The organism is uncultured Anaerotruncus sp. (assembly GCF_902490045.1).
Taxonomy (GTDB): Bacteria; Bacillota; Clostridia; order Oscillospirales; family Ruminococcaceae; genus Anaerotruncus.
The window spans coordinates 1-56602 of sequence record NZ_CABUCJ010000002.1; the positions used below are offsets into that span (position 1 = coordinate 1).

At 64.0% G+C, this 56602-nt stretch carries 52 protein-coding genes, 1 tRNA gene and 1 riboswitch; of the genes, 13 read left to right on the forward strand and 40 right to left on the reverse strand.

Annotated elements, in window-relative coordinates; all coding sequences use genetic code 11:
• Window positions 1-84 precede the first annotated feature (84 nt).
• The 4 genes from RDM88_RS00335 to RDM88_RS00350 all read right to left on the reverse strand — a co-directional run bounded on the left by RDM88_RS00335 (window position 85) and on the right by RDM88_RS00350 (window position 3381).
• Window positions 85-468 carry a NifB/NifX family molybdenum-iron cluster-binding protein gene (locus RDM88_RS00335; RefSeq protein ID WP_308752033.1) on the reverse strand — a complete coding sequence of 128 codons (384 nt, stop codon included), beginning with the start codon at window positions 466-468 and terminating at the stop codon, window positions 85-87.
• Window positions 446-841: a DUF134 domain-containing protein gene (locus tag RDM88_RS00340; RefSeq protein WP_308752035.1), complete on the reverse strand. Its 396-nt coding sequence runs from the start codon at window positions 839-841 to the stop codon at window positions 446-448. Before RDM88_RS00340 ends, RDM88_RS00335 begins: the two co-directional genes overlap by 23 nt.
• Window positions 842-994: 153 nt before the next feature.
• Window positions 995-2623 (reverse strand): SPFH domain-containing protein, encoded by a 1629-nt coding sequence (locus RDM88_RS00345; RefSeq protein ID WP_308752037.1) that lies wholly within the window; start codon window positions 2621-2623, stop codon window positions 995-997.
• 14 nt (window positions 2624-2637) lie between these two features.
• On the reverse strand, window positions 2638-3381 hold the full coding sequence (locus RDM88_RS00350) for a hypothetical protein (protein WP_308752039.1): 744 nt from the start codon (window positions 3379-3381) through the stop codon (window positions 2638-2640).
• A gap of 370 nt (window positions 3382-3751) precedes the next feature.
• Between RDM88_RS00350 and RDM88_RS00355 the strand changes: the two genes are divergently transcribed.
• The 11 genes from RDM88_RS00355 (at window position 3752) to RDM88_RS00405 (ending at window position 16158) form a co-directional block, all read left to right on the forward strand.
• Window positions 3752-4717: a sugar-binding transcriptional regulator gene (locus RDM88_RS00355; RefSeq protein ID WP_308752041.1), complete on the forward strand. Its 966-nt coding sequence runs from the start codon at window positions 3752-3754 to the stop codon at window positions 4715-4717.
• Window positions 4714-5709 (forward strand): sugar ABC transporter substrate-binding protein, encoded by a 996-nt coding sequence (locus tag RDM88_RS00360; protein ID WP_308752043.1) that lies wholly within the window; start codon window positions 4714-4716, stop codon window positions 5707-5709. The genes RDM88_RS00355 and RDM88_RS00360 overlap by 4 nt, the downstream gene beginning before the upstream one ends.
• Window positions 5710-5742: 33 nt before the next feature.
• On the forward strand, window positions 5743-7224 hold the full coding sequence (locus RDM88_RS00365; protein WP_308752046.1) for a sugar ABC transporter ATP-binding protein: 1482 nt from the start codon (window positions 5743-5745) through the stop codon (window positions 7222-7224).
• A 16-nt stretch (window positions 7225-7240) separates the two neighbouring features.
• The gene (locus tag RDM88_RS00370; protein WP_308752048.1) at window positions 7241-8194 is read left to right on the forward strand and encodes an ABC transporter permease; all 954 of its coding nucleotides are present in this window, start codon (window positions 7241-7243) and stop codon (window positions 8192-8194) included.
• Entirely contained in the window at window positions 8191-9003 is an 813-nt protein-coding gene (locus RDM88_RS00375) for a tryptophan synthase subunit alpha (RefSeq protein WP_308752060.1), read from the forward strand. Before RDM88_RS00370 ends, RDM88_RS00375 begins: the two co-directional genes overlap by 4 nt.
• On the forward strand, window positions 8961-10439 hold the full coding sequence (locus tag RDM88_RS00380) for an FGGY family carbohydrate kinase (protein WP_308752070.1): 1479 nt from the start codon (window positions 8961-8963) through the stop codon (window positions 10437-10439). The genes RDM88_RS00375 and RDM88_RS00380 overlap by 43 nt, the downstream gene beginning before the upstream one ends.
• Before the next feature lie 88 nt (window positions 10440-10527).
• Window positions 10528-10731, forward strand: a riboswitch (cobalamin riboswitch).
• 215 nt (window positions 10732-10946) lie between these two features.
• Window positions 10947-11906: a sirohydrochlorin cobaltochelatase gene (locus RDM88_RS00385; protein WP_308752072.1), complete on the forward strand. Its 960-nt coding sequence runs from the start codon at window positions 10947-10949 to the stop codon at window positions 11904-11906.
• Between the two features lie 43 nt (window positions 11907-11949).
• A complete protein-coding gene (locus RDM88_RS00390; RefSeq protein ID WP_308752074.1) occupies window positions 11950-12843 on the forward strand; it encodes a hypothetical protein in 894 nt (297 codons plus the stop codon).
• Window positions 12840-13982: an ABC transporter substrate-binding protein gene (locus RDM88_RS00395; RefSeq protein WP_374045387.1), complete on the forward strand. Its 1143-nt coding sequence runs from the start codon at window positions 12840-12842 to the stop codon at window positions 13980-13982. Before RDM88_RS00390 ends, RDM88_RS00395 begins: the two co-directional genes overlap by 4 nt.
• A 35-nt stretch (window positions 13983-14017) precedes the next feature.
• A complete protein-coding gene (locus RDM88_RS00400) occupies window positions 14018-15043 on the forward strand; it encodes a FecCD family ABC transporter permease (RefSeq protein WP_374045388.1) in 1026 nt (341 codons plus the stop codon).
• The gene (locus RDM88_RS00405) at window positions 15043-16158 is read left to right on the forward strand and encodes an ABC transporter ATP-binding protein (RefSeq protein WP_308752076.1); all 1116 of its coding nucleotides are present in this window, start codon (window positions 15043-15045) and stop codon (window positions 16156-16158) included. The genes RDM88_RS00400 and RDM88_RS00405 overlap by 1 nt, the downstream gene beginning before the upstream one ends.
• Window positions 16159-16260: 102 nt before the next feature.
• On the opposite strand, the gene eno is transcribed toward RDM88_RS00405, so the two are convergent.
• The 17 genes from eno to RDM88_RS00490 all read right to left on the reverse strand — a co-directional run bounded on the left by eno (window position 16261) and on the right by RDM88_RS00490 (window position 36539).
• Complete coding sequence (eno, locus tag RDM88_RS00410) at window positions 16261-17544, reverse strand: phosphopyruvate hydratase (RefSeq protein WP_308752079.1); 1284 nt, start codon at window positions 17542-17544, stop codon at window positions 16261-16263.
• A 293-nt stretch (window positions 17545-17837) separates the two neighbouring features.
• Window positions 17838-18698 carry a MurR/RpiR family transcriptional regulator gene (locus RDM88_RS00415; RefSeq protein ID WP_308752081.1) on the reverse strand — a complete coding sequence of 287 codons (861 nt, stop codon included), beginning with the start codon at window positions 18696-18698 and terminating at the stop codon, window positions 17838-17840.
• A gap of 216 nt (window positions 18699-18914) precedes the next feature.
• A complete protein-coding gene (locus tag RDM88_RS00420; protein WP_308752083.1) occupies window positions 18915-19355 on the reverse strand; it encodes an RpiB/LacA/LacB family sugar-phosphate isomerase in 441 nt (146 codons plus the stop codon).
• Window positions 19356-19374: 19 nt separating this feature from the next.
• The gene (locus RDM88_RS00425) at window positions 19375-20154 is read right to left on the reverse strand and encodes a triose-phosphate isomerase (protein ID WP_308752085.1); all 780 of its coding nucleotides are present in this window, start codon (window positions 20152-20154) and stop codon (window positions 19375-19377) included.
• A 78-nt stretch (window positions 20155-20232) separates the two neighbouring features.
• A complete protein-coding gene (locus tag RDM88_RS00430; RefSeq protein WP_308752087.1) occupies window positions 20233-21678 on the reverse strand; it encodes a hypothetical protein in 1446 nt (481 codons plus the stop codon).
• Complete coding sequence (locus tag RDM88_RS00435) at window positions 21675-23216, reverse strand: FGGY-family carbohydrate kinase (protein WP_308752089.1); 1542 nt, start codon at window positions 23214-23216, stop codon at window positions 21675-21677. Before RDM88_RS00435 ends, RDM88_RS00430 begins: the two co-directional genes overlap by 4 nt.
• Before the next feature lie 25 nt (window positions 23217-23241).
• Entirely contained in the window at window positions 23242-23907 is a 666-nt protein-coding gene (locus tag RDM88_RS00440; RefSeq protein ID WP_308752093.1) for a class II aldolase/adducin family protein, read from the reverse strand.
• Window positions 23908-23919: 12 nt separating this feature from the next.
• On the reverse strand, window positions 23920-24534 hold the full coding sequence (locus RDM88_RS00445; RefSeq protein WP_308752095.1) for a dihydroxyacetone kinase subunit L: 615 nt from the start codon (window positions 24532-24534) through the stop codon (window positions 23920-23922).
• Window positions 24535-24545: 11 nt separating this feature from the next.
• A complete protein-coding gene (locus RDM88_RS00450; protein ID WP_308752097.1) occupies window positions 24546-25544 on the reverse strand; it encodes a dihydroxyacetone kinase subunit DhaK in 999 nt (332 codons plus the stop codon).
• Between the two features lie 25 nt (window positions 25545-25569).
• Window positions 25570-27105 carry an FGGY family carbohydrate kinase gene (locus RDM88_RS00455; protein ID WP_308752099.1) on the reverse strand — a complete coding sequence of 512 codons (1536 nt, stop codon included), beginning with the start codon at window positions 27103-27105 and terminating at the stop codon, window positions 25570-25572.
• A gap of 27 nt (window positions 27106-27132) precedes the next feature.
• Entirely contained in the window at window positions 27133-27957 is an 825-nt protein-coding gene (locus RDM88_RS00460; protein WP_308752101.1) for a sugar phosphate isomerase/epimerase family protein, read from the reverse strand.
• Between the two features lie 39 nt (window positions 27958-27996).
• On the reverse strand, window positions 27997-28947 hold the full coding sequence (locus tag RDM88_RS00465; RefSeq protein WP_308752155.1) for an ABC transporter permease: 951 nt from the start codon (window positions 28945-28947) through the stop codon (window positions 27997-27999).
• A gap of 242 nt (window positions 28948-29189) precedes the next feature.
• Complete coding sequence (locus RDM88_RS00470; RefSeq protein WP_308752103.1) at window positions 29190-30260, reverse strand: sugar ABC transporter substrate-binding protein; 1071 nt, start codon at window positions 30258-30260, stop codon at window positions 29190-29192.
• A 60-nt stretch (window positions 30261-30320) separates the two neighbouring features.
• Window positions 30321-31328 carry an ABC transporter permease gene (locus RDM88_RS00475; protein WP_308752105.1) on the reverse strand — a complete coding sequence of 336 codons (1008 nt, stop codon included), beginning with the start codon at window positions 31326-31328 and terminating at the stop codon, window positions 30321-30323.
• Window positions 31312-32817, reverse strand: coding sequence for a sugar ABC transporter ATP-binding protein (locus tag RDM88_RS00480; RefSeq protein ID WP_308752107.1), 1506 nt, complete (start codon window positions 32815-32817; stop codon window positions 31312-31314). The genes RDM88_RS00475 and RDM88_RS00480 overlap by 17 nt, the downstream gene beginning before the upstream one ends.
• Before the next feature lie 633 nt (window positions 32818-33450).
• Window positions 33451-34911, reverse strand: coding sequence for a sodium/solute symporter (locus RDM88_RS00485; RefSeq protein WP_308752109.1), 1461 nt, complete (start codon window positions 34909-34911; stop codon window positions 33451-33453).
• Window positions 34912-35084: 173 nt separating this feature from the next.
• Window positions 35085-36539 carry a sodium/proline symporter gene (locus tag RDM88_RS00490; protein ID WP_308752111.1) on the reverse strand — a complete coding sequence of 485 codons (1455 nt, stop codon included), beginning with the start codon at window positions 36537-36539 and terminating at the stop codon, window positions 35085-35087.
• Window positions 36540-37046: 507 nt separating this feature from the next.
• On the opposite strand from RDM88_RS00490, the gene RDM88_RS00495 reads away from it, so the two are divergent.
• Together RDM88_RS00495 and RDM88_RS00500 are read left to right on the forward strand one after the other, a co-directional pair.
• Window positions 37047-38741 (forward strand): sensor histidine kinase, encoded by a 1695-nt coding sequence (locus RDM88_RS00495; RefSeq protein WP_308752113.1) that lies wholly within the window; start codon window positions 37047-37049, stop codon window positions 38739-38741.
• Complete coding sequence (locus tag RDM88_RS00500) at window positions 38734-40287, forward strand: response regulator (RefSeq protein ID WP_308752115.1); 1554 nt, start codon at window positions 38734-38736, stop codon at window positions 40285-40287. Before RDM88_RS00495 ends, RDM88_RS00500 begins: the two co-directional genes overlap by 8 nt.
• Window positions 40288-40443: 156 nt before the next feature.
• On the opposite strand, the gene RDM88_RS00505 is transcribed toward RDM88_RS00500, so the two are convergent.
• From RDM88_RS00505 to RDM88_RS00595, 19 genes are all read right to left on the reverse strand, one after another.
• A tRNA-Arg gene (locus RDM88_RS00505) sits at window positions 40444-40520 on the reverse strand.
• Window positions 40521-40629: 109 nt separating this feature from the next.
• On the reverse strand, window positions 40630-41676 hold the full coding sequence (locus RDM88_RS00510) for a G5 domain-containing protein (RefSeq protein WP_308752117.1): 1047 nt from the start codon (window positions 41674-41676) through the stop codon (window positions 40630-40632).
• A gap of 378 nt (window positions 41677-42054) precedes the next feature.
• Complete coding sequence (gene rpsI / locus RDM88_RS00515) at window positions 42055-42453, reverse strand: 30S ribosomal protein S9 (protein ID WP_308752119.1); 399 nt, start codon at window positions 42451-42453, stop codon at window positions 42055-42057.
• Between the two features lie 19 nt (window positions 42454-42472).
• Window positions 42473-42901 (reverse strand): 50S ribosomal protein L13, encoded by a 429-nt coding sequence (gene rplM, locus RDM88_RS00520; protein WP_308752121.1) that lies wholly within the window; start codon window positions 42899-42901, stop codon window positions 42473-42475.
• A 202-nt stretch (window positions 42902-43103) separates the two neighbouring features.
• Window positions 43104-43292, reverse strand: a complete 189-nt coding sequence (locus RDM88_RS00525; RefSeq protein ID WP_308752123.1) for a PspC domain-containing protein — start codon at window positions 43290-43292, stop codon at window positions 43104-43106.
• 62 nt (window positions 43293-43354) lie between these two features.
• Complete coding sequence (locus tag RDM88_RS00530) at window positions 43355-44569, reverse strand: class I SAM-dependent rRNA methyltransferase (RefSeq protein ID WP_308752125.1); 1215 nt, start codon at window positions 44567-44569, stop codon at window positions 43355-43357.
• Window positions 44570-44591: 22 nt separating this feature from the next.
• Window positions 44592-45209 carry a hypothetical protein gene (locus RDM88_RS00535; RefSeq protein WP_308752127.1) on the reverse strand — a complete coding sequence of 206 codons (618 nt, stop codon included), beginning with the start codon at window positions 45207-45209 and terminating at the stop codon, window positions 44592-44594.
• A complete protein-coding gene (locus tag RDM88_RS00540; RefSeq protein ID WP_308752129.1) occupies window positions 45145-45540 on the reverse strand; it encodes a hypothetical protein in 396 nt (131 codons plus the stop codon). The genes RDM88_RS00535 and RDM88_RS00540 overlap by 65 nt, the downstream gene beginning before the upstream one ends.
• Before the next feature lie 128 nt (window positions 45541-45668).
• The gene (aspS, locus tag RDM88_RS00545) at window positions 45669-47462 is read right to left on the reverse strand and encodes an aspartate--tRNA ligase (RefSeq protein ID WP_308752131.1); all 1794 of its coding nucleotides are present in this window, start codon (window positions 47460-47462) and stop codon (window positions 45669-45671) included.
• 17 nt (window positions 47463-47479) lie between these two features.
• The gene (hisS, locus tag RDM88_RS00550) at window positions 47480-48793 is read right to left on the reverse strand and encodes a histidine--tRNA ligase (RefSeq protein WP_308752133.1); all 1314 of its coding nucleotides are present in this window, start codon (window positions 48791-48793) and stop codon (window positions 47480-47482) included.
• Window positions 48794-48930: 137 nt separating this feature from the next.
• Window positions 48931-49140, reverse strand: coding sequence for a hypothetical protein (locus tag RDM88_RS00555; protein WP_308752135.1), 210 nt, complete (start codon window positions 49138-49140; stop codon window positions 48931-48933).
• Between the two features lie 278 nt (window positions 49141-49418).
• Window positions 49419-49826, reverse strand: a complete 408-nt coding sequence (gene mgsA / locus RDM88_RS00560; protein ID WP_308752137.1) for a methylglyoxal synthase — start codon at window positions 49824-49826, stop codon at window positions 49419-49421.
• Between the two features lie 130 nt (window positions 49827-49956).
• Window positions 49957-50676, reverse strand: a complete 720-nt coding sequence (locus RDM88_RS00565) for an AAA family ATPase (protein WP_308752139.1) — start codon at window positions 50674-50676, stop codon at window positions 49957-49959.
• An 18-nt stretch (window positions 50677-50694) separates the two neighbouring features.
• Window positions 50695-52794: a penicillin-binding transpeptidase domain-containing protein gene (locus RDM88_RS00570; RefSeq protein ID WP_308752141.1), complete on the reverse strand. Its 2100-nt coding sequence runs from the start codon at window positions 52792-52794 to the stop codon at window positions 50695-50697.
• A gap of 24 nt (window positions 52795-52818) precedes the next feature.
• Window positions 52819-53340: a hypothetical protein gene (locus RDM88_RS00575; protein ID WP_308752143.1), complete on the reverse strand. Its 522-nt coding sequence runs from the start codon at window positions 53338-53340 to the stop codon at window positions 52819-52821.
• Window positions 53330-54196, reverse strand: coding sequence for a rod shape-determining protein MreC (gene mreC, locus RDM88_RS00580; RefSeq protein ID WP_308752145.1), 867 nt, complete (start codon window positions 54194-54196; stop codon window positions 53330-53332). The genes RDM88_RS00575 and mreC overlap by 11 nt, the downstream gene beginning before the upstream one ends.
• 24 nt (window positions 54197-54220) lie before the next feature.
• Complete coding sequence (locus tag RDM88_RS00585; protein ID WP_308752147.1) at window positions 54221-55237, reverse strand: rod shape-determining protein; 1017 nt, start codon at window positions 55235-55237, stop codon at window positions 54221-54223.
• A 123-nt stretch (window positions 55238-55360) separates the two neighbouring features.
• Entirely contained in the window at window positions 55361-56014 is a 654-nt protein-coding gene (locus RDM88_RS00590) for a nucleoside triphosphate pyrophosphatase (RefSeq protein ID WP_374045390.1), read from the reverse strand.
• Window positions 55941-56282, reverse strand: coding sequence for a DUF4321 domain-containing protein (locus RDM88_RS00595; protein ID WP_308752149.1), 342 nt, complete (start codon window positions 56280-56282; stop codon window positions 55941-55943). Before RDM88_RS00595 ends, RDM88_RS00590 begins: the two co-directional genes overlap by 74 nt.
• Window positions 56283-56602: the final 320 nt, after the last annotated feature.

The window sequence follows — 56602 nt, forward strand, 5'->3', positions numbered from 1 at the left end:
TCCTCTCCGGCAAGCGGCTCAGAACGCCGCCCCGGGAACCCGCCGTCATCTGAAAAGGCGGGCGAACATTTTCATTTCAGCGCGTCAGTGCCCGCAGGCGTGGCTCCCACAGTCGTGTCCTTCGCCGTGGCCCTCGTGGTGGGCGCAGACGGTGTCAGGGTTGTAGGCCAGGCTGCCCGCCAAAAGCGCCGCGACCTGCGCGTCCGCCTCCCCCGAGGCGCCCGGATAGAGGGCGATCCCCGCCTCGGCAAGCGCGGTGCGCGCGCCGCCGCCGATGCCGCCGCAGATCATCGTATCCACGCCGTGCTCCCGCAGAAAGCCCGCCAGCGCGCCGTGGCCGCTGCCGTTCGTGGGCACGACCTCGGAGGAGACGACCGCGCCGTCCGTGACCTCGTAGAATTTGAACTGTTCCGTGTGCCCAAAGTGCTGGAACACCTGTCCGTTTTCATAAGTGACCGCAATTTTCATCGTGATGACCTCCATCTGATAGTTGGCAGCGCCGTTTTTCACAGCACCGTTTTTTACAGTTTCTTCCGCAGCAGTGGTCCGCGTGGGCGCAGAGCTCATATTCCCCGCCCCGGATCACCAGCGCTCTGCCGTTGACGAGCGCGTCCGCCAGCTTTCCGCGCGCCCGGTCGTAAACCGTCTGGACGGTGGTGCGCGCGACGCCGACCTGCGCGGCGCACTCCTCCTGCGTGTAGTCAAGCAGGTCGATCAGGCGGATGACCTCGTATTCGTCCACCGTCATCTCCACGGCGTTCTCCGGCGGGCCGTCCAGCGGCCCGAACCGTTCCCGCCTGGGCAGTTCGCAGATACGCCTGCATTTTGTCGGCCGCGGCATCCGATCCCCTCCCGTCGTTTCCGGTATATGTCAATTATTATAGCGCAATATCCGGCATATGTCAATAAAGGTTTTTTCTCGTACTCCGCTTCCCCCGCCGTGAAGCGGGCCAAAAAACGCCCCCTGCCGAGCAGGGGGCGTCCGGTGGGGCGCTTATTTTTCCGGGGCCTTTTCGGGGGCCTCCGGCTCGTTCCGGGAGACGTCCATATCCATATGGACGTTGCGGGTGGTTTTGGCCTCGAAGGTATTGGCGCGCATGACCTCGGTCATGTCGAAGCCGATCGTGTCCTTCAACGCCTCGTTGACCGCCTTGAGCGCGCCCACCGTATAGCGGGCCACGTCCGCCGCGCCGGCGCCGTCGCCGCTTTCCGAGCCGCCGCCGATGATCGTGATGTTGCCGATCTTTGCCATCGGCTCCGCCACCGCGCGGGCGATCTCCGGCAGCTTTTCAATGACCATCTGCAGCTTGCCGGCGTCGTTCATCTTGGCCAGCGCCTCGGCCTTCTTCTCGAGCGCCTCGGCCTCCGCGAGACCCAGCTGCTTGACCGCCTCGGCCTGCGCGAGGCCCTGCTTCTCGGTGATCTCCGCCTGCGCGATACCCTCCTGCTTGATGCGCTCCGCCTGCGCCGCCGCGTCCATCTTCTTCGCCGCGGCCTGCGCCTCGGCGTCGAGCTTCATCGCGTCCGCCTGGGCCGCCGCGTCGAGGCGTTTGGCCTCCGCCTCGGCCTCCGCGCGCAGGATCGCCGCGATCTTTTGGGCCTCCGCGGCGAGCTGGGCCTTCTGCTTCTCCGCCTCGGAGGGCTTCACCATCGTCTCGAGGAGCTCGGCCTCCTTGCGCTCCGCCTTGCGTTTGGCAAGGTCGATGTTCTTCTGCTCCGCCGCGATCAGAATCTGGATTTCCGCCTCGCGGACCTCCTTGGCGCGCTGCTCCTTGAGGACGTTGGCGTCCATCTCGGTGTTGGTGATGTCCTTCAGGGTGACGTTCTGCTGGATGTTGTACGCCGCGTCGGAAATCGCCTGGGTGGTCTGGCGCTCCCGCTCGTAGTTGAGCTTTTTGATGTCCGCGTCCTTTTTGGCCTCGGCCACGCGGGCCTCCGCCTCCAGGCGGGCCTGCTCGCCCGCGCGCTTGGCCTCGGAGGTCTTGATCATGCTCTCCTTGATCGCCTCGGCCTGCGCGATCTCCGCGTCCCGCTTGACCGCCGCGATCTGCGGCTTGCTCAGCGCCTCGAAGTACCCGTTCTGGTCCCCGATGCCCTTGATCGTGAAGGACTTGAGCTCCAGCCCCAGCTCCTTGAGCTGCTCCTCCGCGACCTCCTTGACCCGTTCGGAAAAGGTCTTGCGGTCCTTGTAGAGCTGCTCCGCGGTCATGTCCGCGATGATCTCACGCAGGCGGCCCTCACAGACGTCGCGCGCGGTCTCCACGATGTGCTGGCGGGTCTCCGCTTCGCGCCCGCAGTTGAACTGCTCGACGGCCGAGCGGATCATCGTCTCGTCGTTCTTTATTTTCACGACCACCGTGCCGTTTGCCTCGATCGGGACGGCGTCGGCGGTCAGGGTGCCCTGCATGTTCACGTCGAAGCTCATGTTCTCCAGCGTCACATAGTCGATCCGCTGCATGACGGGAATCACGATGACGCCGCCTCCGGTGATGACCTTGGCCCTGCCAAGGCCGGTGACGATCGCCGCCTTGTCCGCCGGGACCTTCTTCCAGGTCGACAGGATGCAGATCAGGATCAGGATGACAGCCGCAGCCACGATGCCAATGGTAATCAGATACTCCATACACGTTACCTCCCCTATGACTCTTGTTTATCTTCCAGTGGAGCCGCGATACACACCATCTTGTCCGGATCGACCTCCACAACGGCAACCGTCTGTCCCACGGGAATCCGCGCGATCCCCGCCGCCGGGCGCGCGTCGTAGGAGACCACGCTCCCCGACGCGCTGCGCACCCGGATCGTTCCCACGAAATCGTCCCGCAGCTCGAGCGTCACGACGCCCTCCTGTCCCTTTATCTCCCGGATGCCCGCCGCGCAGGCGCGGTTGCGCTTGAGCGGGAGGATGACGAAGCGGCCGAGCAGCCAGCCCGCCAAAAGCCCCGAGGCCGCGGCCGCCAGAAGCCCGGAGACGGGCGGCAGCCTGGTCAGGCAGAGCCTGCCCACCGCGCCGAACACCACCGCCGTGAGGGAGAGGGTCATCAGGTTGATGATGACGGGCGCGTGGGTTCGCCCCGCGGACAGATGCGCGCCCTCCGCTCCCGCGTCCGCTTCGGCGGAGAGGTCCGCGTCGAGGTCCATGTCCGCGTCAAGATCCATATCCGCGTCGAGGTCCACGTCGAGGTCCACGTCGAGGTCCGCGTCGAAATCCGCGTCCGCGCCGATCCCGGCGTCCAGGTCCATCGAAGCGTCGGCGCCGACGTCCGCGTCCGCGCCCAGGTCGAGCGCGCCGCCGACCGCCCCCGCCAGCACATCCAGCACGGGCACCACGAAACCGCCCGCGATAAAACAGTTGTAGACGACCCGCATCCGTTCCAGATCCATACCGCCGCCCCCTCGTTACTTCCTATTTTACCGCATCGTCCCGTCAAAGGCAACACAAATCCCCCGCGCCCCATTTCTTTCCGCTGCTTATAAAACCCGCCCGGGGCGTCCGCCGGGACACTCCGGGCGGGTTTTTTCGCGCCGCGCGGTTCCGGCCGCCGGGACGGTCATAAAAAGAAATGCTTTGAAATAAATTTCAATGATGATAGAATGTACAATCGAAGGAAAATGCAGTTGTGTATCCTGTCGGATTTGAAAGTAATTTCCGTGAAAACACGCCTGAAAAGTATTTACATTGCATAAAAACGGTGATACGATGCAGGTGAACTCAATTTCACGATTGGAACAGATGTTCAAGCGAGGTGCGGTTATGGCGATCACTGACAACCTGCGCATGATGGTAAAGGTCTGCCGCCTCTATTACGAGGAGAACCTCAGCCAGAAGGAGATCTCCGCCCAAATGGGGATTTCCCGCCCGCAGATCAGCCGGATGCTGACCTTCGCGCGGTCGAAAAACATCGTCTCGATCAAGATCAACAACCCCTTCGAGGACGAGACCAACCTGGGCCGCGCGCTGGCCGAGCGGTACCGGCTGAAGGACGCGCTCGTGCTCGACACGCGGGACGGCAGCCCCGAGACCTTCGGGCGGATGGCGGCGGAATACCTCGACGCGTACATTTCCGACGGGGACTGCGTCGGCGTCATGAGCGGGCAGACGATCAGCCGCGTGGTCTGGTCGATCGGCAGGCTCGAGCGCCGCGGGCTGGAATGCGTTCCCCTCGTGGGCGGCATCGGGTCGGGCAGCGTCAACTGGCACGCCAACGCCATCGCCCAGCGGCTGGCTGAATGTTCCGGCGGCAGCTGCTATATCCTCAACGCGCCGGTCATCGTGCAGAGCCGGGAGTCGCGGGATATGCTCGTAAGGGAACCGGACATCGCCGCGGTCCTCGAAAAGGGCGCGAAATGCGACGCGGCGATCGTCGGGATCGGCCAGATCGACCTGCGTTCCACCACCGCCCAGAGCGGCGCGCTGAGCGCCCGGGACATCGAACGGCTGAAGGCGGAGGGCGCGGTCGCGTCGGTCTGCACCTCCTACCTCGACCGGCAGGGGCGGGCGCTCGACCTCGAGCTGTGCGAACGCTCGATCGGCCAGTCCCTCCGGCAGCTCGCCCGCTGCCGGACGATCGCGCTGGCCATCGGGCGAAGCAAGGTGGCCTCCATCCGAGCGGCACTTTCGAGCGGTTACATCGACGTGTTCATCACCGATTTGGAAACCGCCCGTGCAACCATAGAAGAAAAACCTGAAGATGAATCAGTACAGGAGGAAACGAAATGAAAAAATTACTGGCAGTAATCATGGCAGGCATCCTGGCGCTCTCCCTGGCGGCATGCGGCGGCTCCGCCGAGCCGTCCTCCACCCCCGCGCCCGAGTCCCAGGCCGCGCCCGCGGAAGGCAGTGATTCCGCAGAGCCCGCCGCGGCCGGCGCCGCCGGCAAGAAAATCTCCATCCTCACCGCCAACCTCAGCTCGGTGACCACCAACCAGATGTGCGAGATGATGAAGGCCGGCATGGAGAAGGAGGGCATGGAGGTCACCCTCGTCGACACCAAGGGCGACTTCGGTCAGCTGGCCAGCCGCATCGAGGACAGCGTCTCCGCCAAGGCGGACGCGATCGTCATCGTGAGCTGCGACCCCGGACAGATCGCCCCGCAGCTCCAGACCGCCTTTGACGCGGGCGTGCCCGTCTTCGGCTGCGACAGCGGCTACCTGGAGGGCATGATGATCAACGCCACCAGCGACAACTACGCGATGGGCGAGCTGATCACCAAATACCTCTTCGAGGACCTGATGGGCGGCAAGGGCACCGTCATCGCGCTGACCCACCGTCCGCATCCGGGCGTTGTGAAACGCTGCGAGGCGTTCGACGACATGATCAAGGACTATCCCGACATCACCCTGATCACCGAGCAGCACGTGGAGGTCCCCGGCCCGATCGAGAACTCCCGCAAGATTATGGAAAACCTTATCCTCTCCAACTCCGCCAAGGACTCCGTCACCGCGGTGTGGTGCGGATGGGATGAGCCGGCCATCGGCGCCACCCAGGCGCTTATGGACGCGGGCCGCGACGAGGTCATCGTCACCGGCGTGGACGGCAACAGCCAGGCGGTCGAGCTCATCAACGAGGGCAGCAACCTCAAGGCGACGGTCGAGCAGAACTTCGAGGGCATGTCCCAGATCGTCGTGGACGAACTGGTGAAGCTCTTTAACGGCGAAGAGATCGAAAAGGGCGACCGCTACGCTCCCGCGACCCTGATCACCAAGGAATAAGGCCCCTAAATCGTTTCGCCGGGAGTGAACGGAATGCTTTTGCAGACAAGGAAACTTTGTAAACAGTTCGGCGGCATGTATGCGCTGAAGGATATCGACTTTGAAATCGCCGAGGGGGAGATCCACGGCCTCGTGGGGGAGAACGGCGCGGGCAAATCCACGCTGATCAAAATCCTCACGGGCGTCTACAGCCTCGACAGCGGCGAGGTGTGGTGGAACGGCAGCCCGGTGCGGATCGAAAACCCGCGCCAGAGCCGGGACATCGGCATCAACGTCATCCACCAGGACCGCAACCTCATCCCCGCCTTCAGCGGGGTGGAGAACGTCTACCTGGGGATGGACTATGAGAAAAAAGCAGGCTTTGCCGTCGACTGGGCAAAGATGAAGGCGCGGGTGGAGGCGGTCATGCGGGAGCTGAAGGTCGAGATCGACCTCAGCCTCCCGGCCTCCGCGCTCTCCCCGCCCCAGCGCACCCTGCTGGAGATCGTCCGCGCCATGATGACCGAGTGCCGGCTGCTCATCCTCGACGAGCCCACCGCCTCCCTCACCGACAAGGAGGCGGAGATGCTCTTCGAGACGATCGGCAAGCTCAAGGCGCGGGGCACCGCCATCCTCTACGTCACCCACCGGATGGACGAAATCTTCCGCCTCACCGACCGGATCACCGTCTTCAAAAACGGCCAGACGGCAGGGACGGTCAAAACGGCGGACGTGGACAAGGACGCCATCATCTCGATGATGACCGACAACTGGGTGAGCGAAAAGCTTACCGTCTCCCGGAAGTTCGGGGAGGTCCTGCTGGACGCGGAGCACATCGCCTCCCGCGACGGGATCGTCAAGGACGCGAGCCTCACGGTGCGCGCCGGCGAAATCCTCGGGGTGTTCGGCCTCGGCGGCAGCGGCCGCACCGAGCTGCTCGAATGTATCTACGGCTACCGCCCGGCGGAAAAGGGCAGCGTGACCCTCTGCGGCAGGCAGGTCACGCGCCCCTCCCCCGGCGGCTCGATCAAAAACGGCATGGTCCTCATCTGCGAGGACCGGCGCGGCAAGGCGCTGGTTGGGTCTTTGAGCGTCAAGCAGAACACCGTGCTCTCCACCATCGACAGCTACGCGCATTTCGGCGTGGTGAACGAGCAAAAGGAGCTCTCCGACACGCAGGAGAAGATCGCGGCCCTCTCGATCAAGACGGAGGGCCCCAACCAGACGGTCCTGCAGCTTTCGGGCGGCAACCAGCAGAAGGTGGTCTTCGCCAAGGCGCTGATGTCCCACCCCAGGGTGCTGCTCTGCGACGAGCCCACCCAGGCGGTGGACGTCAAGACCCGCGCCGAAATCCACAAGCTCCTGCGCCAGCTCGCGGACGCGGGCAGCGCGGTCGTCTTTGTCTCCTCCGACCTCAAGGAGGTGCTGGAGGCGACGGACAACGTGCAGGTCATGGCGGGCGGCAGGACGAAGGAACGCTTCGTCAACGACGGCCTGACGGCCGAGCAGGTGCTCGCATGCTGCTATGCAAACTAAGCAGGGAGGAATCAATATGAAACAGAAAGCAGGCGTTTCAGAACTGCTCAGGGCGTATGGCACGATCTTTGCGGGCATTCTGATTGTCATTGTATTCAGCGTCATGCGCCCGGACGCCTTCTTCACGATGGGCAACCTCGTCAACATCACCCGGCAGATCTCGCTGCTGGTCATCATCGCGCTGGGCGCCACCCTCGTGATGTCGGTCGAGGAGTTCGACCTCTCGGTCGGCGCCCTGGCGAGCCTCGGCGGCGTCATCGGCGCCAGGATGGCGGTGGCGGGCGCGCCGATCTTCCTCTGCTTCATCGCGCCGGTGGCCATCTGCTTTGTCATCGGCTTCGTGAACGGCTGGATCGTCACCAAGTTCCGGGTGCTCTCCTTCATCACCACCCTTGCGATGAGCACCATCCTGGGCGGCTTCACCTTCTGGTTCACCGGGGGCGCCACCGTCTTTCAGGACATCCCCAAGAGCTTCACCTACGTCGGCACCAAGACGGTGCTCGGCGCGCCCATCCTTTCGATCATCATGCTCCTGCTTACGGTGGTCTTCTGGTTTGTGATGCGCCACACCGCCTTCGGCCGCAAGCTCTACGCCATCGGCGGCAACGAGGCGGCCTCCCAGGTGTCCGGCATCAACGTCAAGAAGTATAAGAACCTCGCCTTCGCCCTCTGCGCCTCGCTGGCCGCCCTCACCGGCGTGCTGATGGCCTCCCGGCTGGGCTCGGCGCACCCGACCGGCGGGGACGGGCTCTTCCTGCAGTCCTACGCCGCCGCCTTCCTCGGGCGCACCGTCTTCCGCGAGGGCGTGCCCAACATCTGGGGCACCTTCGTGGGCGCCGCGATCCTCGGCGTGCTCGCCAACGGCCTGACCATCCTCCAGGTCCCCACCTTCATGCAGGACCTGCTGACCGGCTGCATCATCATCCTGGCGGTCGTGGTACAGAAGATTGGGCGCGGTGATGCCAAGTGAGGGAAATCGTCAATCCGCGCAACCTCGCGGCGGTGGACCGCCCCGGCCTGCTGGTGGGCTACCTGCTGGCCGGCTATCCCGGACGGGAAGGGTTTTTGGCGGCCGCCGAAGGATGTGAAAAGGCGGGGCTCGACATCCTCGAGGTCGGGTTTCCCGCCGCCGACCCCAGCTCGGACGGGGAGGTCATCCAGCACGCGCACACCCTCGCGGACCATTCGATCTGCCGCGATCCCTCCTACTGGCAGGCGCTGCGCCGCTCCGTGGACTGCCCCATCTGGGTGATGGGGTACCGCGACGACCTCGTCCCGTCGGGAATCTGCCGCGCCATGGCGGAGGCCGACGCGGCGGACGCCTTCGTCATCCCCGACATGACGGTGGAGGAGCGGGACAGACTCGCGGAGGAGCTGGCGCCGCTCGGAGCCGACGTGCTCGGCTTCACCAACCCCGAGATGTCCGCGCGGGAGCTGGAGGATTGCTTCGACCGGTTCTCGCTGATCTACCAGCAGCTCTACGCGGGCCGCACCGGCATGCCGGTGCTGGCGGAGGATTTCGGCGGGCCCCTTTCCCGGGCCCACACCCATCCCCATGTCCGGGCGTTCGCCGGATTCGGCATCAGCACCCCCCAGCGGGTCGCGGAGCTCCTGTCGGCAGGCTTCGACGGGGCCATCGTCGGCACCGCCCTGATGAAAAAACTCAACGAGTCGCCCGAGGCGCTTTACGCCTTCGTGAAGGAGCTCAAGGCGGCGGCAAGTTCGGGAGGAATTCGATGCGGTATATCGCAACCTTCGACATCGGCACCACGGCGGTAAAGGGGGTCCTCCTCTCGGAGGACAACGCCTGCGCCTGCGAAAAGAGCGTGGAGATCGAGACCTTCTCCGACGGGGGGCGGCGGGAACAGGATCCCCTCTCCTGGTACGCGGCGGTGTGCGACATCTCCCGCGCCTTCTTCGCGGGGGGGATTTCCCCCGCGGCGGTGCGCGGGATCGTCATGAGCGGGCAGATGCAGGATCTCATCCCCGTGGACGGCAGCCTGCGCCCCACCTGCAACGCGATTCTCTATTCCGACGGGCGCGCCGGGGCGGAGGCCGAACGGCTCGCCGGACTGATCGGCCGGAAGGAGCTCGTCAGAAGCACCGGCAACCAGTTCGACGGCTCCCTCCCCTTCCCCAAGCTGCTCTGGCTCAAGGAACGGAATCCCGACGCCTACCGGGCGGCCGAAAAGGTGCTCATCAGCTCCAAGGACTACTGCATCGCGCGGCTGACGGGCGAATTCGTCGGCGACGTGACCGCGTCGGCCACCGCGGGGCTCATGGACATCCATGAAAAGCGCTGGAACACCGCCTGGATGGAGGCGGCGGGCCTGGACGCGGGAAAGCTGCCGCGGCTGCGCTACGCCCACGAACAGGCGGGCGCGGTGACGGCCGGGGCGGCGCGGGAGACGGGGTACCTGCCCGGGACGCCGGTCTACACCGGCACCGGCGACGCGGGCGCCACGACGCTCGCCAGCGGCATCTCCGCCGACGGCGAATTCAACATCAACCTCGGCACCTCCGGCTGGGTCGCCTGCGTCTCGGGCGACATCCTGCCGAAAAACGACGTCTTCAACCTCGCGGCCATGCCGGAGGGCGTCTATATCAACGTGGTCCCCTTCTTCAACGCGGGCAACGTCCACAAGTGGGTCAGCCGGGCCCTCGCGCCCAGCGAGCAGGGGAAATACGACTATGTGGATCAGTTATTGGAAGAGAGTGAGGCGGGCAGCCACGGGACGATGTTCCTGCCCTACCTCGTGGGGGAGCGGTTCCCCGTCGTGGACACCCGGGTCCGGGGCGGCTATGTGGGCATCACCCCCGAAACCACCCGGCAGGACCTCGCGCGCAGCGCGCTGGAGGGGGTCGCCTTCTCCATCCGGCAGGGGATCGAGAGCATCGGGCGGGTCCCCCGCAAGATCTCCCTGATCGGCGGCGGCGCCCGCACCCCCGTGTGGTGCCGGATTCTCGCCGACGTGCTGGGGCATCCCGTGCACGTCTACCGGAACTCCGACTACCTGCCCGCGGTCGCCATCGCGGCGTCGGTGCTGGTCGCGCAGGGGGAGATCCGGGACTACGCCGAGTTCACCGACACCCTGCAGGGCTCGGACAACTGCGTGCGCTACGACCCGTCGCCCGCGCATGTCGAGCGGTACAACGAGATCTATCCCCGCTACCTGCGGGTCTACCCCGCGCTGAAAAACCTCTATGGGGACTGACGAACAGCCAAAGCTGCCGGGCCGGCGGGATGATCCCCGCCGGCCCGGCCTTTTCGCGCCGAAGGGCGCGCCCGGATTGACAAACGGAATCCCCCAGTGCTATACTGGCATCAATTCAATAGCGGAGACAGGTTATGGAAGCTGGGTGCGATTCCCACGCAAGGCCGTTGCTGTGTTTCACCGCCGGGCCGGCGGACGCCACTGGAAGGGATTCCGGGAAGGCGCCGGCCCCTGCGTCCGGACCGGACGCGGGTGATCAGTCAGAATACTTGCCTGTCCCCCTGCCGCGCGGACCGCGCGGCGTGTGCGGCCCCGCGGACTACCGGGGTTCTGGACAGGATGATCGAGGCATGCCGGCCGCTTTCGCTCCGGGATATGTCTTGTCTTTGTGCTGAAAAGAGCGTCCGCGGACCGACCGCGGACGCTTTCTTTTTTTGGCCCGTTTTTCCCGGGGAGCGCTCCGGGTTCGGCCGAACCGGAAAACCGCAATGAAAAGGAGAAATGAAAATGAACATCCATGCGAAAAGAATTCTGGCTTTGATCCTGAGTCTGTCGCTCGGCCTGCTCGCGTTCGCGGGCTGCTCCGGCGCCCCGGCGGCCGCTTCCGGCGAGGGCGAGACCCCCGCGGACCCGGCCGGGGAGGCCCCGGAAACCGCTCCCGGCGAGGCCGCCCCGGAAGCCGCTGCCAGCAAGGTCCTGCTCGTGACCAGCTTCGGCACCAGCTATAACGACAACCGCGACCTTTCGATCGGCAGCATCGAACAGAAGCTGCAGGCGGCCTATCCCGACTACGAGGTCCGCCGCGCCTTCACAAGCCAGATCATCATCGACAAGCTCAAGGAGCGCGACGGCCTCGAGATCGACAACGTGACCGAGGCGATGGACCGGCTCGTTTCCGACGGGGTCAGGGAGGTCGTGGTGCAGCCCACCCATGTCATGAGCGGTTTCGAGTACGACGACGTGGCCGCGGAGGTCGCCCCCTACGCGGACAAGTTCGACAGCTTCAAGGTCGGCAGCCCGCTGCTCGTCTCAGACGCGGACTACGACGAGGTGGTCTCGATCATCACCGGCGAGACGAAGGGCTATGATACCGAGGGCGCCGCGATCGTGTTCATGGGCCACGGCACCGAGCACGAGGCGAACGCCGCCTATGCCAAGCTCCAGCAGCACCTGACCGGCGCGGGCTACGCCAACTACTTTGTCGGCACCGTCGAGGCGACCCCCACGCTTGACGACGTCCTCGCGCTCGTCCAGGGTTCCGGCGCGAAAAAGGCGGTCCTGCTGCCGCTCATGATCGTCGCGGGCGACCACGCCAACAACGACATGGCGGGGGACGGGGAGGACTCCTGGAAAACCGCTTTCGAGCGGGCGGGCTTCGAGGTCGAGTGCGTCCTCAGGGGCCTCGGCCAGTACGAGGGGATTCAGGACCTGTTCGTCGAGCATGTGGGCGCGCTGATCGCGCAGTAATCCCCGGGGCCTTTCCGGGGAACCGAAAAAGGAGAATCACCGGATGAAAAAGACTGAAACGCTTCTGTTGGCCGCGCTGGCGGCCTGCATCCTGTTTTCCGGCTGCGCGGCCGGGCCGCCGCGCGCCGAAAGCGCCGCGACCGCGCCGGCCGCGGAGAGCGCGCCCCCCGCCTCGGAAGCGCCTTCCGAAAGCGCGCCGGGCGCCCCCGGAGAGGAACCGCCGGAGCCGGTCTATGGGAATCAGATTCAGGACGGGACCTACCCGATCGAAGTCTCCTCCAGCTCCTCCATGTTCCGGATCGTCGACGCGCAGCTCACCGTGGAAAACGGGGAGATGTCCGCGGTCCTGACGCTTGGCGGCAAGGGCTATGAAAAGCTCTATATGGGCACCGGCGAGCAGGCGCTCGCCGATACCGACGACAACTGCGTCTATTTTTCCGAGGACGCGCAGGGCCGGTACACCTACCGGGTCCCGGTGGCCGCGCTCGACCGGGAAACCGACTGCGCCGCGTGGAGCATCCGCAAGGAGAAGTGGTACGACCGGGTCCTTGTCTTCCATTCCGCGCAGCTCCCCGCCGGGGCGGTCTCGGCGGCTTCCCCGGGGGAGCTTCCCGCCGACGGGCGGTACCTCGTCGACGTGAGCCTTTCGGGCGGCTCGGGCAGGGCCTCGGTGGAGTCCCCGGCGAAGGTCACGGTCGCGGACGGAAGGGCGACGGCGGTCGTCGTTTGGAGCAGCCCCTACTACGAGTCCATGCGGGTGGACGGCGCGGTTTACGCCCCCATCCCGGCCGGAGGAAATTCCGCCTTTGAAATTCCCGTGACGCTGGACGCCGACATGGCGGTCAGCGCGCGGACGATCGCGATGAGCGAGCCCCACGACGTCGACTACATTCTGCGCTTCAATTCCGCGACGGCCGCGCCGTCGGAGCCGCAGTGAAGCGGCGGCTGGCCTGCCTGGCCGCCGCCCTCCTGTTCGCCCTCTTCCCGCTGTCCGGCTGCGCCGAAGGCCCCGCCGCCGGGAGCCCGGGGGCGCTCGGGAACGGCTGGAAACCTGTGCGCAGAATGGAGCTGCAATACGCGGAAAATTTCAGCGTGGATTACTACCCCGGCGATTACGCGCTGATCACCATCTCGGACGGCGGCCGCTTCCTCACCGTCCCGCAGGGACGCAAGGTCCCGGAGGGGATCGATGGGGAGATCACCGTCCTGCGCCAGCCGGTTGAAAACATCTACCTCGTCGCCACCTCGGCGATGTGCCTTTTCGACGCGCTCGACGGCCTCGGCAGCATCCGCCTTTCTGGGACGAAGGCGGACGACTGGTATATCCCGGGCGCGAAGGCGGCGATGGAAGCGGGGGAGATCCTCTACGCGGGAAAATACAACGCGCCCGACTTTGAACGCATCATGTCCAACTCCTGCGGCCTTGCCGTGGAATCCACGATGATCAACCACGTCCCGGAGGTGCGGGAAAAGCTGGAGGAGGTCGGCGTCCCGGTGCTGGTCGACCAGTCCAGCTACGAGCCCCATCCCCTCGGGCGCACCGAGTGGATCAAGCTCTACGGGGCGCTGCTCGGGAAGGAGGCGGAGGCCGAACGGCTCTTCGCGGAGCAGGCCGCCTATCTGGACGCGGCCGCCGGCCAGGAGAACACCGGCAAGACGGTCGCGTTTTTCCACATCAGCTCGTCGGGGTACGCCGTCGCCAGGAAGTCGGGCGACTATGTGACGAAGATGATCGAGCTCGCGGGGGGAAACTACGTCTTCAGCGGCCTCGGGGACCCCGCCAGCGCCACCAGCACGGTGCCTCTTGAGATGGAACGGTTTTACGCGTCGGCCAAGGACGCGGACTACATCATCTACAACAGCACGATCGACGGCGAGCTCTCCTCACTCGACGAGCTCACCGCCAAAAGCGGGCTGCTCGGGGACTTCAAGGCGGTACGGGAGGGCAATGTCTGGTGCACCGAAAAGAACCTCTTCCAGGAGACGACCCAGCTCGGCCTGATGATCTCCGACATCCGCCGGATGCTTACGGAAGAGGACCCGGACGGGCTGCGCTTCCTGTACCGGCTGCAATGACGGCGCGGCGCGCGCCGGGAGGAGGAAGGATAAAAATGAGAGAGGAAACGGCCCGGCGGCGGCTGCGGTACTGCGTCGTGCTCGCGGTTTTCGTCCTCCTCTTCGCCGCGCTGGCGCTGCTGAATATCGGCGTCGGCAGCGTGGCCGTGGGGGGCCGGGAGATCTTCGGCATCCTCTTCCGGGGGGAGGGGAGCGAGACGGCGCGCGGCATCATCTGGAAGGTGCGTCTGCCCCGCGCCGCGGCGGGCGTCCTGCTCGGCGGCGCGCTGGCGCTGTCCGGCTTCCTGCTGCAGACCTTCTTCAACAACCCGATCGCCGGCCCCTATGTGCTGGGGATTTCATCCGGCGCCAAGCTGACGGTCGCCGTCCTCATGGTGCTGGCGCTCAGCCGCAGTCGCTCGGTCGGCTCCGCCGCCATGATCGCCGCCGCCTTCGCGGGCGCGATGCTCTCGATGGGGTTCGTCCTGCTCATGGCGCGGGCGGTCCGGCGGTCGTCGATGCTCATCGTCAGCGGGGTCATGATCGGCTACATCTGCTCGGCGGTCACCGACTTCATCGTCGCCTTCGCCGACGACGCCAGCATCGTCAACCTCCACAACTGGTCCCGCGGCAGCTTTTCCGGCGCCTCGTGGGAGGACGTGCGGGTCATGGCGGTCGTCGTGCTCGCCGCCTCGGCCGCCGTCTTCTTGCTCTCCAAGCCGATCGGCGCCTACCAGCTGGGCGAGAGCTACGCGCAGAACATGGGGGTGAACATCCGGGCGTTCCGCATCGTGCTGGTGCTGCTCTCGAGCGTGCTGAGCGCCTGCGTCACCGCCTTTGCCGGACCGGTCTCCTTCGTGGGGATCGCCGTGCCGCACCTGGTGCGGTCGTTTTTGAAGACCTCGAAGCCCCTGCTCGTCATCCCCGTCTGCTTTTTGGGCGGCGCGGTCTTCTGCCTGGGGTGCGATCTGGCTGCGCGGACCCTCTTCGCGCCGATGGAGCTGAGCATCAGCTCGGTGACCGCCGTGGCCGGCGCGCCCGTCGTGATCGGGATCATGCTGAGGAAGAAGGTGAAAAGCTGATGGCGGAGCCCTTCTTCCGGACCGAACGGCTGACGGTGGGCTACAACGGCGTCCCACTGATCCGGGACATCGAAATCCGGCTGGAGCGGGGCCGGATCCTCACGCTGATCGGGCCGAACGGCTCGGGCAAATCGACCGTCCTGAAGAGCGTCACAAACTACCTGAAGCCCCTCTGCGGAACCGTCTTCCTCGACCGACGCGCGGTCGGCGGCATGAGCAGCGGCGACCTCTCCCGCCTGGTGTCGGTCGTGCTCACCGAAAAGCCCCGGACCGAGCTGATGACCTGCGGGGACGTCGCCGCGACGGGGCGGCATCCCTACACCGGCATGCTGGGCATCCTCTCGGAGGAGGACCGCCGCCTGGTCCGCGAGGCCATGGAGCTGGTGGACGTCTGGGCGCTGCGGGAGCAGGATTTCACCGAGATCAGCGACGGGCAGCGGCAGCGGGTCCTGCTCGCGCGGGCGATCTGCCAGCAGCCCCGGGTCATCGTGCTCGACGAGCCGACCGCCTTCCTCGACGTGCGCTACAAGCTCGAGCTCCTCGGCATCCTGCAAAAGCTGGCGAAGGAGCGGCAGATCACCGTGATCATGTCGCTCCACGAGCTCGACCTCGCGCAGAAGGTTTCCGACCTGGTCATGTGCGTCAGGGGGGAGACGGTCACGCACATCGGCCCCCCGCAGGAGATCTTCCGGCGGGAGCTGATCGCCGAGCTGTACGGACTCGGAAACGGGAGCTACAATCCCCTCTTCGGCAGCTTCGAGATGCCCCGCCCGGCGGGCGAGCCGGAAATCTTCATCATCGCGGGCGGCGGAACGGGCATCCCCGTCTACCGCGCGCTGCAAAAAAAGGGCGTCCCCTTTGCCACAGGCGTCCTGCATGAAAACGATGCCGACTGCCTGCTCGCCCGCGACCTCGCGTCCGAGGTGATCGCGGAGCGGACCTTCGAACCGATCGGCGCGGACGCCTACGGCCGCGCGCTGCGGCGGATGGAGGCCTGCGGCAGGGTGGTCAACTGCCTCGCCGGCTACGGCGAAACGAACCGGAAGAACCGGGAGCTGTACGAGCGGGCCCTCGCGATGGGCCTTGAGGAAGTAAAAAGCGCGGACATCCTCTGAGGGAGCCGCGCAAAACGGCTGGCATGCTTACGCATGCCAGCCGTTTTTTTCCGGAAAAGCCCCGGCCCGGTTTCCCGTCCCGCCGGGCGCACCCGCTGCCGCTCAGAAGCAGCCGGGGCCGGGGTAGCGGGCGGCGGCGCCCAGCTCCTCCTCGATGCGCAGCAGGCGGTTGTATTTCGCCACGCGTTCGGAACGGCTGGGCGCGCCCGTCTTGATCTGGCCCGCGTTCAGCGCGACCGCGAGGTCGGCGATCGTGGTGTCCTCCGTCTCGCCCGAGCGGTGGGAGACGATCGCGGTGTAGCCGGCCCGCCCGGCCAGCTTGATGGCGTCGATCGTCTCGGTGAGGGAGCCGATCTGGTTGAGCTTGATGAGGATCGAGTTGGCGCAGCGGTGGTCGATCCCCTTTTGGAGGCGCTCGGTGTTGGTGACGAAGAAGTCGTCCCCCACCAGCTGCACCCGGTCTCCCAGTTCGGCGGTGAGCTTCCGCCAGCCCTCCCAGTCCTCCTCGTCGAGCGCGTCCTCGATCGAGCGGATGGGATATTTCTCAACGAGGGACTTCCAGTGGGCGATCAGCTCGTCGGTGGTGAACCGCTTTTTGCTCTTGGGGAGGAAGTAGCCGTTTTCGTCCTTCCACTCGCTCGACGCGGCGTCCATGGCGAGGACGAAGTCGCCGCCCGGGCGGTACCCGGCCTCTTCAATCGCGCGGAGCAGGTAGCGGATCGCCTCCTCGTCGCTCTCGAGGTTGGGGGCGTAGCCGCCCTCGTCTCCCACCGCGGTGGAGTGGCCCTCCGCCTTCAGGATGGCGGCGAGCTTGTGGAAGACCTCGGTGCACCAGCGCAGCCCCTCCCGGAAATCCGGCGCGCCGACCGGCATGATCATGAACTCCTGCACGTCGATGCTGTTGGCCGCGTGGGCGCCGCCGTTCAGGATGTTCATCATCGGGACAGGAAGCGTGTCGGCGGCGACGCCGCCCAAAAACCGGTAGAGCGGCAGCCCGAGGCTGTTGGCGGCGGCGTGCGCGCAGGCCAGCGAAACGGCCAGGACGGCGTTCGCGCCGAGGCGGGATTTCTCCCTGGTGCCGTCGAGCGCCAGCATGGCCGCGTCGATTTCGGCGGTGCGGGCGGCGTCCATGCCGATGAGCGCCGCGCGGATTTCGGTGTTGATGCTGCCGACGGCCTTTTGCACGCCCTTGCCGCCGAAGCGGGAAGCGTCCCCGTCGCGCAGCTCAAGCGCCTCGAACTGCCCGGTGGAGGCGCCGCTGGGGACCGCGGCGGCGCCCGCGCTGCCGTCCTCCAGCGTCACGACCGCCTCCACGGTGGGGTTTCCGCGCGAGTCGATGATCTCCCGCCCGTGAATATCGCAGATGATCGAACCGATGGTTTTCATAAGAAGACTCCTCTCACATTTCGGGTGCATGGTGAAAAAACAAGCGGCCGCGCTTTTTCTCACATCGTTAGCTCTCGCTAACTTTTCCGTCTAAATTATACTTCTTTGGTGGATAATTGTCAAGCACGCGGACCCGCGGCCGAAAAGGCTTCCCGCGCCCCGTCCCCGCGCGCGGCCCGGCCGACCCCCAGATTGTTCCCGCTTCCCTGCCTGATTATTCCTTCCCCCGGGCGCGGGGACGGGACGAAAAAAACGGGGCGGGTTTCCGGTGGAAACCCGCCCCGCGGCGTCTGTCAGACTTTTGCCTCGCTGTCCTCGTTCGACAGCTTCGTCATCTGCTCGATGACCTTCGCACCCTGCTTTTTCACTTCCTCGATGTCCTGTTCGTTGTTGTCGACGGTGCAGAGGTAGAGCGTCTCCAAAACCGTCTGCTCCGCAATGCGGCGGGAGATGATGTCCCCGGCGGTGGTGTCGTCGACCGTGCCGGTCAGCAGCGCGTAGGAGCAGTGCTTCAGCAGGGGGGATTTCGCCGCGGCCGTGACGCCGATGGTGATGGCGCCGCGTTCGCGGGCGATGCGCATGGCCTCCACGACCGACTTTGACCGGCCGGTGTGCGAAACCGCGAGCGCGACGTCGCCGAAACGCATCGAGGAGGCGCAGAACACCTGCATGTCCTGGTCGTTGAGCACCACGCAGGCCTTGCCGATCTTCATGAGCTTCAGGCTGATCAGCTGGCAGGGGATGATCGCGTCGCCGTTGCCGAACATGATGATGATGTTCGCCTTCCGCAGGGCGTACGCCGCCGGCTCATACTGGTCGGAGATCAGCGCGAGGGTGTTGAGCATCGTCTCGTTGTTCTTGTCGATCACCGAGCGCATCAGCTCCCGCGCGGAGACCTGCTCCACCGAGGAGGCGCCGTCCGGATTGTCCGGCTGCCGCTCGGCCATCCGGACGCTGTTGCGGAAATCCAGAAAGCCCTTGTAGCCCATGTGCTTGCACAGGCGGATGATCGTGGCGCTGCTCGCGTCGATTTCAGCGGAAATCGTGTTCAGATTCAGCGACCCGATGCGGTGCAGGTTTTCGATCAGATAGGTGGCTGCGGCCTTTTCACTTCGGGGAAGCGAGGGAAGGATCAACTGCAGCTTTGTTTTCAAGATGCCGAAACTATCCATCTCTTGCGGCATTCCCAACCGGTCCCCCTTTCCCGCGGATCAGGCGCGGCGCACGGTTTTGCCCGCGCCTCAACCCGACAGGCAATTCTACCATTATTATACTTCTTTTTATAATACGGTCAACAAAAAACTCACATTTCCGTCCCGGGAACCGCTCCGCGCCTTACAGGGCCTTTGCGGCACGCCGCGCGGGACGGGTCAATCGACGCCGTTTTCGTAGTCGCAGATGCGCCGCACCTTGGGCGCGGACCGGGACTGCGGGTCGAACTCCTCCCGGAGATAGGCCGCCACGAGGCATTTCGCCAACTCCACGCCGGTGACCTGCGCGCCCAGCGTGATGATGTTCGCGTGGTTGCTCAGCTCCGCGCGCTGCGCCTGGTAGACGTTGTTCACCAGCGCCGCGTAGGCGCCCTTCACCTTGTTGGCGGCGATGCTCACGCCGATGCCGGTCCCGCAGATCAGCACCCCGCGGTCGCACTCCCCGGCCGCCACCGCCCTCGCCAGGCGGACGGCGGTGTTGGCGTAGATGGGGTCGTCCCCGCCGAAATCCACGCACTCGTGCCCCAGGCCCGTGATAAAGGCCTTCAATTCCTGCTTCATTTCAGCCGCGTTCGGGTCGCAGCCAATCGCGATTTTCATCCTGTCCTTCCTCTTCCTTTCAGGCGGCCTCCAGGACCGCGCACATGATGGCCGCGAACCGCTCCGCGTCCCACGCGCTGCGGCCGATGAACAGGCCGTCGATCTCTTCGCAGCGGCTGAGCGCCACGGCGTTCTCCGGGTTGACGCTTCCGCCGTAGAGCAGCGGGACGCGGCTTCCCGCCTCCCCGAAGAGCTCCTCCAGCGTCCCGCGCAGCATGCGGTGCTTTTCCCCCGCGTACCCCTCGTCCGCCGGAATCCCGTTCAGGCCGATGGCCCAGACCGGCTCGTAGGCGACCCACACCCGGTCCGCCTCCTCCGGTCGGACCCCATGGAGCCCGACCTTCAGCTGGATGCGCAGCACCTCGTCGCCGGTGCCGTACTGCCGGTCCTCCAGCTGTTCCCCCACACACAGAAGAACGCGAAAGCCGTGGTCCAGCGCGCAGCGGACCTTCTTTTCCTCCTCCGCGTCCGTCTCGCGGAAGGTGTGCCGCCGTTCGGAGTGCCCGGCCATCACCAGCCGCGCGCCCGCCTCCCGCAGCATGAGCGGGGAGATTTCTCCGGTGTACTGCCCGCGCTCCTCCCAGCCCATGTTCTGGGCGCCGAGCAGGATCCCCGAGCCCGCGCGGTCCAGCTCGGTCCGCGCCGGCCCAAGCGAGGTGTAGGAGGGGATCACGAAGCGCTCCGCGCGCTCCCGCGGGATGCCGCAGGTGAGCTCCTCGAGGCGGCGCAGGTAGTCCACCGTCTCCGCCGCGGTCTTGAACATTTTGGTGTTGGTGCCGAAGTAGAACCTGTCCTGCATGGGGACGACTCCTTTCAAAACGCGGCCGTATACGTCCTCCGCCCCGGCGGGAGGACGGGTCCCGCCGGGGCGGACGCGTCAGCGGTCGATGACCAGCCTGACGCCGTAGAAGCCACAGATATATTCCAGCTCCTTGGAAAAATCGCCGTAGACGATCGCGTAGTGGTGCCCGGTGGCGTTGCGCAGGAAGGAGTCCGGGTCCTCGAGCCTGATGCCGCAGCCCGGCCAGCGGGTGCCGCCCGCGAAGCTGTTGTTGGGGTCCTCCTCGTCGTTGTTCACACGCAGGCTGGTCTTGGCGACGGCCGCGTGGAAGCGCAGGGTGTCGTCGTTTCCGCCGAGGCGCAGCAGGGTGACGGTGCGGTCGCCCTCGAACTCGAATTCGATGCACGCGCCGCCCGAATCTCCGTTCAGGTAGGGCTTGGCGACCGCCTCGTCGGGGACGAGCGGCGGAATGGGCCACAGCCGGTAGCCCTGGCTGTTCGCCATGGACACGGGGCCGGAGCCGCAGTTGAAGAAGTTCATCACGCCGTTTTGCTCGTTGAGGCGGGAGATGTCCGCGAACATCACCGGGGCGTGGGCCAGCTTCTTGAGGATGTACATCGAGACGCCGGCGGGCACGTCCCCCTCGCAGGCCGCGATCGTGGACTCCTCCTCGTTGAGCAGGGCGGTGGCCAAGCAGGCGCCGTAGCTGTAGCCGTAACACTTGTTCACCAGCTCGGGCATGCACTTGGTGGCGAACATGTCCACGTCGTAGAGCTCCTGGAAGCGCTTATAGGCGAGATACAGGCGCATCTGGGAAAGGATGGCGTCCTCGTTGATCTTTTCGCCGTTCTCCAGCTTCCAGTTGACCCCGGCGCAGTTGTCGATGAACTGCCGCGCGAGCCGCTCGGCCTCCGCCTCGTCAATGTTTTCCAGCTCCTTGAAGATCTCGACGTGGTCGTATTGGGGGAAGTCGATGCCGAACACCTTTTTCCAGTTGAACTCGTTCACCTGCGTCTGGTACATCATCATGCACTTGCCGCCGATGAGCGCGATGTTCCTGCCCGCCATGTCGTTCTTGGTCCACGCGGCGCGCAGCGCCTTTTTGATGTCCGCGGCGCGCTGTGCGTCGTCGATTTTGCCGTACATGTAGACAAAGGGGAGCTTCATCTCCTCCATCACGTAGCGCAGCTGCACCGAAACGCCCAGGGAACCGTTGGCGATCTCGTCACAGAGCCCGTACATGACGCAGGGCTTGCCGCCCAGCGAGTTGACCGCGGTGGTCACCAGGGAGGTGTACATCCAGGAGCCGATGACGAAGAGGAACATGTCGCAGTTGGCCTTCTCCATCGCGGTGCAGGCCTTCATGATCTCGTCCATGTCGAAGAGCGGCTCGTCGGGAATCATGATTTCGATCTCCGGGTCCGCGCCGAAGGTGCGCCGGGCGACCTCGATGTAGTTCCGGATGTTCCCCTGGTACTGGTTTGTCTTTGCGATGGGCAGGATTCCCATCCTGGGCTTTGCGTTGCGGTTGAATTTACTCATACGGTGCCTCCTGGAATTTTGATGTGGTTAAATTCCTTCAATGAATCGTAGAGGTGCGTGTACTTCCGGTAGGCGGCTTCATAGGCCCCGGTCCACGCGGGATCCGGCCGGTAGACGCGGTCCACCTTCACGCAGGCGCGCACGGCCTGCTCGCAGGAGGAGTACGCCCCCATGCCGCACATGGCGAGCATCGCCGCGCCGAGGCAGGCGGCATCCTTTTCCCGCAGCGTGGAGACCGGGCGGTTCAGGATGTCCGCCTTGAGCTGCATCCACCGCGGCGACTTGGACGCGCCGCCCACCACCCGGATATCCTGGAAGCGAAAGCCCATATCCTCGTAGTAGAGCATGTTGATCTTGAACTCGTAGGTGAGCGAATCCATGATGGCCTTCACGACGTCGTGTCGGGTGCTGTCGATCGTGAGCCCCACGATCGCGCCCCGCGAATCGAGGTCGTTCCAGGGCGGCCCGCTGCCGATGAAATGCGGCAGCACCATCACATTGCTGGGGCCCTCGGGCGCGTGCGCGGTCATCACGTCGTAGACGTTCCGGCCGGTCCGCTGCGCCTCCTGCTCCTCGGCGAGGGAAAAATTGTTCTTGAACCATTTGAGCAGGAGCCCGCCCACCTGGGAGGAGGACATGAGGAAATAGCTTCCGGGGATGGTGTAGGTGTAGCAGGAAATGCTCGCCGCGAGCGCCCGCTCGTCGGTGATCTTTTTCCTGGACATCACGCCGATTCCCTCGATGGTGCCGTGTGAGTCCATGGCAATGCTCTCGTCGATGAGCCCGGCGCCCAGCGCGGCGCAGGTCTGGTCCTGCCCGCCCGCCACCAGCGCCACCGCCTCGGTAAGCCCCAGCTCCGCGGCGGCCTCCCGCGACAGATGCCCGACGACCCCGCCGGGCGCGGCGGTTTCACAGAGGAGGCTCCGGTCCAGCCCCGCCGCCCGCAGCAGCTCGTCCGACCAGCATTTTTTCTCGATGTCGAACGCCATGGTGCGGCCGGCCTGCGGGTGGTCGACCACCCCCTCCTCCGCGCCGAGGCGTTTCATGACGTACTCGGTGAAGGTGACGTATTTGTACGTCCGGGGGATCAGCTCCGGCTCGTGGCGGCGCATCCACAGGATCGTGGGCAGCGAGCCCATCGGGTGCGGCGGGAAGCCGGTGATGTCGTAGATCCGCTGCGCCGGGACCGCCCCGGTCAACATCTCCGTCTCCTCGGCGGCGCGGTAGTCCATGCCGAGGATCGCGTCCCGGAGGGGGCGGTAGTCCCCGTCCACCGGCATGACCTCCTCCCCCAGCACCGAGGTGCTGAGCGCGCGGACCTCCTCCGCCCGCATGCCCGCCGCCTTTGCCTGCGCGACCGATTCCTTCAGGACGCGCGTGACGGCCCGCCACATGACCGCGGGGCTCTGCTCCGCCCAGCCGGGGGCGCGGCAGATGATGTCAAATTCCTCGTAGCACCTGCCGAAGCAGGCGCCCGCCTCGTCGAATACGGCGGCCTTGCAGCCGGTCGTGCCGATATCCAAGCCGATATAATACATGGTGTTCCCCCCAAAACGGCGGTCGTTATTTCTTTGCCAGGATCGCCCGCACGCCCTCGATTTCCCGCGGGGTCATCTGGTAGGCGCCGCCCAGCGCGTCAGTCACGAGGATCGCCTGCCCGACGGCCTCGAGGCACTCGAGCTTGTAGCAGGCGTCCATCACGTCCACCGAGGAGAGGCAGAGCACGCCGTGGCCCTTGAGGATCAGCGCGCGCACGTCCGGGTTCTTCTTGATGCACTTGTGCACCACCTGGGGAACCTCGATCGTCGTGGGCACCGCAAAATCCGTGACCTCGATCCCGCCGATGTCCAGCATCGCCTCGGGCATGCAGAAGTCCTCGAAGGTGTAGTTGGACATGGCGAAGCCCGTCATGATGGGCGGGTGGCTGTGCACGATCGCGCGGATCTCCGGCATCGAGCGGTAGACCTCCAGATGCATCCGGATATCGGCGGCGGGCTTGAGGCCCTCCAGGAGGTTGCCCTCCATATCCACCAGGCTGATCTGCTCCTCGCTGATTTCGGATTTGCAGAAGCCCGAGGCGGTGAGCAGGATCCGGTCCTCCCCGATGCGCACGCTGTAGTTTCCGCCCTTTCCGACGAGGAGCCCCTTTTCGGCGAGGCGGGTGCCCACCTTGAGCATATCCTGCTTGGTCTGGCGCACGGCCTGCTGGTACATGAATTCTTCAAACATCGATATCACACCCTATTCCATATCTTTGATCGCTTCAAAAATCAGGGCCCCGACGACGGAGCCCCCGTCCAGGACGCCCAGGCTCTTTTCCCCGTAATAGGCGGCGCGGCCCCATACGGCCTTCATCTCCCGGGTTCCCTCGCTGCCGGCCCGCGCGGCCTGCGCGGCCTTTGCGAAAGCGGCCCGCGCGCCCTCCCCGGCATGGGCAGCCAGCGCCTCGACGCCGGGAGTCAGGGAGTCGAGGATGGTCTTTTCCCCCGGCTTGGAGCCGGCCTTGGCCATCACGTTTTCCAGCCCCGCGCGCATCGCTTCGGCGAGCCGCGCGGCGTCGCACGCCTCCATGCCCCGGAGGTTCCTCGCCATGCCCTTGAAAAAGAAGGCGAGGATGGTCCCCAGCGAGCTGGGCGCCGCCTCGTTGAAGTGGTCGCCGCACCGGTTGAGGCATTTTCCCAAATCCGTCTCCTGTGAATCGTGCAGGAAATCCGACACGGCGCGGAACCCGCCGCTCATCGAGATGCCGAGGTCGCCGTCGCCGTTCTGTTGGTCCAGGCTCACCAGGGCGTCCCTGTTTTCATCGATCCGCGCGGAGATCGCGTCGATCGCCCTGCAAAGGTCTTTCGTCGTCATAACGCCCTCCATCATTTGTTGGCATTGGTGTAAAAGGGGGTGGAAGCGGGCGCGCGGAGCAGCTCCTTGAGCTCCCCATCCAGCTTAAAGAGGGTGACGGAAAGCCCCGCCATCTCCATGGAGGTCGCGAACTCGCCCACATGGGGCATAAAAATTTTGACGCCCCGCTCCTCCAGGATCCGCGCCACCCGGCGGTAGACGATGAACAGCTCCTCCGCGGGCGTCCCGCCCAGGCCGTTCACCAGAACGGAGACCTCGTCCCCCGCCTCCAGCGGCAGGTCCGCGAGCAGCTTCTCCATGAGGATTTCGGAAATCCGGTCGGCGGTCATCATCTTTTCCACAGTGATGCCCTTCTCGCCGTGGATTCCCATGCCGATCTCGATCTCGTCGTCCGCGATCGCAAAGGTGGGACGGCCCGCCTCCGGCACGATGCAGGGGGTGAGCGCCACGCCCATCGTGCGGGTGTTGGCGACCGCCTTTTCGGCGACCGCCGCGACCTCGTCAAGGCTGCACATCCGGTCGGCCGCGGCGCCGGCGCATTTGTAGGCGTAAACGATCCCCGCCACGCCGCGCCGCTTTTCGGCGGTCTCCTTCGGGCTGGAGGCCACGTCGTCGCACGCCAGCACGCTGCGGCAGCGGATGTCGTCAAACTCGCAGTCCTCGATCGCCTGCTGGAAATTCATCTTGTCGCCGCCGTAGTTGCCGTAGAGGCAGAGGACGCCCGCGCCGGAGTCGACGGCGCGGATGGCGCTCGCCATCTTGGTATAGGCGGGCGAGGCGAAGACGTTGCCGACGGCGCAGGCGTCCACCATGCCGCTGCCCACATAGCCCAGGAAGAGCGGCAGGTGGCCCGCCGTCACAATCCCGACCTTCCCCTTTTTGGAGGGGTATCCGGAGACCAGCACCCGGCGGTCCCCGTCCAGGAAATGCACCCGGTCGCCGTAGGCGGCGACGATGCCCTCCATCGTCTCATCCACAAAATCAGCGGGTTGGTTGATGACTTTTTTCATAGGTATCTCCCTCCGAAACGAGTGGTCAATGGGTTTCGTCAAAGCGCTTGAGCGCCTGGAAAATTCCCTTCGACGCGGGATAGATCTGCGTGTAGATCGCGAACAGGTCGTCGTAGACCGCCTTTTTCGATGTGTCGGGCTCGAACGTGCGGTCGCTTCCGAAGGCGGCGAACCGCCCGGGCAGCGACGCGGGGTCCTCCCCGTGGCGGGAGGCCAGCACGGCCGCGCCCAGCGCGCCGCAGGAGGAATATTCCGGCACCCGGTGAACCGGGGTCTGGAAGAGGTCCGCGAAGATCTGGCACCAGAGGGTGTTGACCGCTCCGCCGCCGGAAATCCGGATGCATTTCATCGGCGCGCCCAGCTCGCGGAGCTGGAGGTACACCTCCCGCATCCCGAACGCCAGCCCCTCCAGCAGGGCCCGATAGAGGTGCCCCCGGGTGTGCGCCGGGGTGAGGCCCACTGTCACGCCCTTCGCGTAGGGATCGTCCACCGGGTTGCGCTGGCCGAGCAGCGAGGGGAAGAAGAGCAGCCCGTCGCACCCGGGACGCACCCGCGCGGCCTCCTCGTCCATCCGCCGGAACCCCTCTTCCGCGCCCTGCGCGGATTCGGCCGCATAGAGGCTTTCGCGCATCCAGTTGACCGAGGTGCCCACGCTCATAAGGCCGGTATAGGCCACCCACTGGTCCCGGATGGCGCTGGAATAGACCTGCAGCCGCGCGCCCTCATTGCGGGCGCAGACGCCCAGCGAGGTGGAGATGAGCCCTCCGGAGCCGAGAACGACGCTGTACACGCCCTCCTCCACGGCGCCGGAACCCACCGTCTGCATGATCGCGTCCCCCGCGCCGGCCACAACCACCGTGTCCGGACCCAGACCCAGCTCTGCGGCGATCTCCGGGAGGACGGCGCCGACCGCCTGGTCGGCGTGGAAGACCGGCGGAAGCACCTCCTCGGGCAGGCCGATCAGGTTGAGCAGCTCCCGGTTCCAGCGGTGGTTTTTCACGTCGTAGACGCCGAAGCCGCTGGCATCCGATTCGTCGGTCGCCGGAACGCCGGTCAACACGGTGCGCACGTAGTCCTTGGGATTCACAACCACCCGCGTCCTCGAAAAGAGCTCGGGCTCGTTCTCCCGCATCCAGAGGATTTTCCCCGCCGTGCAGGAGGGGACCATTTTGTTGTTGGTATAGGGCAGCAGGCCCTCCTTGCCGCCCACCTTGGCGTAGATTTCGTCGTTCTGCTTTTCGTTGCGGAAATCGACGCAGCTGAGGATGGGACGGAGCGGCTCCAGACGCTCATCCAGCGCCACGAGTCCGTGCATCTGCCCGGTGAGACCGATGGCCGCCGTATGGCAGTCCGGCCCGAGCGCCCGCACGAGCGCGCGGATGCAGTCCAGCCCGGCGTCGCGCAGCACCCGGGCGGACTGCTCGTAGCAGCCCAGCCCCGTGCAGACCAGGGTGTTGTCATACCGCACCGACCGGACGCCGAGCGTTTTCCCCTCCCCGTCGACCGCGATGGCCTTGCAGCCGGAGGAGCCGATGTCGACGCCGATATACGCCTCTTTCATATGCGCACCTCCGCTCCTGTTTCCGGGTCAGAAGCCCAGCGTGTCATGCGCGTAGGCCATGCTCTGCTTCACACATTCCTCTTCGTAGGCGACGGTCTCGGCATGGGTGTCGCGGCGGTTGATGTAGAGCTCGAGGAAGATGTTCCCGTCGTAGCCGTTCTGCTTCAGGATGTCCAGCATGAGCGGGAAATCCACGTAGCCCTGTCCGAGGGGGACGCCGGTGATCACGTCGCCGCGCGGGTCGAGGGAGACCACGTAGTCCTTGAAGTGGACGGTCTTCGCGTAGGGGGCGAGGGTGCGCACCGCCGTCTCGGTCGGGGTCGTGAAGCAGGTGGAGTTGCAGGTGTCGAGCGCGCAGCCGAAGAAGGGATCGTTCACGCCCTCGATGATCTTCTTGACCTCCTGGATGTCATTGAGCTTGCCGTTTTCGATCGCGACATGCACGCCGTACTCATGCGCCGTGGGCATCAGCGCACCGATCGTCTCGATGCCCTTTTGCACCTGCCGCTCCAGCCCGGCCGCGTCGGTATCCCGGTCCATGTCCCAGCCGATGCGCAGCACCTTGGAGCCGAGGAACCTGGAGACCTCGAGCATCCGCTTGAAATAGTTGAAATCCGTGCCGCGCGAGCCGGTCTCGATCGTCATGCCCTCCTTCACGATCCTGTCGCGGATGGCGGTGAGCTGTTCCTCGGTGAACTCGTGCAGGGAGATGTTGTTGCAGAGCAGGACCGCCTTCACGCCGTACGCGACGCAGCGGTCGATGAGCTGGTCCACCGTCATGGGGTTCTCCGGGCGGTAGTAGGGGCGGCCGACCGACCACCTGTATGCGAACGAGCCGATTCCGAATTTCATTGTTGATTACTCCTTTACCTTCTTAATAGCTTTTTGCGCTTATACTCTAAAACGCTTTCTCTCGATATAGCCGAGGAGCGTCATTGTAAACACGATTACGATTCCGTAGGCGAGCTGCTGGGTGGGCAGGCCGAAGCCCAGGAAGGTCATGGCGCTCATCAGGCACATGATGAACAGGATTCCGAACCCGGCCTGCACCATGTTGCCGTAGCCGCCGGACTGACTGATTCCGCCGATCGTGACCGCCGCCACCATCGGCATCAGCAGGTTTGCGCCGACATCGGGGTTTACGCCGCCGATGCACATGGGGATGAACATCGCCGCGATCCCGGCGAAGATGCCGGAGAGCAGGTAGACGATGATATAGATCCGGGAGACCGAAATGCCCGCGTGTTCGGCGCTTTTGGGGTTGCTGCCGGTCAGGATGACCTGCCTGCCGAACGTGGTCTTGCTCAGCACCACCGCCATCAGGATGAAGATGACGATGGGGATGATCGCCGCCATGGGGATGATGGTCTTCCCGATGTGGATACCCGTGAGGGTGGAGAGCCGGGAAAGCTCCCGGGGGCCGCCGGAGACGGTGTAGCCGTTTGTGAACACATAGCAGAGGCCCATTGCCAAAAGCTGGCTGGCCAGCGTGATGATAAAGGGCGCGATGTGGAATTTTGCCACCGCGATGCCGTTCAGAAGGCCGAACAGCGCGCCGATCGAGCAGGAGACCAGAAGGCCGAGCAGGATGATGAGCCAGGGGTTCATATCCGGGTTCGCGTCGGAGAGCAGGGACATGGTTTTGGTGGAGACCACCGCGGAAAAACCCGTCACATATCCGATGCTCAGGTCAATTCCCGAGTTGCCGGAAAGGAACACGAATACCAGGCCGATGGCGCCGATGATGTAGTAGGAATACGAGGTGAGCATGGAGATGATGTTCGCCACCGAGAAAAAATTGCGATTCAGGAAGCCCATCACAACGCAGACCACGATCAGCATGTACACAACCGGCAAATCCAAGGAAAACTTCTTGAAGCCGTTCCAGAACCGATTCTTATTTCCCAATGTCGAATTGCTTTTGAACTTTGTATCCATATGATTGACCTCTCATCGAAGCGTTCTTGGGTTGTGCGAGCTTCCCTCGGGGGGCGGCGGGCCTGCCGCGGACAAGCCGGCGGCAAACCCGCCGCGCCTTTGGGCGGAAGGTTTACGGGGTTGTGCGTTTTGCGGACACGGGGAGCTTATCCCAGCATGTCGGCATACTTGACGGTCCAGATTTCGTCGGACTTCGCCTCGAGCTCGTCGGGGCCGACGCCGAAGGTGGGCATATAGAAGGTGTCGCTCTCGAGGGTCTCGCCGTTGGCGAGCTTGACGGCCGCGTCGTAGATCGCGCCGCCGGCGGTGTCGGCCGGGATGACAAAGATCTTGTCGGTAAAGCCCTCTTCCATGTAGGCGACTGCGGGAGGCTCGCCGGAGAGCGAGGTGTAGTAGACATGGCCTTCCTCGCCGCGTTTAATCTTGAGGCCGGCCTCTTCCAGCGCCTGGTAGCAGGAGCCGTCCATGTGCGCGGAGACGTTGGCTACCGCCCAGGGGGAATAGACCTGCAGCGCGTTCTGCATGTTGGTGAGCGCCTTGTCGACGTCCCAGTCGGTCATGATCTCAACAACCTTGAGGTTGGTGTGGCCGGAGGCGGCGATCGTCTCCTGGAAGCCCTCGCGGCGGGCAATGCCGTTGGGGTCCGCGAGGGAGCCGACCGTCAGGAAGATCGTGTGCTCCTCGCCGTCGTCCACGGAGATGAGGTATTCCGCCAGCTGCTTGGCGTCGCTGTAGGAATCGTACATCGCGGTGAAGAAGACGTTCTCGTGCTCCACCTTGCGGTCGTAGTTGATAACTGGGACGCCCGCCGCCTGCGCGTAGTCATAAGCGGTGAGGATGGCGTCCTGGTCGATGGCGCAGCAGACGATGACGTCGACGCCCTGGTCGATCAGGGATTTGAACTGGGTGTACTGGGTGGTGGTGTCGTCATCGGCGCACAGCTCGATGATCTCCACGTTGCCGGCGGCCTCTGCCGCGCTGTAAAGACCCATCAGCTCCACCTTGCGGAAAACGGTGGTGGCGGTGTCGGTGGAAACGCCGATCTTGATGGTTTTGCCCGCGTCCTCGCTGGGGGCGGGAGCGGCGTCGTCCGCCGCGCCGGGGGCGGTGCTTTCGGGAGCCGGGGTGTTCGCGGGCGCCTCGGGCGCGGAGCTGCCGCAGGCGGCGAGCGCGAGGGTCATTGCGAGCGCCAGGAACAGTGCGATTGCCTTTCTCATTACTTGTCCTCCTAGATTTTTGTTATTTTCTGCACGGCAGAGCCGTGCCGGGTACCAATGCTATTGGATCTGCAGGAAGCGTGCGCGCCGTTCCCTGACGACGCTTGCGTTGTTGCGCATCGTGGTCGCGGTGTCGATCGCGATGGCGCAGAGCATCATCACCGCGCGCGCGAAGACCTGGTAGTAGCTGGAGATGTCCAGCATCGTCATGGCGTTTTCGATCAGGTAGAGGAAGACGCATCCGAGTGCGGACCCCACGATGGAGGATTTTCCGCCGCTCATCTTGGTGCCGCCCAGAACGACGGCGGTGATGACGGTGAACTCGTAGCCCATGCAGGAGTTGGGAGCGATCGACCCGATGCGCCCGGCGTAGACGATGCCGCCCAGCGCGGCGCAGACGCCGCAGATGACATAGGCGCCGATCCGGATGCGGGTGACGTTCAGGCCGGAGAAGACGGCCGAGTTCTTGCTGCCGCCGACCGCCAGCACATACCGGCCGAACCGCGTGAAGCGCAGCGCGAGGATGCCGATGACGGTCATGATGATCATCAGGACCGTGGGGGTGGGGACCATCTGGAACAGCTTGGAGTTCCCGATCACCCGCAGCGGTGCGTCCACGAACTTCTGGGAGTTGTCGAGCAGCAGGTAGGCCGCGCCCCGCAGGATGGACATGGTCGCCAGCGTGGCGATCATGTCGGGGAAGTTGAGCACGCTCGCCATAAAGCCGTTGAGCAGGCCGATCAGGCACCCGACGACCAGCACGATCAAAAAGATCGTCCACACGGGGAAGATGCCGTAGGAATTCAGCCGGTACATCAGCGCCATGGTAAACAGCGCGTTCATGCCCACTGAAATGTCGATACCGCCGGTGGAGATGACGAAGGTCATGCCGATGGCCATGATCCCGAAGAGGCTGCACTGGCAGAGGATGTTCATGATGTTGGTCGCCTGCAGGAAGGCCGGCTGCGACACGGCCAGGATCAAAAAGAGCAGGATGTTGCCGATCAGAGCGGCCGCCCACTGCTCGCTCATAAATCTTTTCAGCGGGCTGTTATGCGTTTTCACCATGATTACCCCCTACCGACGATTCGTCTTCCTGTTGCGAGGACGCGATCGACAGAATCCGGCGCACGTCGAAATCCTCGCGCATCAGTTCGGAGACCATCCGGCCGCGCCGCATCACGATGATCCTGTGCGCCATGGAGACCAGCTCGTTCAGGTCGGAAGAGACCAGGATCACGGCCGTGCCCGTTTTGGCAAGCTCCACGATGTATTCGCCGATCTCCGCCCTCGAGCCCACGTCCACGCCCCGGGTGGGGTCGTCGAACATGCAGACCTTCGGGGAATGGCTCAGCCACCGGCCGACGATGATCTTCTGCTGGTTGCCGCCGCTGAGCTCGGTGATGTATGCCTCAATGCCGGGACAGGCGATGCGGAAGCGGTCGATGACCTTCTGCGCGTTCTCCTTTTCCTTGCGGAAGCCGAAAAACTTCACCCTGCGGCTGACAAAATGGCCGATCTGGGCGGCGGTGATGTTCTCCTTCAGGTCGCGCCGCGGGAAGATGCCGCAGTTTTTGCGGTCCTCCGGGATCATCACCATGCCCTTTTTAATCAGTTCCTGCGTGTTCCATTTGTTGAAGGTCTCGCCCATGAACTCGATCGTGCCCCCGCATTTGCGCAGGCCGAAGATCGATTCCATCAGTTCGGTGCGCCCCGCGCCGATGAGCCCCGCCACGCCGAGAATCTCGCCCTTATGTACCTCGAAATGGATGTCCGTGAAGCTCTCCGACTCGAGCCCGCTCACGCGCAGCGCGACCTCCGGGCCCGGCTCCCCGAGGTGGAAGGCGGTCCCCTCCAGCGAATGGCCCACCATGTGTTCCTCGATCTCGTGCTTAGTGACCTCCGTCACCGGCGCGTCGCAGACCTTTTCGGAGTTGCGCAGCACCACGACCTTGTCGCAGACGGCGAACACCTCGTCCAGGAAATGCGTGATGAAGATCATGCCGATGCGCTGTTTTTTCAGCGTTCGCATCACTTCGAACAGCCGTTCGCGCTCTGGCGCCGTCAGGGACGCGGTGGGCTCGTCGAGAATCAACACGCGGGGATTGAGCCGGATCGCCTTGGCGATCTCGATCAGCTGCTGCTCGCCGGGGCCCAGGGTCCCGACGATCGCGTCCGGGTCGAGCTGGATATTCATGATGCCCATGTACTTGAGCGCTTCCTCGCGGCACTTCTTCCAGTTGACCAAAGACTTCTTTCCGGGGAAGTCCTCGATGCAGATGTTTTCGGCGACGGTGAGGTTCAAAAACAGGCTCAGCTCCTGATGCACCGCGGCGATCGGCAGCTTGCCCATCTTGATCTCCTTCATCTCCCTGCCGTCGAAGGTGATGGATCCCTCCGTGGGCTCCAGCAGGCCGACCAGCATGTTTTTAAAGGTGGATTTGCCCGCGCCGTTTTCCCCCAGCAGGGCGGTGATTTCGCCTTCGCAGACAACAAAGTCAACCCCGGAAACGACCTTTTTGTTCGCGAACGCCTTTGTGAGATTTTTTGTTTCCAAAATCACAGTGCTCATAAGATACCTCACCTGTTTATTGTTATAAAGCTGCCGTAACCCCGCGGCAGCAACCGTTACCTCCCGGGCGTCCGCGGCGCTGCGTTGTGCGGCCGTCGTCAATCTTTTTCGGCAAAAATACGTTTTTAATAAGGCAAAATATAATTCATAATATTTTATATATTTGTGAAATAAATTTTGATCGGTCTATCGGCGTATTATCTGAAAAATTACGTGGTTTACACGAAAACTTCACACAATTCGCGTTGTTTTCTTTGTAAAATTGCAAATATGAACAGAGTCAAGCGGTTCTTTTCAAAAATTTATTTAATAATTTTTCTTTAAATTATGTAATCTTTTACTTGATTATTATACTTTTTATCAACAATGTCAATACCAAAAATGAATATTTCTTTTAATTCGTTTCAGCTCACCAAATCTGTCGGCGTTTCTTTGTAAAATGTGACACACTTTTTCCCCCGGCCGCTCATATTCGCGCATCCGGCCTCCCCCGCCGCAGACAGAAAGGCCCCGGGCCTTTTCCCCTGATTTCGCTCGATCTTTTTTAGCTTCTGCCGCTCCAGCTCTTCAATGATTTTTCGGCCTGTTGGGCGAAGAGTTGTTTAAGGCGGGGGCTTCCTACGCGCGGGACCGCCCCGCCGTCCTCCCGGGGAAGAATTTCTCCAAGGTCTCTTCCGAGGTCCCGGGCGTCAGCAGCGTCACGGCGATCGTCGCCGGTACGGAAACGAGCAGGGCCATCTGAATGTGGTAGATTCCGAAGGGGTTCCCCAGAATATTCCATACGGTAAACACAAAGGCGGAGGTCAGCATCGCGGTGACCGCGCCCGCCTTGTTGAACCGCCTCCAGTAGAGGCCGAGAAAAAACACCCACGAAAAGGAGAGTCCCATCGCGCCCCACGCGGGGTACATCAGCAGCGCCAGATACTGGGGCGGATTGAGCCCCCAGAACACGCAGATCACGCCGATGACCGCCACCGTGGCCCTTGCGATCCGAACGCGGTTTTTCTCGGAGAGCTTCATGCGGAAGGTCTTGTCCAGGATGTCGTTTTCCACGGTGGACGCGCACTGGATCAGCAGGGAATCCACCGTGGACATCACAGCGGCGGAAAGCGCCGCCAGGCAGATCCCCGCCGGGAAGGGGGTGAGCAGCAGCTCGATCATGTAGTATACCACATTGTCGGGCGAATCGATTTCGGGAAAGAGCACCCGCCCATAGAGGCCGAGCAGCACAATGAACACCTCCAGGAAGACCACCACCGAAATGGTGATGGTGAAGCCCCGCCGGAAGGCGCCGCTGTTGCGCATCGAATAGAAGCCGCGGATATAGTTCGGCGCGCCCAGCGCACCGAAAAAGGTCAGCAGCAAAAAAGCGGTCAGCATCATCGGCGTAACCGCGGATTCCGCTACCGGCCACGAGCCGCTTCCAGCGGGATTGAGCTCCATATACCGGGCCGCCGGGGAGCCGCCCACCCTGGCGACGGCGGCGATGAGCAGCGTCACGATCCCGATCACCATCAAAAAGCCCTGCACCACATCGGTATAGATGACCGCCAGATAACCGCCGAAAGCGACATAGAGGAAGACGATCACCCCGAAGCAGATGACCGAGGCCTCATAGGAAAACCCCGTGACGACGTTAAAGAGGATGCCGATCGCCTTGAACTGGGAGACGAGCAGCGGAACAGAGAAGACGATGAGGATCACCGAGGCCAGCAGCCGCGCCGGGCGGCTCTCGAACCGGGCCTCCACGAAATCGGGAATCGTGACCAGGTCCATCTCCCGGGAGCATTTCATCAGCTTCCGCCCGAGCAGCCACCAGCAGAGGAAGGTAGCGACGGTGACGGCGCTGGCCGCATAGATGAAAAAAATCCCCCACTGCCAGGTCTGGGAGGTCCAGCCGACCAGCGCGCCCGCGCTGACCAGGCTGGTCATGTAGACGAGCGCCACAAAGAAGCCGCTTACCCTGCGCCCCGCCACATAGTAATCGGCAATGTCCTTCGTCCTGCGCTCCCCCAGGATTCCCAGCGCAAACATGCCGACGAAATAGATCATAATGACCGCCTGCACGATCCAGTGCATCCGGAGCCCCCCTTCCCTTGCCGGGCGGGCCCGCGCCCGTCCCCGCCCTCTATTCTCCTATCTTTTCCTCCGATTGTCAATTCCGGCCGCGCACACCTCAACGCATGAAATCCCCAGCCTTTCAGATGGGGATTCCATACGTTTTGTTGAGGAGGCAGGCTGCCGAGCAAATGTCAGCCTTCCTTGGCCGCGGGTGGGAAGAAACGCTCCAGCGTTTCCGAAGAGGTGGGTTTTGTGGCGTAGGTCGCGATCAGCGTGACCGCCACCATAAAGATCAGGCCGATCTGGATAGGCTGCAGACCGAGCGGCGCCCAGCCTGTCGCGGAGGCAAGCAGGAAGGAGCCCGCGCCGAAGCCCATGCCGCAGCAGACGCCGGAGGCGTTCAGGCGCTTCCAATAGAGCCCGCCGTAGAAGGCCAGCGCGAAGGAAAGCCCCAGAATGCCCCACGCGGGGTACATCAGCAGCGCCAGCATCTCGGGCGGGTAGAGGCCCCAGACGATCGAGACGACGCCGATGACCAGGACGGTGACCCGCGCGACGGTCATGCGCTGCTTCTCGGTAAGATTTCTTTTGAAGGTATGTACCAAAATGTCGTTTTCCACGGTGGAGGCGCACATGAGCAGCAGGCCGTCCATGGTGGACATCATGGCGGCGGCGAGGGCGGAAAGCACCAGTCCGGCCACGACGGGAGGCAGGAGCGTATCGATCATATGGAAGACGGTTTCGTCGGCCGCCGCCAGATCGGGGAAGAGCACCCTGCCGCACAGGCCGATAACGATGATGCAGACTTCGATCACACAGACAATGCTGATGATGATCGTAAAGCCGCGCTTCTGCTCCCGGCCGCTTTTGAGCGAGTAGAACCCCTTGATATAGTTGGGCGCGCCCAGAGCGCCGAAGAAGTTCTGCATCAGCAGGGCAATGAACGCCGTGGGCGTCAGCGCGGAGGCCATGGTGGGCCAGGAGATGGCGCCGGCGGGATTGGCCGCCGCGTACTGTGCGCCCAGGTTTCCCCCGATGGCGCTCATCGCGGCGACGACCAGCGCGATGATGCCGAAGAGCATCAGGCCGCCCTGGCAGGCGTCGGTATAGACGACGGCGAAGTAGCCGCCGAACGCGACATAGACGAATACGATGACGCCGAAGAGGATGACGGCCGCTTGGTAGCTGATTCCGGTGACCATGTTCAGCAGCAGGCCCGCGGCCTTGAACTGGGAAACCATGAGCGGCACGGTAAAGATGAGCAGGATGAGGCTGGAGATCAGGCGCGCCTTCTTGCTCTCGAAGCGGGCCTCAAGGAAGTCCGGGACCGTCATAAGGTCCAGCTTTTTGGAAAGGCGCATCACCTTCCCGGAGAGCAGGCGCCAGCAGAGGTAGGTGGCCACGGTAACGGCGCACCCCGCAAAGATGAACCATACGCCATAGCTGGAGGCCTGTCCGGTCCAGCCGACCAGCGCGCCCGCGCTCACCAGGCTGGACATGTACACGAGGGCGACGATGATGCCGCCCAGCCCGCGGCCCGCTACATAGTAGTCGGAAACGTTCTTAGTCTTTCTGTTCGCCGCCACGCCGATAATGAACATCGCCGCAAAGTAGGCGATCAGGATCCCCAAAACAGTCCATTTCATGTTACATTACCTCGATCCCTCAATTAGTCGTCGTCGGTGATCTTGTTCCTGCCGATCAGCATCAGCACGAATATGATCGCCTGAATTGCGATTGCGACCCAAAAACCGAATGGCATAAAATGACCTCCTTTGACCGCTGTCTACAATCGGTTCTCTACCCTTTAAAAGTGGGGGACGCCGGCCCTCCCCCCGCTTCAAAAGCCGTTTTGTTTTTCAGTCCCATTATAGTCCCCCTCCGACCGTTTGAAAATGTCCATTCCTGTGTAACATGCTTACAATTCTTTCTGATTTTCAGCGGGCATTGGCGCCTAGGCTGAAAAAATAATCCAATTTAGCCCAATCATAATACAAAACCGACCGATTTGCGTTCGCCCTCCGCCCATCCGCCGGGAAAGGGGACGTTTTATCCGCCTGTGCCGGCATTTTTCCGGTATTTCCCGCATTTTTCGCCCCTTTTGAAATTTGAAAACAAGTAAAGTATAATAGGGCCATGGGGGTGTGGAAACGATGAAGGAGATCGATACCAAAACGCTGGTCCGCAGGATGTCGGTGAAAAATCGCATCACGCTGATGGTCATCCTCATCTCTGTCTTTCCCATCCTGGTCATCAGCGTCTATTCCTACACCAGGGCCTATCTCTCGGTGGAGAGCACCGCGAAGGCATACGCCCCGCAGGCCCTCCGCTCGGCAAGCCGGGACATCTGCGCCGCGGTGCAGGCGGAGGCGCTCTTCCTGCCCGAATTTCTCGCCATGCCGGACGGTCTGCCGCGATTCCCCGAAACGGGCGCGCGTGACGCCGCAGGGGCGGCCGTTTTCCAGCCGGGCGTCCGCCGGTACGTCAAGGCGGTCCGGATCACCTCGGCCGCGGGGGAGCCGCTCTATGAATGGGGCGCCTGCCCTCCCGAATGGGAGGATCCCGCGCGCGGGACGGCGCGCTGGGAACTCCTCCCGGACGGGCAGGGCTCCTCGATCGCGCTGCGCCATCCCCTGACGGGGGCGGACGGAACGCCGGCGGGCTTCGCGCGGATCCTCTTTTCTCCCGAACTGCTCACCGCGCCGCTCCAGCTGTCCCAGAGCGACTCCTACAATCGCTTCGTCCTGATCGACCGGGCGGGCGGGACGCTCATCGGCGACTCCTCCAGGCTTTCGGTCCTCGAGAAGGCCGCCGTGGCCGAAGTCTGTTCCGCTCCCCGCAGCGCGGTCCCCATGTACGTGGAAAAGGGGCGCGGGAACTTCACCTATCACATGCAGGTGCCGTCCATCGACTGGACGCTGGTGCTCACCGCGCCCTACACCGAGATGATGAAGCCGATCCAGGGCATCTTTTTCGCAACCCTGCTCTGCACCATCCTGCTCCTCAACTTCTCCGTAGTGGTCATCGACAGCATCGACCGGCCCATGAACGCGCTGGTGCGCTCCTTCGGCAACGCCGCTAGAATGAATTTCGAGGTGGAATTGCAGGATGAGAGCCTCGACGAGCTGGGAGTTCTGAGCGTCGCCTACAACGACATCTGCCAGCAGATGAAGGAGACGCTGCGCAAGGTGGAAAAGGAACAGAACGACAAGCGCGTTGCGGAGATCCGGATGCTCCAGGCCCAGATCAACCCGCACTTTTTGTTCAACACCCTCGACAGCCTGCGCTTCGCCTCCCTCATGAGCAACGTGCCGACGGTGAGCAACGGGCTGGCGGCCCTCTCCCACATCCTCCGGGGCTCGATCCTGCGGGACGGCTCCTACATCGCCTTTGAACAGGAGGTGCAGAATGTGGAGGACTATCTGACCCTGCAAAAGCTCCGTTCCTGCGAGCTCATCCGGCTGCACCGGGAGATCGAGCCGGAGCTCCTGCGGGCCAGCATCATGAAGCTGCTCCTGCAGCCGATCGTGGAAAACGCCGTCATCCACGGCCTGCGTGAAAACCAGCCGCTCGACATCGTCCTGCGCGCCCGGCTCAGGGAGGGGCGCGTCCATGTGGAAATCTCCGACAACGGCAGGGGGTTCGACCCGGAGCGGGTCCCGAAATCCGAAGACGGCCTTCCCCGAAGCAGCAAGAAATCCGGCATCGGCCTTTCGAACGTGCGGGACCGCCTCTACCTCGCCTACAAGGAAAACCAGTCCTTCGGGATCGAAAGCGCGCCCGGCAGGGGAACGACCGTCCGTATCACAATGCCCTATGCCCTATGGGAGGAACCGTCGGATGTATAAAGTCATGATCCTTGACGACGAAAAGATCGTGCGGCTGGCGCTGAAAACCATGATCCGCTGGGAGGATTTCGGTTTTGAGATCACCGGCTCCTTCGGCAGCGCCCACGCGGCGCTGGAGGCCGCGCGGGCGGACCCGCCAGACCTCATCATAACCGATATCGCCATGCCCGACATGGACGGCCTGCGGTTTATCGGACAGCTCCGCGGCAGCGGGATCGCCTGCCAGATCATCGTGCTGACCAACCACGAAAATTTTTCCTACGCCGTGGACGCGATCCGCCAGGGCGTCATGGACTACGTCATCAAAACGGATATCTCCCCCGAATCCCTCGCCGCCCTGATAAAAACCGCGCGGGACAAAATCGCGGAGCGCCCGCGCACGTCCCCCGACCACCCGGATAAAGGCGGCCGGCGGGAGGAGGACCTCGCGCTGCTGCGCCGGGCGCTGGAGGAGGAGATCCCGGCCCGGGCGCTTTCGGAGCCCTATTCCCTCTGCCTCGCCTTTCTGGACCGCCCCGCAGCGGGACAGGCCGCCGGCATGGAAACCGGCTTTTACAATCTGCTCTGCGAAAACCTCGGCAGGCCGGACGGGACCCTGCTGCCATGCGGCCCGGACCAGACGGCCGTGCTCCTTTCCACGCGGGAGGAAGCGGATTTTTTACCGGACGCCGCGCTGCAGTGCCAGAGGATCCACGCGTTTTCCAAGGCCTATCTCAACGTCCCCTGCGGCTTTCTCCTCTCCGGGAGTTTCGTGGACCCGGCCTCCTTTTTGCGGGAGCTGGAACAATGCCGGCAATCGATCCCCCATGCCGTCTTCAGCGGGCTGGGGCGGCTGACCCGGCTGGCGGATATCCGGCGGCTCTCGGCCGCGCCGCTGCCCGTTTCCGCCCTGTGCGGACAGATTTCGGCCTCCCTGGACGGGGACGATTTCCCGGCCGCCAAGGAGGTCTTCTTTTCCTTCCTCTCCGGGCCGGACCTGCGCGCCGCCGCGCTCGGTCCCGCCCGGGAGGCCGTCCGCGGCGTCTGCCTCTCCGTCCTGCTGGAGCAGTCCCCCTTTTTGGCGCCGGAGGAACGCCGCGCCCTGTGGGAGCAACTGCGCCAATGCCGGACATTGGACGCATTCCGGTCCCACTTCATCGATACGGTCCATCTGACCGCGCAGCGCAGGACCCGGCTGAAGGCCTTTTCCAGCAACGACAGGGTGGCCCCCATCATCTCCTTCATCGACCGAAACATCTCCCGGCATATCTCCCTCTCGATGATCAGCCAGAATATCCACATGACGGAAAATTACATCAGCCGGCTCTTCAAGGCCGAGACCGGCATCAATATCGTCAGCTACATCAACGCGGCAAAAATGGCGCAGGGGCGCCTGCTTCTCGCGGAACCGCAGAGCACCGTGCAGTCGGTTGCCGCCGCGCTCGGCTACTTTGAGACCTCCTATTTTATCCGGCTCTTTAAACGCATCTACGGCGTCGGTCCCAGCGAATACAAAAGGTTCTTGAAAACGCGGGCGGCGGATACGCTGCTCGGCCCGCCGCAGTAGCGGCGCGGCCGCGCGGGAAACGGCAAAGGGCCGGCAGGATTTGCCTTCCTGCGGAAAATGCGGGCGTTGGCCGGGTTGATTCCTCATTTTCGGGGAGGCGGCAAAAACAAACAGAGCGGGTTTGCATCACGCAAACCCGCTCTGTCCGCCATTTTATGGTGCGCCAGAAGGGACTCGAACCCCCGACCTACTGGTTCGTAGCCAGTCACTCTATCCAGCTGAGCTACTGGCGCACACCGACTGTAATCAGCCTTACTATAATACTATGTTTGGAAGGTTTCGTCAAGTCTTTTTTCAAAAATTGTGATCGCGGCCGCACCCGCGGGGGTGCGGCCGCGATCCTTAATCGAGCACGTAGATATCCACGATCTTGCGCCCGTTGAGGGCGCTCTCCGCATAGGTGTCGTAGAAGAGGTCGACGTCGACGATGTCGGCGAGCAGGCCGGTGCCCGTGTCGGCGGCGATCGCACAGCCGTAGATGAACTTGTTGTCGTGCGAGACGATATACAGCCGGGACCCGTAGGGAATCTCGCGCGGGTCGACGGCGACATGCCCCGGCACCGCGTACCGCCCGCTGGCGGTCTTGGCCCCCTGCCGCGCGCTGTAGCCGGTGGCGACCTGGTTGGTCAGCAGCCGGGCGTACTCCACCGGGCGGCCGTCCTCGTCCACATTGAGGTCAAAGTCGAGCGGGGAAACGGGGGTCAGCGATCCGATGAGGATCGTCTCGGTGACGGGCGCGAGGGCGACCTTCTCGCCGAGCAGCTGCACGTCCTCTTCCGCGCCGTCGACCGTCCGCTGGACATAGGTCAGCGTCTTGACGCCGTCCACGCCGGGCTGGATCGTCCGGCTGTTGCCCACCCGCAGGAGCGGGGAGTTCTTCCGCACCGTCTCATAGGGGATCGCCTCGTCGACGGTGTATTTTTCATATTCCACCCGCTGGAGGACGACCTCGTCCCCATTCTCGAGCGATTTCTCGGCGGGCGGGTCCAGCAGGTCGTTGCCGTCATATTCGATCCCGTTGTCATGGAGCAGCTCGCTGACGGTCGTGCCGCTGTCCACCTCGTATTCCTGAGTTTCGCCGTCCGCAGTGAGAGTGACGCGGAAGGATTTCGTCGTGTCCACCTGGACGTAATGCCCCGATATCTCCCCCAGCCCCGGATCGCCGGCCGCCAGGGCGCCCAGGCCGACGCTCTGCAAAATCCGGTCGGGGCGGTTTTCCATCGTATGGCTCACCGTGCGGCCGTCCTCGTCGATGACGTAGACGGTGTTGGTCGTGCTCGTGATCTGGTAGACCACGAGCGCCAGCACGAGAGAGAGCATACTGACTGCAAAGATCCGGCTGCGCAGGAACCTGCCCAGCGCGCGGACCTCGCTCCAAAGTTTTTTCATAACTACTCCTTCTTGCTCGCCGGCCGGGGGAAAACCAAATCGGCCGGTACGCATTGGGTGCACTCCGCTGTCAAAAATCATCTGGTAAATTTACCCTTTTCTTAGTATACCGGAGTAGTTGCAATTATATTCAGATTGCATAGTTTTGTCAAATTCATCTTGTGCAACTTCCTCGTCAAAAATCCATTTTGTCAGTTTTTTTCCGCATTTTTTCGACGAATTGGGACAAAATTGCCCCAAGCCAAAACGCCGCTGACGGGTAAAATTCACAAAAATTTCATATTAATTTCGGCGGATGCCTGTCCCCGGGAATATTTCCGAAAAAACGAAAAACCGCATGGAGCATGGCTCCATGCGGTTTGAAAAAGCCGGAAAAAATCAGCGCTTGGAGAACTGGGGCGCGCGGCGGGCCGCTTTGAGGCCGTATTTTTTGCGCTCCTTCATACGAGGGTCGCGGGTGAGGAACCCGGCCTTCTTGAGGATCGGGCGCATCTCTTCGCCGTTCTGGAGCAGCGCGCGGGAGATGCCGTGGCGGATGGCGCCGGCCTGGCCGGAAACGCCGCCGCCCGCAACCGTGCACACGATGTCGAACTTGCCGAGGGTGTCTGTAAGGTTGAGCGGCTGACGGACAATCAGCTTGAGGGTCTCGAGGCCGAAATAATCGTCGATGTCACGGCCGTTGATGGTGATCGAGCCGGTGCCGGGATAGAGCCTCACGCGGGAAACGGACTGTTTCCTTCTGCCGGTACCGTAAAAATAAGGTCTGCCTTCGTACATAATCGTTAATTCCCCTTCCTTACAGTGTCCACGCCTGCGGCTTCTGCGCGGCATGCGTATGCTCCGCGCCACGGAACACGCGGCATCTGGTGAGCGCTTTACGGCCAATGACCGTGTCGGGGACCATGCCCTTGACGGCGAGCGTCATCGCCAGCTCAGGGCGCTCCTTCATCAGCTTGCTGTACTGGACCTCCTTGAGGCCGCCGATCCAGCCGCTGTGACGGCGATACATCTTCTGATCGAGCTTCTTGCCGGTCAGGACGGCCTTCTCCGCGTTGATGATGATCACATGATCACCGCAGTCGCAGTTGGGCGCGAAGATGGGTTTATGTTTTCCGCGAAGGATCGACGCTGCAACGGCAGCGGTGCGCCCCAGCGGCTTGTCGGCAGCATCGAGGATATACCACTTGCGGGTAATTTCTGCTACCTTCGGCATAGTTGTAGACATACCTTTTCCTCCAATATTCTTCTTCTAAATCCGGTTTGCATTTCGCGACAATTTGTATTATAACCCGCGCCCCGCGCCATGTCAACACTTTTTTGCGGGTTTTTTAATTTACAAATGACACTCTCTGTTTTTCGCCTGTTTTCTCTTTGGTTCTCCCGCATCCTCCGGATGCAAATCACATTTTCCGAAGGCCGGTCGACGCTCACATCACCTCGCTCTGCCTGGGGATGATGATCGCAGCGATGATGTAGGCGATGAGGCCGGGCCCCATCAGGGAGATCAGCACCCACCCCAGGCGGACGAGCGTCGGGTCGATGCCGAAATAGTCCCCCAGCCCGCCGCACACCCCGGCGAGCATGCTGTTGGTTTCCGAACGGTAGAGCTTTTTCATGGCTTCCTCCTTACTTCCCCGGTACGCCGGGGCGGCAGATTCCTTCCGGCGCGGCCGCGCCGTCAGATGATTTGGAAGAGGTAAAACTTCAGATAGTCGGTCTCCGGGACGTTCCAGAGCACGGGGTGGTCGGGCGACTGCTGGCGCGCCTCGATCTGCCGCAGCTGCACCCCCGCGTCGTGCGCGGCGGCGGCCAGCATCCGCCGGAAGCGGCCGTCGATCATGAAGTGGGAGCAGGAGCAGGTCGCGAGGTAGCCGCCGCGCGGCAGCAGCTTCATCGCGCGCAGGTTGATCTCCTTATAGCCGCGCTCCGCGCGGTCCACCGTTTTGCGGCTCTTGGTGAAGGCGGGCGGGTCAAGGATGATGAAGTCGTACTTCTCCGCGCCGCCCTCCAGCGCGGGCAGCAGGTCGAAGACGTTCGCCTCCTTCGTTTCGACGATCCCCTCCAGCCCGTTGCGGCGGGCGTTTTCCGCCGCGAGGGCCACCGCGTCGGCCGAGACGTCCACCGCGCAGACGTGCGCCGCGCCGCCCGCCGCCGCGTTGAGCGCGAAGGAGCCGGTGTGGGTGAAGCAGTCGAGCACCCGGCGGCCGCGCGCGAGCTTCGCCACCGCCCGCCGGTTGTACTTCTGGTCGAGGAAAAAGCCGGTCTTCTGCCCGTTTTCAAAGTCCACGCCGTAGACGATGCCGTTTTCGGTAATCTCGGTGCGGGCCGGGCCGCCGTCGCCGCCGTACCAGCCCTTGCCCTGCGCGAGTCCCTCGAGCTCGCGGATGGCGGCGTCGTTGCGCTCGTAGACGCCGCGGACGGCCTGCCCGTCACGCTCGAGCACCTTTTTGAGCAGCGGGAACAGGACGGGCTTGAGCCGCTCGATTCCCGCCGAGAGCGTCTGCGTCACGAGCACGTCCCCAAAGCGGTCGACCGTGAGTCCGGGGAACTGGTCCGCCTCCCCGAAGATCACCCGGCAGCAGGAGGCGTCCTCCCCCATCACCGTCTTGCGGTAGTCCCACGCCCAGCGGATCCGCCGCTCCCAGAACGCCTCGTCGAATCTGTCGTTGGCGTTGCGGGAGAGGATGCGCACGCGGATTTTGGATTTTTCGCTCACAAAGCCCGTCCCGAGGTAGGCTCCCCTGTCGCTCACCACATCGACCAGGCCGCCGTTTTCATAGCCGCCCTCGATGCCGGTGATCTCGGTGTCGTAGACCCACGGATGGCCTTCCTCGATCGATTTCTGCGCCTTGCGCGTGACCGCCGCCCGGGCATATTCCCTGTTTTGCTTCATCATTTACTCCAATCAGTATATTCTATATATTTATTCTCTGTATGTAATAGCTTTCATCCGGGTCTCCGTAGTGCAGCATAACGGTATGGCAGTCCTCCGGCACCGCGAAAAAGAGCTGCCCCGAAGTCACCGTCCGGTCGGTATCGCGCATCCCGTCCACGTCGAGCAGGGCAAACGGGGCGGGCAGATCCGTGCCGTAGGGCCACAGCGAACGCCCGCCGTCCTGCCCCACCCGCACGAAGGGGGGCTGGAAGAACTCCCGCCCGAACGCGTCCGCGTCGGTGACCTCGGCGGTAAAGTCGATAAAGACCGCCTTTTCGCCCGGCATCAGCAGATTTTCCAGCCCGGCGGAACCGGCCGGACCGGCAAAATTGACCGTCAGCGTCACGCCCTTCGACGCGCCGAGCTCCGTCCCATAGGCAAAGCTCGCAAGCGCCGAAAGGTCCGCCGCGGGCGCGGCGGAGGGCTCCGGGCCGGGCTCTTCCCACACGCCGGGGACAGACGCTTCATCCCCAGGCATCCCGTCCGCCGAGGACGGATCGGGCGTTTCCCAGCCGTCCCACCCGTCCGGCGCTTCAAACGGGGCGGCCGCCTCCCGTTCCGCGCGCGCCGCGAGCGAGGCCGCGGTCGAGGCGGCCATCCCGCCGTGCTCCGCCGGCCACGCCGCCGATCACCATAAACAACAGCAGCGCGCCGATTCCCGCCGCGATCTTCCAGCGGCCGGAACGCCTCTCCTCCGGGCTGGAGGGCGCCGTGTAGGTCGTCCATCCGGGCGGCGGCGTTCCCGGGGCCCTCTCCGGCTGGCGGTAGGTCTGCCAGCCCCGCCGGAGCTGCGGGTCCGCCGCCCCGGCATGCCGCGCGGGAGTCCCGTCCGCCGCCCGGGGAGGCTGGTTGTGGGCCCCGCATCTGGGGCAGAGCTCCTCCCTGTCGTAGTCATAGGCCTTTCCGCAGGAACCGCAGGTTATTTTCATCGGGCTTCCTCCGTCCGCGCGCCCACCGGCGCGCTGAAAATTGAATCCGCTTCCTTACCGATTATAACACACGCGGGGAAAATAGAAAAAGAACAGAAAGGGGACGGATTTCTCCGTCCCCCGCGGCTTTATTCCGCCTCTTCGCGCGCGGTCACCGCGATCGACAGCTCCCGCAGGCTCTTCTCGTCCACCTCGGCGGGGCACTGGGTCATCAGCTCGCTCGCGTTCTGCACCTTCGGGAAGGCCATCACGTCGCGGATGGAGGGTTTCCCGAGCATCAGCATCACCAGCCGGTCGAGGCCGTAGGCCATGCCGCCGTGGGGCGGCGCGCCGTATTTAAAGGCGTCGATCAGGTAGCCGAACTTGGCGCGGGCGCTCTCCTCCGAGAAGCCGAGCGCCTCGAACATCCGCTCCTGCAGCTCGGGGGTGTTGATCCGGATCGAGCCGCCGCCCACCTCGCAGCCGTTGAGCACCATGTCATAGGCGCGCGCGTGGCAGGCGCCCGGGTCGCTCTCGAGCTTGTCGATGTCCTCGAACGCCGGATGGGTGAAGGGATGGTGCTTGGCTACATACCGGCCCTCCTCCTCGCTGTATTCAAAGAGCGGGAATTCGGTCACCCACAGGAAGTTGAATTTCCCCTCGGGGATGAGGCCGAGGCGGTTTGCCAGCTCGACGCGCAGCGCGCCGAGGCTGTCGAACACCGTCTGGTTATTGCCGTCCGCCACGATGAGCAGGACGTCCCCCTTCTCCGCGCCGAGCCGTCCGCGGATCGCCTCTTTTTCGGCGTCGGTGAGGAATTTCTCATAGGAGGAGGTCTCCGCGTCGTGGGTCAGGCGGGTGTAGGCGAGGCCCCCCGCGCGGTAGGCCTTCACAAAGTCGACGAGCTTGTCGATCTCCTTGCGGGAGAGGCGGTCGGCCGCGCCCTTGACGTTGAGGGCGCGCACGCTGCCGCCCGCCTCGAGCGCGCCCTTGAACACCTTGAATTCACAGCCGGCGAGCAGGTCGGAGAGGTTGCAGAGCTCCATGCCGAAGCGGGTGTCCGGCTTATCCGAGCCGAACCGCTCCATCGCCTCGTCGTAGGGCATCCGCAGGAAGGGGGTGGGGATTTCGACGCCGAGCACCTCCTTGAAGACATGGGCCATGAAGCCCTCGTTGACCGTCATGACGTCCTCCTCGTCGACGAAGGACATCTCCAGGTCGATCTGGGTGAACTCGGGCTGGCGGTCGGCGCGCAGGTCCTCGTCGCGGAAGCAGCGCGCGATCTGCATGTAGCGGTCGCAGCCCGCCAGCATGAGCAGCTGCTTATACTGCTGGGGAGACTGGGGCAGCGCATAAAAGCAGCCCGGGTGCACCCGGCTGGGCACGAGGTAATCGCGCGCGCCCTCGGGGGTGGATTTGATGAGGGCGGGCGTCTCGATCTCGAGGAAGCCGTTGCGGTCGTAGTAGTCGTGCGCCGCCTTGACGATCCTGTGGCGCATCAGAATCGCGTGCTGCATCTCGCTGCGGCGCAGGTCGAGGTAGCGGTATTTGAGCCGCAGCTCCTCCTTGACGTTCGTCCTGTCGGTGATCTCGAAGGGCGGGGTCTGCGCCTTCGCGAGGATGCGCAGGTCGCTGACGTAGAGCTCGACCTCGCCGGTGGGCAGGTCGGGGTTGACCGACTCGCGGCGGCGGACGGTGCCCTTCGCCATCAGCACGAATTCCGACCGCACCGTCTGCGCCCTGGCGCGCAGCGCCGCGTCGGTCCGGTCGTCGAAGGCGAGCTGCACGATCCCCGTGCGGTCCCGCAGGTCGATGAAGACGAGCATCCCCTTGTCGCGCGCGCGCTGCACCCAGCCGCAGGCGACCGCTTCCTTCCCGATGTCTTCCGCGGTGAATTCTCCGCAGTATTTGGTGCGTTTCAGTCCCTGCATGGTATCCATCATTGATCCCTCGTTCCTCATTATTCCGGCATGCCGTCCGGCGCGGCGTCGATCACCGCGTCGAGCATGTTGTGGTAGACGTATTTGAGAAGGCCCTCCGCGTCGAGCGGCACCTCGGCCGCCTCGCCGGTGTCCATCCGCTTGACGCGGGCCCTGCCCTCCGCCAGTTCGTTGTCCCCGATGATGCAGCTCAGCTTCGCGCCGAGCTTGTCCGCGTATTTCATCTGCGCCTTGACGCTGCGCCCCACGGTGTCGCACTCGGCCCAGAACCCCTCGGCGCGCAGGCCGGCGGCGAGCTCCACCGCCTTGAGGGAGGCCGCCTCCCCCATGCTGCCGATGTAGATCGTGCAGTTCCGCTCGGGCGGGAATTCGCAGCCCTGCTGCTCCATGACGAGCAGCAGCCGCTCGAGTCCCATCGCAAAGCCGACCGACGGGGTGGGCGCGCCGCCCAGCAGCTCGATCAGCCCGTCGTACCGCCCGCCGCCGCAGACGGTGCCCTGCGCGCCGATGCCGGTCGCGACGAACTCGAAGACGGTGCGGGTGTAGTAGTCGAGCCCGCGCACGATCGTCGGGTTGACGGTATATGCGATGCCCATCGCGTCGAGATCCTTCTTGAGGCCCTCGAAGTGGGCGCGGCAGTCGTCACAGATGTAGTCGAGCACCCTGGGCGCGTCCTTTGCGATCTCCGCGCAGACGGGGCTCTTGCAGTCGAGGATGCGCATCGGGTTGCGTTCGAGCCGGCCGCGGCAGGTCTCGCACAGCTCGCCGATGTGGGCGGCGAAGTAGGCCTTCAGCGCCTCGTGGTATCTGGCGCGGCACTCCGGGCAGCCGATCGAGTTGAGCTCCAGCCGCAGCCCGGTGACGCCGAGCGCGTCGAAGACCGCCTTCGCCACGCCGATCACCTGCGCGTCCGCCACATGGGAGGCCGCGCCCGCCATCTCGACGCCGAACTGGTGGAATTCCCGCAGGCGGCCCGCCTGCGGCTTCTCGTACCGGAAGCAGTTCACGAGATAGCAGAGCTTGAGCGGCAGCGCGCCGCCGAGCATCCCGTTTTGCAGGATCGCCCGCATGACCCCCGCGGTCCCCTCGGGGCGCAGGGTGATCGAACGGCCCGCCTTGTCGTTGAAGGTGTACATCTCTTTCTGCACCACGTCGGTGGTGTCCCCCACCGAGCGGCTGAACAGCTCGGTGTGCTCGAAGGTGGGGATGCGGATCTCCCCAAAGCCCCACAGCGCCGCGACGTCCCGCGCCGTCTCCTCAAGATACTGCCACTTGCCGCTCGCGGCCGGCAGCACGTCCTGTGTGCCGCGCGGCGCGCTCGTCAGATATGCCATTGCGTTTCCTCCTCAGATAGACGTCCTTTTATCCAGATCATTGCCCGCATCCGGGCGGCTGAATCCGTCGAAACCTCCGTAACATCATAATACGCCCCGGCGCGGCCTGTCAAGCAAAATCCGCGCCCCGCGCGCATTTACTTCCGCTTTCGGCCGGACAGGAAAAAGATAGCGAAGGCGACGAGCCCCGCCACCAGAAAGTAGAGGGCGCAGTGCAGCGCCAGCGGCGGCCAGGTATCGTTATAGAGCTGCGGCGCCGCCAGCCTGGGCAGCAGCGCGCCGCCCAGCATGATGCCGGTGCCGATTCCGAGCGCCCCCCTGAGCGCATGCCTAATCCGTCGGTCCATCCGGAAGCCTCCCCTTCAAAAATGAAAAACCCCGTCCCGGCTGCACGGCGATGCCGTACAAAGGGACGAGGTTGTGCCGCGCGGTGCCACCCTTGTTGGGCGCGAAAGCGCCCCGCTCAAACCCCTTTAACGCAGGGGGACACGCGCCTTGCGGCGGGCTCCGCGGGCGTCTTCTCCGCGGATTTCCGACGTGGGCGCCTCTCACCGGCCGCGCCCTCTCTGTCCGTCCGTCCGCGGGTACTCCTCCCGCATCAGCGCCTGTTCTGGTATGGCGGCTCCTACCGCTTGGGGGGATTTACGATATTGCGCCAGTCGAGGTCGCCGCGCTCGAGCGCGTGGATGAGCGCCTCAGCGGTCGCGATGTTGGTCGCAACGGGGATATTGTGCACGTCGCACAGGCGCAGAAGCCCCGCCTCGTCGGGCTCGCTGGGCTTCGCGCGGATCGGGTCGCGGAAAAAGAGCAGCAGGTCGATCTCGTTGCAGGCGATGCGCGCCGCGATCTGCTGGTCGCCGCCCTGCGCCCCGCCCAGGAAGCGGGATACCTCCAGCCCGGTCGCCTCGGCGACGAGCTTGCCGGTCGTACCGGTCGCGCAGATGTTGTGGCGGCTGAAGACGCCGCAGTAGGCGATGCAGAACTGGACCATCAGTTCCTTTTTGGAGTCGTGTGCGATCAATGCAATGTTCATTGGCGTTCCTCCAAGCCCCTCGTCAGTTTATTTCTCTCTTCTCTGTAAACGGGCCGCCCTTCTTTCTCTCTGTATGGCCGGGCGAAATCCAAATTCTGACAGTCTAAACCATCAAGATACATTATACCACCTATTGGACCAGTAAATCAATATAGTTCCCTAAAATCCTTTGTGCAAAATTATCAAATATTATTTTGGATACATTCGACAAATTGATATTTTCACCGATTGACACGGGGGTGACAAGCCCCTCGTCAAACGGGATCACCGCGATAAGCTGCGCGCAGACCTGGTCGATCAGCCAGTCGAGGTCGGGGATGGGGCGCAGCTTCAGGAAGTCGCGCGCGAGCAGGTTGACGCACAGCCGGATATCCTCGACGCCCGCCGCGTCGAGCGAGTCGGACACCATCCGTCCCGCGCGCGCGGACACCGCGTCCGCGGCCGAGACAATCACCGCCCGGTCGGCGCTGGCCGCGAAGGCCGCCAGCCGCACCCGGTCGCCGCCGTCCGCCTCGATCAGGATGAAATCGAAATGCTCCTCCAGCGCCGCCCGCAGCTCCCGGCAGGCCGCGCCGTCGACGATCGGCTGCAAATCCAGCGGCGCGCAGAGCAGCCGGACGCCGCAGGCGTCCACCATCGCTTCCCCGAGCTCGCACCGCCGTTCGAGCGCGTCGGCCAGGTCGAAGACCACCCGGTCCTGCGCGCCGAGCAGCACGTCGAGGGAGCGGTGGGACCCCTCGATCAGCAGAACCTTTTTCCCGCAGGCGGCCAGCGCCGTCCCCAGATAGGCGCACACGGTCGATTTGCCCGCGCCGCCGCGCCCCGAGGTCACCAGAATCACCTGTGCCATGCCGGTTCCTCCCTTTTGTCAGGGGAGCAGCTCCCCGTAATTGTCCGACGACCCGCCGGCCCGCGAAAAGAAATACGCGTCGAAGACGTCGCGCGCGATCGGCGCGATCTGGTAGCCCTCCCAGCCCTTTTCGACGACCACCGCGACCGCGATCTCAGGGTCCTCGGCGGGCGCGTAGGCGATGAACACCGAGTTGTAGAGCCCGTCGCCCCGCTCGGGGGTGCCCGTCTTGGAGGCGACGGTGATCGGGTAGTTGGCGAAGGTCGCCCAGGCCGTGCCCGTCCGGGAGGCCGCCACCATGCCCTCGCGCACCGTCTGGAACGCCTCGGGCGCGTCGATCTCGTCCACGACCTTCGGCTCGTGCTCGTAGACCGTCTCGTCGAAGGTGTAGGATTTGACCGATTTGAGCACCGTCACCTCCATGCGCCTGCCGTTGTTGCCGAGGGTGGCGGTGTAGTTTGCGAGCTGGAGCGGCGAAAGCAGCGTCGACTGCTGGCCGATGCCCGCCTGGATCACGTCGCCCGGACGCCACTGGGGATCGTCCGCGTAGGCGGGGGAGGCGGCCTTGACTTCCGGCGAGGCCACCTGCCCGATGTTCTCGGGCAGCTCGATGCCGGTCGGCACCCCCAGCCCGAGCCGCGCGGCGTACTCGTCGAGCGTCTCGATGCCCATGTAGTAGGCCGCCTCGTAGAAGAAGATGTTGCACGACCCGCGGATCGCGTTCACCACGTCCACGTTTCCGTGGGCGGATTCGCAGTGGGGGGTATATTCCGGCGCGAACCGGTTGTAGACGTAGGTGCAGTCGTAGAGGGTGCGCGGGGTGATCGTCCCCGACGCGAGCGCGCCGAGCGCCACCGCCGGCTTAAAGGAGGAGCCGGGGGTATAGGCCGCGTCGAGCGCGCGGTTGAAGAGGGGCTGGTTCTCCCCCGCCGCGATCTGGTCGTAGTCCCGCTGGTAGGCGGACAGGTCGTAGGAGGGGTAGGTCGCCAGCGCGAGGGCCTCCCCCGTCTTGCACTGGACCACGGCGACCGCGCCCGCGCTCGCCTCCCTGCCCTTGCGCTCCTCCTTGGTCTCCTGGAGGCGCTGGATGTTGCTCGCAAGCGAGTCCTGCGCGACCTTCTGGAGCTGGGAGTCGAGCGTGAGCACGACGGTTTTGCCCGGCACCTGCTCCTTCTCCTCCACCACGTCGATCACGTCTCCCGACGAGTTCATCGTGATCCGCCGGGACCCGTCGACCCCCTTGAGCTGCGATTCAAAGGCGAGCTCCGCGCCCGACTTGCCGATCACGTCGTCCATCTTGTAGGCGCGATCGCCGATCTGGGCGGACACCGAGCCATCGGGGTTCTGGACCTTGCCGGCCGCGTCCCACTGCTCCTTGTAGAGCGGCCCGGTCTGGCCGATGATGTGGGGAGCCACCGTCCCGCTCACATATTGGCGGATGGTGCTCTCCACCACGTCCACCCCCGGCAGCTCGAAGCTGCGCTCCTTGATCTTGGGGACCGTCTCGATCTTGATGTCGGTCGCGAAGGTGTAGGGCACCGACATCGAGAACCCGCGCCGGTCCATCTCGTAGCGCACCCCCGCGATCTTGCGGAACTCCTCGTCGGTGTAGGGGATGGGGTTCTCCCCGTCCCCGTGCTCGAAGAGGCCGTATTTCTCCTTGAGGCGGTAGACCACGTCGTCCGCCGTCGCGTACTGGGCCACCCCCAGCGCGTTTTTGAGCCGGGCGATGTCCGCCGCGTAGGCGTCCTCCGGCTTGAAGCGGAAGGGGGCCTCCGCCGTGACCGGCAGGTTGTCGATCCAGTCCTCGTCCGCCGACTCCATGATGCGGATCAGCCGCAGGAGCACCTCGTTGGTGGTCCCCTTCTCCAGGAAGGCCATGTTGATCACCACGTCGCGGCCGATCGTGTTGACGGCAAACGGCCGCCCGTTGCGGTCGAGGATCTCCCCGCGCGCCGCCTTGATCACCTGCTCGGTCGTGCGGACCCGCTCCATCTGGGCGGCGAGCGCCTCCCCCTCGACCACCTGGAGCTGCATGAGGCGCAGCGAATAGAGCAGCAGCACCACAATCAGCACCACCGTCATGATAACCATCCGGTTTTTTGCGGTTGTTTTCATCCGATTCTCCCTTGGGACGCGGGGTCAGGCCTCCATACGCCCTTCAAACCAGGCGTGGACCGCGGCGTAGAGGTAATAGACCAGCGGCGACACGGCCACGGTGTAAATGACACCGGGCAGGATGTCGTAGACGAACACCATCCACACATGGTCGTAGCCCCACATGACATAGTTGAGCAGAAAGTCCAGCAGGCCGCGCGCGAGCAGCACGGCGGAGAGCAGCAGGACAAAGTTGATGACGCCGGGGCGCAGCAGATAGATGATCAGCAGCCCCACGGCCGTGCAGGCGGCCAGCAGGATCATGGCGTTGAAGCCGGCGAGCGCGTAGCCGCCCAGATCGCAGAGGACCCCCGCCAGCGCGCCGTAGAGCGCCCCGGTGAACTCCCCCTCGTACATGGCGATGCAAACCGCCGCAGGAATGACAAAGTTCGGCTTTACGCCGAACACCGTCAGAAAGCCGGGGGTGGTCTGCAGGATGTAGAGCAGCGCCATCACCACGATATAGGTAAGGAATTTGGCCGTGCGGAACCACTTTTTATTGTTCATCCCGCGCGCCTCCCTGCCCCTTGAACGACTTGATGACCATCACGTCGGTCAGGCGGCGGACGTCGGCGAACGGCTCGATCTCCGCGATGAGGGAGATGTCTCCCGGCGCGTTGTCGATGCGGGTGATCTTGCCGATCAGCAGCCCCTGCGGGTAGATGCTGTCCCCGATGCCGGAGGTGACGACGATATCCCCCGGCGCGGCCCCGCTCTCGCGGGGCAGGTAGTTGAGGCGGCACTTCCCGTCCGCCGCGAGGTCGATCGAGCCGGTGACGATGCCGATGTCCCGGGTGCGCACGTCGCGCGCGCCCACGTCGATCCACACGTCGAGGACGGTGACCACCTTGGAGTAGTTGACCCCCACCTCGCGCACCACGCCGACCAGCCCGTCGGCGGTGATCACCGGGTCGAGCGGCTCGATGCCGCTGAGGGACCCCCGGTCGATCGTGAAGGAGTAGAAGCGGTCGTCCGGGTCGCGCGCGACCACCGACGCCAGCTCGACCTCAAAGTCGGGATGCTCCTCCCGGAACTCGACGCCGAGATATTTGCGCAGCTCCTCGTTCTCGTGCCTGTATTCCTCGTAGTTGACCGCCTGGCGGCGCAGCTCGTCGATTTCGGCGCGCAGCGCCTCGTTTTCGGCGGCGATCTCGTCGGCGCGGACATACCGCCGGAAATAGCCGCTCACCGCGCCGGAAATGCTGGAGGAGAGCTTCTGCAGGGGCGTGACGACAACCCCGGCCGCCTGTGAGAGGGCCGGGGAGAATCCGCCCGTCCAGGCCGCCTGCAGCATGAACGCCAGCAGCAGTACCAGCACGACGAGCAATATCTTGAACCGCTTGCTTTTGAAGAAGTCTCCCAATGCAGATTCCTTTCCCTGCCGCGCTTAGTAGGATTTCGCGTCGTCCGCGAGCAGGTCGCGCAGCCTGTCGATGTCGTCGAGCACGCGCCCGGTGCCCATCGCCACGCAGTCGAGCGGGCTCTCCGCGATATGCACCGGCATGCCCGTCTCCTTTTCGATCAGCCGGTCGAGCCCGCGCAGCAGCGCGCCGCCGCCCGTCAGGGTGATGCCGTGGTCGATGATGTCGGCCGACAGCTCGGGCGGGGTCTTCTCCAGCGTGGTGCGGATCGCGTCGAGCACCATCGACAGCGGATCGGCCAGCGCCTCGCGGATCTCCTCCGAGGTGACCTGGATGTTCTTGGGCAGGCCGTCCATCAGGTCGCGGCCCTTGATGTCCATCGTGGCCTCCTCCTCGAGCGGGAAGGCCGAACCGATGTTGATCTTGATATCCTCGGCGGTGCGCTCACCGATGAGGAGGTTGTATTTGCGCTTGATGTACTGGATGATCGAGTTGTCCAGCTCGTCGCCGCCGACGCGGACCGAACGGGACGCGACGATGCCGCCCAGCGAGATCACCGCGACCTCGCTGGTGCCGCCGCCGATATCGACGACCATGCTGCCGGTCGCCTCGGCGACGGGCAGGCCCGCGCCGATGGCCGCGGCCATCGGCTCCTCGATGATCGAAACATGCTTGGCGCCCGCCTTGAAGGCCGCCTCGCGCACCGCGCGGCGCTCGACCTCGGTGACGCCGGACGGGATGCAGATGATGATGCGGGGACGCGCGAGCACCGAGTTGTTGCACACCTTGCGGATGAAGATCTGGAGCATGGACGCGGTGATGTCGAAGTCGGCGATGACCCCGTCCTTGAGCGGGCGCACCGCGACAATGCTGCCGGGGGTGCGTCCGATGACCTCTTTGGCATCCTGCCCGACGTAGCGGACGGTGTCGTTGCGGGTGTCGACCGCCACAACCGACGGTTCGCGCATGATGATGCCCTTGCCCTTCATAAAGATGAGGGTGTTGGCGGTGCCCAGGTCAATGCCGATGTCCTTTGAAAACATATGGATACGTCCCCCTTGTATTGTTGCGGAAAACCCGCACGATCAATCGAAATGTGTCGCAAAAGCGCGTTTTAACAGGTTCTATTATACCTTGCGGGACCGGGTTGCACAACAGCTAGTTTGTTAATAATTCGGTAATTTTGCGCCGAATGATTTGTAAAACCTGCCAATCCTTGTATAGATCCCATGAAGCGGCAGGCCCATCACGGTGAAGTAATCCCCCGAGATCCGCTCGATAAACCGCGCGCCGTAGCCCTGGATGCCGTAGGAGCCCGCCTTGTCAAACGGCTCCCCCGTCGAAAGGTACCATGCGATCTCCCCGTCGGAGAGCGGTGCGAAGGTCACATCGGTGCGCTCATGGAAGCGCTCCTCCAGCCCGCCGCCGAGCAGCGCGACCCCCGTGTAGACCTGGTGCGTCCGCCCCGACAGCCGCCTGAGCATCCCCGCCGCGTCCGCCGCGTCGCGCGGCTTGCCGAGGATAAGCCCGTCAACCGCCACGACGGTGTCCGCGCCGATCACAAGCGCGCCGGGCGCGTCCTTCGCCACCGCGCGCGCCTTGCACAGCGCGAGCGATTCGACCGCCTCGGCGGGCGAAATGTCCGGCGGGAGCGTCTCGTCCGCCTCGGACACCCGCACCGTAAAACGCGGGAAGAGAAATCCCAGCAGCTCCCGCCGCCGCGGGGACTGGGAGGCGAGGACGATTTCAGCGCCCGGATTCTCCGGGAAACCCGTCCCCGCCGCGTTTTCCATGCCGATCATGCCCTTGTTGTCCGTCATTGAGATGCATCCTTTTCACTGTGTATTTGTAGCCGAAGAGCGCGCCGATAAAGCAGAGGATGTGCGCGACCGTCACACCGATTTCAAACCCGAAGGCGATCCGGATCACCGACAGGTCGAGCACCATCGGGTTTTCGACCGGCAGCCCGATGCTCCTGCCAAAGGCCAGCCAGGACAAAAAGGGAATCCGCTCGGTCGCCGCCGCGATCAGCGCGCCGACCACCAGCGCCGCCACCAGCCAGAACGCGCCAAGGACTGTCTTTTTCATGCTGTCACTCCCTTGATTGGCCGCTCGGGGAGCGGCGCAGCTTTCGCGGGGTTTGCCGCCCGCCGGCGGCAGGAATTACTTGCGCGTTCCGCCGCGCTCAGGTTTTAGATTTTCCGCCCTGCTGGCGGGGGGGGCTTGCCGGTAGTCGGCCGGCGGCGATTTTTAGATGTTCCGCCCAGAGGTCGGGGGGCTTGTCGGTAGTCGACCGACAGCGAGTTCCTTTCTTGTTCGCCCAAGAAAGGAACCAAAGAAGGGCGCCTAAGAACCCTCCGCCGGGTTCTTAGGAATCTCCGGGAGTACCTTGCCAAGACCCGCAGACT

Coding starts and splice junctions, on each gene's coding strand:
- RDM88_RS00590 (WP_374045390.1), bottom strand. CDS start 56,014: ATGACGGACAACAAGGGCATGATCGGCATGGAAAACGCGGCGGGGACG.
- RDM88_RS00535 (WP_308752127.1), bottom strand. CDS start 45,209: ATGGCCGCCTCGACCGCGGCCTCGCTCGCGGCGCGCGCGGAACGGGAG.
- RDM88_RS00525 (WP_308752123.1), bottom strand. CDS start 43,292: ATGAAAAAGCTCTACCGTTCGGAAACCAACAGCATGCTCGCCGGGGTG.
- RDM88_RS00405 (WP_308752076.1), top strand. CDS start 15,043: ATGGCGGAGCCCTTCTTCCGGACCGAACGGCTGACGGTGGGCTACAAC.
- RDM88_RS00335 (WP_308752033.1), bottom strand. CDS start 468: ATGAAAATTGCGGTCACTTATGAAAACGGACAGGTGTTCCAGCACTTT.
- RDM88_RS00445 (WP_308752095.1), bottom strand. CDS start 24,534: ATGACGACGAAAGACCTTTGCAGGGCGATCGACGCGATCTCCGCGCGG.
- RDM88_RS00345 (WP_308752037.1), bottom strand. CDS start 2,623: ATGGAGTATCTGATTACCATTGGCATCGTGGCTGCGGCTGTCATCCTG.
- RDM88_RS00355 (WP_308752041.1), top strand. CDS start 3,752: ATGGCGATCACTGACAACCTGCGCATGATGGTAAAGGTCTGCCGCCTC.
- RDM88_RS00350 (WP_308752039.1), bottom strand. CDS start 3,381: ATGGATCTGGAACGGATGCGGGTCGTCTACAACTGTTTTATCGCGGGC.
- RDM88_RS00365 (WP_308752046.1), top strand. CDS start 5,743: ATGCTTTTGCAGACAAGGAAACTTTGTAAACAGTTCGGCGGCATGTAT.
- RDM88_RS00340 (WP_308752035.1), bottom strand. CDS start 841: ATGCCGCGGCCGACAAAATGCAGGCGTATCTGCGAACTGCCCAGGCGG.
- RDM88_RS00435 (WP_308752089.1), bottom strand. CDS start 23,216: ATGTATTATATCGGCTTGGATATCGGCACGACCGGCTGCAAGGCCGCC.
- RDM88_RS00555 (WP_308752135.1), bottom strand. CDS start 49,140: ATGGACCGACGGATTAGGCATGCGCTCAGGGGGGCGCTCGGAATCGGC.
- RDM88_RS00540 (WP_308752129.1), bottom strand. CDS start 45,540: ATGAAAATAACCTGCGGTTCCTGCGGAAAGGCCTATGACTACGACAGG.
- RDM88_RS00385 (WP_308752072.1), top strand. CDS start 10,947: ATGAACATCCATGCGAAAAGAATTCTGGCTTTGATCCTGAGTCTGTCG.
- RDM88_RS00585 (WP_308752147.1), bottom strand. CDS start 55,237: ATGTTTTCAAAGGACATCGGCATTGACCTGGGCACCGCCAACACCCTC.
- hisS (WP_308752133.1), bottom strand. CDS start 48,793: ATGGCATATCTGACGAGCGCGCCGCGCGGCACACAGGACGTGCTGCCG.
- RDM88_RS00465 (WP_308752155.1), bottom strand. CDS start 28,947: ATGCTGATCGTGGTCTGCGTTGTGATGGGCTTCCTGAATCGCAATTTT.
- RDM88_RS00490 (WP_308752111.1), bottom strand. CDS start 36,539: ATGAAATGGACTGTTTTGGGGATCCTGATCGCCTACTTTGCGGCGATG.
- RDM88_RS00360 (WP_308752043.1), top strand. CDS start 4,714: ATGAAAAAATTACTGGCAGTAATCATGGCAGGCATCCTGGCGCTCTCC.
- RDM88_RS00495 (WP_308752113.1), top strand. CDS start 37,047: ATGAAGGAGATCGATACCAAAACGCTGGTCCGCAGGATGTCGGTGAAA.
- RDM88_RS00460 (WP_308752101.1), bottom strand. CDS start 27,957: ATGAAATTCGGAATCGGCTCGTTCGCATACAGGTGGTCGGTCGGCCGC.
- eno (WP_308752079.1), bottom strand. CDS start 17,544: ATGAAAACCATCGGTTCGATCATCTGCGATATTCACGGGCGGGAGATC.
- RDM88_RS00390 (WP_308752074.1), top strand. CDS start 11,950: ATGAAAAAGACTGAAACGCTTCTGTTGGCCGCGCTGGCGGCCTGCATC.
- RDM88_RS00455 (WP_308752099.1), bottom strand. CDS start 27,105: ATGAAAGAGGCGTATATCGGCGTCGACATCGGCTCCTCCGGCTGCAAG.
- RDM88_RS00430 (WP_308752087.1), bottom strand. CDS start 21,678: ATGAGTAAATTCAACCGCAACGCAAAGCCCAGGATGGGAATCCTGCCC.
- aspS (WP_308752131.1), bottom strand. CDS start 47,462: ATGATGGATACCATGCAGGGACTGAAACGCACCAAATACTGCGGAGAA.
- mgsA (WP_308752137.1), bottom strand. CDS start 49,826: ATGAACATTGCATTGATCGCACACGACTCCAAAAAGGAACTGATGGTC.
- RDM88_RS00500 (WP_308752115.1), top strand. CDS start 38,734: ATGTATAAAGTCATGATCCTTGACGACGAAAAGATCGTGCGGCTGGCG.
- RDM88_RS00575 (WP_308752143.1), bottom strand. CDS start 53,340: ATGAACAATAAAAAGTGGTTCCGCACGGCCAAATTCCTTACCTATATC.
- RDM88_RS00475 (WP_308752105.1), bottom strand. CDS start 31,328: ATGGTGAAAACGCATAACAGCCCGCTGAAAAGATTTATGAGCGAGCAG.
- RDM88_RS00450 (WP_308752097.1), bottom strand. CDS start 25,544: ATGAAAAAAGTCATCAACCAACCCGCTGATTTTGTGGATGAGACGATG.
- rplM (WP_308752121.1), bottom strand. CDS start 42,901: ATGTCTACAACTATGCCGAAGGTAGCAGAAATTACCCGCAAGTGGTAT.
- RDM88_RS00370 (WP_308752048.1), top strand. CDS start 7,241: ATGAAACAGAAAGCAGGCGTTTCAGAACTGCTCAGGGCGTATGGCACG.
- RDM88_RS00400 (WP_374045388.1), top strand. CDS start 14,018: ATGAGAGAGGAAACGGCCCGGCGGCGGCTGCGGTACTGCGTCGTGCTC.
- RDM88_RS00470 (WP_308752103.1), bottom strand. CDS start 30,260: ATGAGAAAGGCAATCGCACTGTTCCTGGCGCTCGCAATGACCCTCGCG.
- RDM88_RS00595 (WP_308752149.1), bottom strand. CDS start 56,282: ATGAAAAAGACAGTCCTTGGCGCGTTCTGGCTGGTGGCGGCGCTGGTG.
- RDM88_RS00485 (WP_308752109.1), bottom strand. CDS start 34,911: ATGCACTGGATCGTGCAGGCGGTCATTATGATCTATTTCGTCGGCATG.
- RDM88_RS00510 (WP_308752117.1), bottom strand. CDS start 41,676: ATGAAAAAACTTTGGAGCGAGGTCCGCGCGCTGGGCAGGTTCCTGCGC.
- RDM88_RS00420 (WP_308752083.1), bottom strand. CDS start 19,355: ATGAAAATCGCGATTGGCTGCGACCCGAACGCGGCTGAAATGAAGCAG.
- RDM88_RS00570 (WP_308752141.1), bottom strand. CDS start 52,794: ATGAAAACAACCGCAAAAAACCGGATGGTTATCATGACGGTGGTGCTG.
- RDM88_RS00440 (WP_308752093.1), bottom strand. CDS start 23,907: ATGTTTGAAGAATTCATGTACCAGCAGGCCGTGCGCCAGACCAAGCAG.
- RDM88_RS00380 (WP_308752070.1), top strand. CDS start 8,961: ATGCGGTATATCGCAACCTTCGACATCGGCACCACGGCGGTAAAGGGG.
- RDM88_RS00425 (WP_308752085.1), bottom strand. CDS start 20,154: ATGCAGGACAGGTTCTACTTCGGCACCAACACCAAAATGTTCAAGACC.
- RDM88_RS00530 (WP_308752125.1), bottom strand. CDS start 44,569: ATGAAGCAAAACAGGGAATATGCCCGGGCGGCGGTCACGCGCAAGGCG.
- rpsI (WP_308752119.1), bottom strand. CDS start 42,453: ATGTACGAAGGCAGACCTTATTTTTACGGTACCGGCAGAAGGAAACAG.
- RDM88_RS00565 (WP_308752139.1), bottom strand. CDS start 50,676: ATGGCACAGGTGATTCTGGTGACCTCGGGGCGCGGCGGCGCGGGCAAA.